The 50,924-nt window shown below is 72.4% G+C and carries 55 protein-coding genes, 3 tRNA genes and 1 riboswitch; of the genes, 36 read left to right on the forward strand and 22 right to left on the reverse strand.

The genetic code is table 11. The features are described 5' to 3' along the window. Nucleotides 1–81 precede the first annotated feature (81 nt). Complete coding sequence (locus ACIP98_RS22615; RefSeq protein WP_319661561.1) at nt 82–837, forward strand: IclR family transcriptional regulator C-terminal domain-containing protein; 756 nt, start codon at nt 82–84, stop codon at nt 835–837. 55 nt (nt 838–892) lie between these two features. Here ACIP98_RS22615 and ACIP98_RS22620 read toward each other — a convergent pair. From ACIP98_RS22620 to ACIP98_RS22630, 3 genes are all read right to left on the reverse strand, one after another. Continuing rightward, nucleotides 893–965, reverse strand: a tRNA-Lys gene (locus ACIP98_RS22620). Nucleotides 966–1,517: 552 nt separating this feature from the next. Beyond that, a complete protein-coding gene (locus tag ACIP98_RS22625) occupies nt 1,518–1,685 on the reverse strand; it encodes a hypothetical protein (protein WP_319661562.1) in 168 nt (55 codons plus the stop codon). Between the two features lie 616 nt (nt 1,686–2,301). Further along, a complete protein-coding gene (locus tag ACIP98_RS22630; protein ID WP_401977660.1) occupies nt 2,302–2,718 on the reverse strand; it encodes a hypothetical protein in 417 nt (138 codons plus the stop codon). Between ACIP98_RS22630 and ACIP98_RS22635 the strand changes: the two genes are divergently transcribed. The 6 genes from ACIP98_RS22635 to ACIP98_RS22660 all read left to right on the forward strand — a co-directional run bounded on the left by ACIP98_RS22635 (nt 2,678) and on the right by ACIP98_RS22660 (nt 10,655). Next, on the forward strand, nt 2,678–3,034 hold the full coding sequence (locus tag ACIP98_RS22635) for a LuxR C-terminal-related transcriptional regulator (RefSeq protein WP_401583223.1): 357 nt from the start codon (nt 2,678–2,680) through the stop codon (nt 3,032–3,034). The genes ACIP98_RS22630 and ACIP98_RS22635 overlap by 41 nt on opposite strands. Next, nucleotides 2,997–3,069: transfer RNA gene (locus ACIP98_RS22640), tRNA-Lys, on the forward strand. The genes ACIP98_RS22635 and ACIP98_RS22640 overlap by 38 nt, the downstream gene beginning before the upstream one ends. Nucleotides 3,070–3,220: 151 nt before the next feature. Beyond that, nucleotides 3,221–5,320 (forward strand): SpoIIE family protein phosphatase, encoded by a 2,100-nt coding sequence (locus ACIP98_RS22645; RefSeq protein ID WP_401977662.1) that lies wholly within the window; start codon nt 3,221–3,223, stop codon nt 5,318–5,320. Between the two features lie 74 nt (nt 5,321–5,394). Further along, nucleotides 5,395–6,519, forward strand: coding sequence for a PP2C family protein-serine/threonine phosphatase (locus tag ACIP98_RS22650; RefSeq protein WP_319661565.1), 1,125 nt, complete (start codon nt 5,395–5,397; stop codon nt 6,517–6,519). Between the two features lie 396 nt (nt 6,520–6,915). Then, a complete protein-coding gene (locus tag ACIP98_RS22655) occupies nt 6,916–8,730 on the forward strand; it encodes a glycosyltransferase family 2 protein (protein WP_401977663.1) in 1,815 nt (604 codons plus the stop codon). Next, nucleotides 8,727–10,655, forward strand: coding sequence for a kelch motif-containing protein (locus ACIP98_RS22660; RefSeq protein ID WP_319661567.1), 1,929 nt, complete (start codon nt 8,727–8,729; stop codon nt 10,653–10,655). Before ACIP98_RS22655 ends, ACIP98_RS22660 begins: the two co-directional genes overlap by 4 nt. A 45-nt stretch (nt 10,656–10,700) precedes the next feature. On the opposite strand, the gene ACIP98_RS22665 is transcribed toward ACIP98_RS22660, so the two are convergent. Continuing rightward, nucleotides 10,701–11,732: a glycoside hydrolase family 6 protein gene (locus ACIP98_RS22665; protein WP_401977665.1), complete on the reverse strand. Its 1,032-nt coding sequence runs from the start codon at nt 11,730–11,732 to the stop codon at nt 10,701–10,703. A gap of 168 nt (nt 11,733–11,900) precedes the next feature. Here ACIP98_RS22665 and ACIP98_RS22670 point away from each other — a divergent pair, with 168 nt between their 5' ends. The 3 genes from ACIP98_RS22670 to ACIP98_RS22680 all read left to right on the forward strand — a co-directional run bounded on the left by ACIP98_RS22670 (nt 11,901) and on the right by ACIP98_RS22680 (nt 13,759). Continuing rightward, nucleotides 11,901–12,638, forward strand: coding sequence for a GAF and ANTAR domain-containing protein (locus tag ACIP98_RS22670; RefSeq protein WP_401977667.1), 738 nt, complete (start codon nt 11,901–11,903; stop codon nt 12,636–12,638). Between the two features lie 75 nt (nt 12,639–12,713). Further along, nucleotides 12,714–13,079, forward strand: a complete 366-nt coding sequence (locus ACIP98_RS22675) for an STAS domain-containing protein (RefSeq protein WP_319661571.1) — start codon at nt 12,714–12,716, stop codon at nt 13,077–13,079. 131 nt (nt 13,080–13,210) lie between these two features. Further along, nucleotides 13,211–13,759: a hypothetical protein gene (locus ACIP98_RS22680; RefSeq protein ID WP_401977668.1), complete on the forward strand. Its 549-nt coding sequence runs from the start codon at nt 13,211–13,213 to the stop codon at nt 13,757–13,759. A 57-nt stretch (nt 13,760–13,816) separates the two neighbouring features. On the opposite strand, the gene ACIP98_RS22685 is transcribed toward ACIP98_RS22680, so the two are convergent. After that, nucleotides 13,817–14,887, reverse strand: a complete 1,071-nt coding sequence (locus ACIP98_RS22685; protein WP_319661573.1) for a Gfo/Idh/MocA family oxidoreductase — start codon at nt 14,885–14,887, stop codon at nt 13,817–13,819. Between the two features lie 56 nt (nt 14,888–14,943). Between ACIP98_RS22685 and ACIP98_RS22690 the strand changes: the two genes are divergently transcribed. The 9 genes from ACIP98_RS22690 (at nt 14,944) to ACIP98_RS22730 (ending at nt 22,712) form a co-directional block, all read left to right on the forward strand. After that, the gene (locus ACIP98_RS22690; RefSeq protein ID WP_319661575.1) at nt 14,944–16,062 is read left to right on the forward strand and encodes an ROK family transcriptional regulator; all 1,119 of its coding nucleotides are present in this window, start codon (nt 14,944–14,946) and stop codon (nt 16,060–16,062) included. 104 nt (nt 16,063–16,166) lie between these two features. Continuing rightward, a complete protein-coding gene (locus tag ACIP98_RS22695; protein WP_401977670.1) occupies nt 16,167–17,129 on the forward strand; it encodes a hypothetical protein in 963 nt (320 codons plus the stop codon). Between the two features lie 129 nt (nt 17,130–17,258). Beyond that, nucleotides 17,259–18,020 (forward strand): GntR family transcriptional regulator, encoded by a 762-nt coding sequence (locus tag ACIP98_RS22700; RefSeq protein WP_401977698.1) that lies wholly within the window; start codon nt 17,259–17,261, stop codon nt 18,018–18,020. A 153-nt stretch (nt 18,021–18,173) separates the two neighbouring features. Further along, a complete protein-coding gene (locus tag ACIP98_RS22705) occupies nt 18,174–19,295 on the forward strand; it encodes a TIGR03364 family FAD-dependent oxidoreductase (RefSeq protein ID WP_401977671.1) in 1,122 nt (373 codons plus the stop codon). A gap of 5 nt (nt 19,296–19,300) precedes the next feature. After that, on the forward strand, nt 19,301–19,972 hold the full coding sequence (locus tag ACIP98_RS22710) for a phosphonatase-like hydrolase (protein WP_401977673.1): 672 nt from the start codon (nt 19,301–19,303) through the stop codon (nt 19,970–19,972). Between the two features lie 27 nt (nt 19,973–19,999). After that, nucleotides 20,000–20,194 carry a hypothetical protein gene (locus tag ACIP98_RS22715; RefSeq protein ID WP_401977674.1) on the forward strand — a complete coding sequence of 65 codons (195 nt, stop codon included), beginning with the start codon at nt 20,000–20,002 and terminating at the stop codon, nt 20,192–20,194. 79 nt (nt 20,195–20,273) lie between these two features. Then, nucleotides 20,274–21,053, forward strand: coding sequence for an HAD-IIA family hydrolase (locus ACIP98_RS22720; RefSeq protein ID WP_319664417.1), 780 nt, complete (start codon nt 20,274–20,276; stop codon nt 21,051–21,053). Between the two features lie 109 nt (nt 21,054–21,162). After that, complete coding sequence (locus ACIP98_RS22725) at nt 21,163–22,062, forward strand: hypothetical protein (RefSeq protein WP_401977675.1); 900 nt, start codon at nt 21,163–21,165, stop codon at nt 22,060–22,062. 5 nt (nt 22,063–22,067) lie between these two features. After that, the gene (locus tag ACIP98_RS22730; RefSeq protein WP_319664419.1) at nt 22,068–22,712 is read left to right on the forward strand and encodes a class F sortase; all 645 of its coding nucleotides are present in this window, start codon (nt 22,068–22,070) and stop codon (nt 22,710–22,712) included. A 31-nt stretch (nt 22,713–22,743) separates the two neighbouring features. Here the strand turns inward: ACIP98_RS22730 and bcp are convergent, their stop codons facing one another. Further along, nucleotides 22,744–23,211, reverse strand: a complete 468-nt coding sequence (bcp, locus tag ACIP98_RS22735) for a thioredoxin-dependent thiol peroxidase (RefSeq protein ID WP_319664420.1) — start codon at nt 23,209–23,211, stop codon at nt 22,744–22,746. Between the two features lie 100 nt (nt 23,212–23,311). Here bcp and ACIP98_RS22740 point away from each other — a divergent pair, with 100 nt between their 5' ends. The 3 genes from ACIP98_RS22740 (at nt 23,312) to ACIP98_RS22750 (ending at nt 24,406) form a co-directional block, all read left to right on the forward strand. Beyond that, entirely contained in the window at nt 23,312–23,635 is a 324-nt protein-coding gene (locus tag ACIP98_RS22740; protein WP_319664421.1) for a DUF3618 domain-containing protein, read from the forward strand. Between the two features lie 10 nt (nt 23,636–23,645). Continuing rightward, nucleotides 23,646–23,984: a co-chaperone GroES gene (locus tag ACIP98_RS22745; RefSeq protein WP_319664422.1), complete on the forward strand. Its 339-nt coding sequence runs from the start codon at nt 23,646–23,648 to the stop codon at nt 23,982–23,984. A gap of 6 nt (nt 23,985–23,990) precedes the next feature. Continuing rightward, a riboswitch (guanidine-III (ykkC-III) riboswitch) is annotated at nt 23,991–24,052 on the forward strand. 33 nt (nt 24,053–24,085) lie between these two features. After that, nucleotides 24,086–24,406: a multidrug efflux SMR transporter gene (locus ACIP98_RS22750; protein WP_319664423.1), complete on the forward strand. Its 321-nt coding sequence runs from the start codon at nt 24,086–24,088 to the stop codon at nt 24,404–24,406. A 41-nt stretch (nt 24,407–24,447) separates the two neighbouring features. Here the strand turns inward: ACIP98_RS22750 and ACIP98_RS22755 are convergent, their stop codons facing one another. Further along, nucleotides 24,448–26,682, reverse strand: coding sequence for a transglycosylase domain-containing protein (locus ACIP98_RS22755; RefSeq protein WP_401977678.1), 2,235 nt, complete (start codon nt 26,680–26,682; stop codon nt 24,448–24,450). A gap of 290 nt (nt 26,683–26,972) precedes the next feature. Here ACIP98_RS22755 and ACIP98_RS22760 point away from each other — a divergent pair, with 290 nt between their 5' ends. From ACIP98_RS22760 to ACIP98_RS22770, 3 genes are read left to right on the forward strand one after another with little or no spacing between them, the layout of a single operon-like run. Further along, complete coding sequence (locus tag ACIP98_RS22760) at nt 26,973–27,773, forward strand: ABC-2 family transporter protein (RefSeq protein WP_319664425.1); 801 nt, start codon at nt 26,973–26,975, stop codon at nt 27,771–27,773. Continuing rightward, complete coding sequence (locus ACIP98_RS22765) at nt 27,766–28,569, forward strand: ABC transporter permease (protein ID WP_319664426.1); 804 nt, start codon at nt 27,766–27,768, stop codon at nt 28,567–28,569. Before ACIP98_RS22760 ends, ACIP98_RS22765 begins: the two co-directional genes overlap by 8 nt. A 7-nt stretch (nt 28,570–28,576) precedes the next feature. After that, on the forward strand, nt 28,577–29,545 hold the full coding sequence (locus ACIP98_RS22770; RefSeq protein ID WP_319664428.1) for an ATP-binding cassette domain-containing protein: 969 nt from the start codon (nt 28,577–28,579) through the stop codon (nt 29,543–29,545). A 22-nt stretch (nt 29,546–29,567) separates the two neighbouring features. On the opposite strand, the gene ACIP98_RS22775 is transcribed toward ACIP98_RS22770, so the two are convergent. Together ACIP98_RS22775 and ACIP98_RS22780 are read right to left on the reverse strand one after the other, a co-directional pair. After that, the gene (locus ACIP98_RS22775) at nt 29,568–30,680 is read right to left on the reverse strand and encodes an aminotransferase class V-fold PLP-dependent enzyme (RefSeq protein ID WP_401977679.1); all 1,113 of its coding nucleotides are present in this window, start codon (nt 30,678–30,680) and stop codon (nt 29,568–29,570) included. Nucleotides 30,681–30,742: 62 nt separating this feature from the next. Further along, the gene (locus ACIP98_RS22780) at nt 30,743–32,059 is read right to left on the reverse strand and encodes an SGNH/GDSL hydrolase family protein (protein ID WP_401977680.1); all 1,317 of its coding nucleotides are present in this window, start codon (nt 32,057–32,059) and stop codon (nt 30,743–30,745) included. Nucleotides 32,060–32,242: 183 nt separating this feature from the next. Here ACIP98_RS22780 and ACIP98_RS22785 point away from each other — a divergent pair, with 183 nt between their 5' ends. The 7 genes from ACIP98_RS22785 to ACIP98_RS22815 all read left to right on the forward strand — a co-directional run bounded on the left by ACIP98_RS22785 (nt 32,243) and on the right by ACIP98_RS22815 (nt 37,421). Next, entirely contained in the window at nt 32,243–33,550 is a 1,308-nt protein-coding gene (locus ACIP98_RS22785; RefSeq protein WP_319664432.1) for a DUF445 domain-containing protein, read from the forward strand. Nucleotides 33,551–33,721: 171 nt separating this feature from the next. Then, on the forward strand, nt 33,722–34,018 hold the full coding sequence (locus tag ACIP98_RS22790) for a DUF6412 domain-containing protein (RefSeq protein WP_401977699.1): 297 nt from the start codon (nt 33,722–33,724) through the stop codon (nt 34,016–34,018). A gap of 90 nt (nt 34,019–34,108) precedes the next feature. Next, a complete protein-coding gene (locus tag ACIP98_RS22795) occupies nt 34,109–34,789 on the forward strand; it encodes a YidC/Oxa1 family membrane protein insertase (protein WP_319664433.1) in 681 nt (226 codons plus the stop codon). Between the two features lie 35 nt (nt 34,790–34,824). Beyond that, entirely contained in the window at nt 34,825–35,682 is an 858-nt protein-coding gene (locus ACIP98_RS22800; protein ID WP_401977682.1) for a fumarylacetoacetate hydrolase family protein, read from the forward strand. A gap of 197 nt (nt 35,683–35,879) precedes the next feature. Continuing rightward, complete coding sequence (locus tag ACIP98_RS22805) at nt 35,880–36,455, forward strand: HNH endonuclease (RefSeq protein ID WP_401977683.1); 576 nt, start codon at nt 35,880–35,882, stop codon at nt 36,453–36,455. Beyond that, nucleotides 36,456–37,334 carry an HNH endonuclease signature motif containing protein gene (locus ACIP98_RS22810; RefSeq protein WP_401977685.1) on the forward strand — a complete coding sequence of 293 codons (879 nt, stop codon included), beginning with the start codon at nt 36,456–36,458 and terminating at the stop codon, nt 37,332–37,334. 12 nt (nt 37,335–37,346) lie between these two features. Then, nucleotides 37,347–37,421: transfer RNA gene (locus ACIP98_RS22815), tRNA-Leu, on the forward strand. 46 nt (nt 37,422–37,467) lie between these two features. On the opposite strand, the gene rdgB is transcribed toward ACIP98_RS22815, so the two are convergent. The 4 genes from rdgB to ACIP98_RS22835 all read right to left on the reverse strand — a co-directional run bounded on the left by rdgB (nt 37,468) and on the right by ACIP98_RS22835 (nt 39,632). Continuing rightward, nucleotides 37,468–38,076, reverse strand: a complete 609-nt coding sequence (gene rdgB / locus ACIP98_RS22820; RefSeq protein WP_319664436.1) for an RdgB/HAM1 family non-canonical purine NTP pyrophosphatase — start codon at nt 38,074–38,076, stop codon at nt 37,468–37,470. A 23-nt stretch (nt 38,077–38,099) separates the two neighbouring features. Continuing rightward, complete coding sequence (locus tag ACIP98_RS22825) at nt 38,100–38,507, reverse strand: hypothetical protein (RefSeq protein WP_319664438.1); 408 nt, start codon at nt 38,505–38,507, stop codon at nt 38,100–38,102. A 56-nt stretch (nt 38,508–38,563) separates the two neighbouring features. Continuing rightward, nucleotides 38,564–39,310 carry a ribonuclease PH gene (gene rph / locus ACIP98_RS22830; RefSeq protein ID WP_401977687.1) on the reverse strand — a complete coding sequence of 249 codons (747 nt, stop codon included), beginning with the start codon at nt 39,308–39,310 and terminating at the stop codon, nt 38,564–38,566. Between the two features lie 88 nt (nt 39,311–39,398). Next, nucleotides 39,399–39,632 carry a PTS glucose/sucrose transporter subunit IIB gene (locus ACIP98_RS22835; protein WP_319664442.1) on the reverse strand — a complete coding sequence of 78 codons (234 nt, stop codon included), beginning with the start codon at nt 39,630–39,632 and terminating at the stop codon, nt 39,399–39,401. A 139-nt stretch (nt 39,633–39,771) separates the two neighbouring features. On the opposite strand from ACIP98_RS22835, the gene ACIP98_RS22840 reads away from it, so the two are divergent. Together ACIP98_RS22840 and ACIP98_RS22845 are read left to right on the forward strand one after the other, a co-directional pair. Beyond that, entirely contained in the window at nt 39,772–41,097 is a 1,326-nt protein-coding gene (locus ACIP98_RS22840) for a PTS transporter subunit EIIC (RefSeq protein ID WP_401977688.1), read from the forward strand. Between the two features lie 119 nt (nt 41,098–41,216). Next, a complete protein-coding gene (locus tag ACIP98_RS22845) occupies nt 41,217–42,470 on the forward strand; it encodes a PTS transporter subunit EIIC (protein ID WP_401977689.1) in 1,254 nt (417 codons plus the stop codon). 79 nt (nt 42,471–42,549) lie between these two features. Here the strand turns inward: ACIP98_RS22845 and ACIP98_RS22850 are convergent, their stop codons facing one another. The 8 genes from ACIP98_RS22850 to clpS form a co-directional block, all read right to left on the reverse strand. After that, nucleotides 42,550–43,302, reverse strand: coding sequence for an MBL fold metallo-hydrolase (locus tag ACIP98_RS22850; RefSeq protein ID WP_319664447.1), 753 nt, complete (start codon nt 43,300–43,302; stop codon nt 42,550–42,552). 238 nt (nt 43,303–43,540) lie between these two features. Next, the gene (locus ACIP98_RS22855; protein ID WP_319664448.1) at nt 43,541–44,491 is read right to left on the reverse strand and encodes a cysteine synthase; all 951 of its coding nucleotides are present in this window, start codon (nt 44,489–44,491) and stop codon (nt 43,541–43,543) included. Continuing rightward, complete coding sequence (locus ACIP98_RS22860; RefSeq protein ID WP_319664449.1) at nt 44,491–44,778, reverse strand: MoaD/ThiS family protein; 288 nt, start codon at nt 44,776–44,778, stop codon at nt 44,491–44,493. The genes ACIP98_RS22855 and ACIP98_RS22860 overlap by 1 nt, the downstream gene beginning before the upstream one ends. 128 nt (nt 44,779–44,906) lie before the next feature. Continuing rightward, nucleotides 44,907–45,011, reverse strand: a complete 105-nt coding sequence (locus ACIP98_RS22865) for a putative leader peptide (protein WP_319664451.1) — start codon at nt 45,009–45,011, stop codon at nt 44,907–44,909. A 66-nt stretch (nt 45,012–45,077) separates the two neighbouring features. After that, on the reverse strand, nt 45,078–45,503 hold the full coding sequence (locus tag ACIP98_RS22870) for a M67 family metallopeptidase (protein ID WP_319664452.1): 426 nt from the start codon (nt 45,501–45,503) through the stop codon (nt 45,078–45,080). Nucleotides 45,504–45,586: 83 nt separating this feature from the next. Further along, nucleotides 45,587–47,020 carry an amino acid permease gene (locus ACIP98_RS22875; protein WP_401977692.1) on the reverse strand — a complete coding sequence of 478 codons (1,434 nt, stop codon included), beginning with the start codon at nt 47,018–47,020 and terminating at the stop codon, nt 45,587–45,589. A 383-nt stretch (nt 47,021–47,403) separates the two neighbouring features. Next, nucleotides 47,404–47,979 carry a DUF2017 domain-containing protein gene (locus tag ACIP98_RS22880; RefSeq protein WP_319664454.1) on the reverse strand — a complete coding sequence of 192 codons (576 nt, stop codon included), beginning with the start codon at nt 47,977–47,979 and terminating at the stop codon, nt 47,404–47,406. A 102-nt stretch (nt 47,980–48,081) separates the two neighbouring features. Then, a complete protein-coding gene (gene clpS, locus ACIP98_RS22885) occupies nt 48,082–48,393 on the reverse strand; it encodes an ATP-dependent Clp protease adapter ClpS (protein WP_319664455.1) in 312 nt (103 codons plus the stop codon). Nucleotides 48,394–48,475: 82 nt separating this feature from the next. On the opposite strand from clpS, the gene ACIP98_RS22890 reads away from it, so the two are divergent. Together ACIP98_RS22890 and ACIP98_RS22895 are read left to right on the forward strand one after the other, a co-directional pair. After that, a complete protein-coding gene (locus ACIP98_RS22890; RefSeq protein ID WP_401977694.1) occupies nt 48,476–49,810 on the forward strand; it encodes a nicotinate phosphoribosyltransferase in 1,335 nt (444 codons plus the stop codon). 71 nt (nt 49,811–49,881) lie between these two features. Continuing rightward, nucleotides 49,882–50,475 carry an isochorismatase family protein gene (locus tag ACIP98_RS22895; RefSeq protein WP_319664458.1) on the forward strand — a complete coding sequence of 198 codons (594 nt, stop codon included), beginning with the start codon at nt 49,882–49,884 and terminating at the stop codon, nt 50,473–50,475. Between the two features lie 10 nt (nt 50,476–50,485). Here the strand turns inward: ACIP98_RS22895 and ACIP98_RS22900 are convergent, their stop codons facing one another. Further along, on the reverse strand, nt 50,486–50,815 hold the full coding sequence (locus ACIP98_RS22900; RefSeq protein ID WP_319664459.1) for a hypothetical protein: 330 nt from the start codon (nt 50,813–50,815) through the stop codon (nt 50,486–50,488). Between the last annotated feature and the right edge of the window lie 109 nt (nt 50,816–50,924).

The following is a 50,924-nucleotide window of genomic DNA, read 5'->3' on the forward strand; positions in this document are numbered from 1 at the left end:
CGGGTCCCGTCCGTCGTGCGCGGTGGCCGTGACCAGCAGCCACAGCAAGGACGCAAACGGTCACACCTGTAGGGGGACACCGTGGCGCTTGAGCACCGACAGGTCGCGCCGGTCTACGCCGTCCAGCACGCGCTGCGCGTGCTGGAGACCGTGGACAAGCACCGGCACGGCGTCAGCGCCGAGCAGCTCGCCCGCGAAATCGGCGTGCCCATCGGATATCTATCGCAACTGCTCGCCATGCTCAACCGGGAGCGCTACCTCAACGCCCTGCCCGGTGGTGGGTACGCGGTCGGTGAATCGCTCGTCCTGCTGGGCAGCGCCAGCCGTGACACGGCGCTCGCCGAGAAGATCAAGAACGTGCTGATGGCGCTGCGCGACGAGGTCGGCGCCGCCGTCTACTTCAGCCGGTACGACGACGGCGAGGTCAAGATCGTCGACTTCGCCGACGGACCCGCCGCGCCCAAGGTCAACGAGTGGGTCGACTTCCGCTCCGCCGCGCACGCCAGCGCGGTCGGCAAGTGCCTGCTCACCCAGCTCGACCACGACGGCCGCCGCGACCACCTGTCCCGGCACAAGATCGTGCGGCTGACCTCGAAGACCACGATCAGCGAGAAGGTGCTGCTGACCAAGCTGGAGAGCCAGCCGGCCAGCGCGCCCACCCTCGACCTGCAGGAGTACGCGATCGGCACCGTCTGCGCCGCCATCCCGGTGACCATCGGGGCGACGGTCGGCTGCCTCGCGCTCTCCCTGCCCGTCAACCAGGCCCACCGCCTCAAGGGCGCCGCCGACACCCTCAACGAGCGGGCGGCCCCCGTGCTGCTCTCGCTCGCCCTCTGACGCCGCACGGAACACAAAAGGGCGCCCCTCCCGGAGGAGGGGCGCCCTTGCGCTGTGCGCCGCCAGGGACTCGAACCCCGAACCCGCTGATTAAGAGTCAGCTGCTCTGCCAGTTGAGCTAGCGGCGCGCGCGAACGGGACAATCATACGGGGTCGGAGGGGGTGCTCATGACCACCCCCTCCGACCCCGGGCACCGGCCGGGCGGGGGCGGCCCGGCCCAGCCCGAGGGCCCGGACCGTTACCGGCCACGGCGGAGGCCCCGCGGGCGCCCTGCCCCTTGCCGTCGGCGACCGCCCGGTCCGGCACCCAGCCCCGCTCGGCGGCTGCGCGGCCCTGGAGGTCCGGGCGGGTGCCGCCGACGAGCGCGCCCGTGGGGGCGGTCGCCGGCACGACGGCATGACGGCCGGCCCGAACGGGGCGCGGGCGAAGGGCACTTGGGCGGTGGGGCGGTGGGGCGGAACTCGTGCACACGAGGTCCACCGGTGGGGCAGCCGGCCACTCACCGCTCCGCCATGGCGGATACCCGCGCCCTGTTTCCGGGCATGCTGAAGGGCCCGGCAAGAGGGGGGAGGTATGCCGGGCCCATCAGCGTGGGGGGAGGGGTGTGGCTCTTGAGGGGGGTGGTGTTGCTTGGGGGGTAGTGCTGGGGGGTGTTGTCTTTGTGGGACGGCCCAGGGTGCTACCAGGCGATGTCGTTCGCGTGGGGGCCGGTGTGCTGCGCCGACCAGGCGATGTCACCGTCTGGAGCAGGCTGCGCCGATGCTGCCGTTGCGCCGATGAGCCCCATCGTGATGGAGGCAACGACGCCCAGAAGGAACCGAAGGGCGTTGCGGCGAATCGATGTCATGGCAGGCCTGTCCTGGGAGTGTGAGCTGGGGTGGTGCTTGGGGGTGCTGCGCCGGTTTGGGGGAACCGTACGACTGACTGAATTCTGTCGGACGCCGAGCCGGTGGTCTTCCCTTTTCACGTTCCGGATTCGGACATGGCCCTATGCGGACACATGGGACCGGATGGCCCCCGATGGGTCCATACACGAGCGCCGACCCTTAACCTGATCGAAGCCGGGGGTGACGTGAAGCATTGGGGGTGCGAGCAGTGACCGACGACCTTCTGCGCGCCCGGGCGCAGGAACTCTACGCTCTGGCGCTCGCCGACGCCGACTGGACACCAGAAAGCGTCTGTACGCTCACTGGCTGGTCACAAAGCGAACTCGACGCCGCACTGCACTCCTTGGCGTCGCTGGGCCTGGCCGCACCCTTCTCGTCCGCGCGCAGCGGCTGGTCGGTGCACTCCCCCGCGACCGCGATGGCGCAGCTCATCGAGGGCAGCCGGCGCCGGACCGAGGAGATGGTGAACACCATCACCGACACCCATACCGCACTGAGTCAACTGGCGGCCGAGTTTCAGCCGGTGCACATGCGCCAGCTCGCCGAGGCCCGCATCGAGGTCGCCGCCCAGCCGGCTCAGATCGCCGCGATTCTGGACGAAGCGGCCAGCACCGTCACGACCGAGATCCTCTCCATGCATCCCAGCGCGCTGCCGGAGGACCACCTCTTCGAGGCGGACGACCGCAACCGGGAGGCGCTCAGCCGGGGCATCGCGATGCGCTCCATCCACCTGGCCACCGCGGCGGCGGTGCCGCACGTCCGGGCCCATCTGCGCACCATGGTGAACGACGGTGGCGAGGTGCGGACCGCCGCCACGCTGCCCATGAAACTGATCATCGTCGACCACACCCTGGCGATCGTGCCGCAGTTCGGACCGGACACCAGGGACGACCGCGCCGGCGGCTCCGCCATGGTGCTGCGCAGCCCCGCGATGGTCGGCGTGCTGCGGCAGATGTTCGAGCACTGCTGGGCGTCCGCGTCGGACCTGTTCACCGACGACGTGGGCGCCGCGCCGGCCGCCCGGCACCGGGAGGTCGTCCGGCTGCTGGCCTCCGGCCTGACGGACGAGGCGATCGGCCGCAAGCTGGGCCTGTCCGACCGGACGGTACGGCGGATCGTGGCGGAGCTGATGCAGCAGATAGGGGCCGACAGCCGCTTCCAGGCCGGGGTGAAGATGGTCCGCCTCGGGTGGCTGGACGACGACCCCGCGCTGCTGGAGGACGTGGTCGGGGGCACCCCCGGTGGTCAGGTAGGATCCTCTCTGTCGGTGAGCGCCGCTAGCTCAACTGGCAGAGCAGCTGACTCTTAATCAGCGGGTTCGGGGTTCGAGTCCCTGGCGGCGCACAGACACGAAGGCGTTCCTCCTCCGGAGGGACGCCTTCGTTCGTCGGCCCCCGAACGAACAGGCGGCATCCTTGGGGACTCGGTGCGAAAATATGCCGTAGCGACGAGGTAGGGGCTCCGGCGGGGCCCTGCCGGGGCGTACGAGGAGGCCATGCACGCACACGACGCAACGCCGCCCGGTACGGACAGGGAGGCCCGGCCACGCCCCGGGACCCCCACGCCCGGAGGCCTGCTCGACCTTCTCGGGGTCGCGGCGATGGTCCTCGACCGGCACGGCCGGATCGTCCTGTGGAGCCCCGAGGCCGAGCGGCTGTTCGGCTACAGCGCGGCCGACGCGCTGGGCCAGAACGCCGGGCTGCTCATGGTGGAGCCCGCCAGGCTGGAGCTGGTCACCGAGCTGTTCAAGCAGGTCAGAGCGGGTGCGGTGTGGCAGGGCGTGTTCCCGATCGTGCACGCCGACGGCACGGTCCGTGACATCGAGTTCCGCAACATGCGCATGCTCGACGAGGACGGCGGGGTCTTCGCCCTGGGGCTGGGCGCCGACCTGGGCACCGTCCGCCGCGTCGAGACCGACATGGGGCTGTCGAGCAGCCTGGTCGACCAGTCGCCCATCGGATTGGCGGTCTTCGACACCGAGCTGCGCATCGTGCGGGTCAACGAGGCCCTGGAGGGCATGTACGGCCTGTCGGCCGCGTCGATGCTGGGGCGCACGATGCGTGAGGTCTCACCCGGTATCGACGCCGCGGGCATCGAGACGGCGATGCGGACCGTCCTGGAGACCGGGGAACCGCTGCTGGACCTGGAGACGGTCGGCCGCACGTACGCCGACCTGGGGCGGGACCACGCGTGGTCGATCTCGTACTACCGGATCGAGGACCCCACCGGGCGGGTGCTGGGCCTGGCCACCTCGGTGGCCGACTTCACCGAGCGGCACCACGCCGCCGAGGAGATCGCGGCCGCCCGCGGCCGGCTGGCGGTGATCGCCGAGGCGGGCACCCGCATCGGCACCACCTTGGACCTGCAGCAGACCGCGCGGGAGCTGGCCTCGGTCGTGGTGCCGATGCTCGCCGACATCGCCACCGTCGACGTGCTGGAGTCGGTGATGCGCGGTGAGACGGTGTCCCGGGTGGCCTCCGGCGAGACCGCCGAGTTCCGGGCCCTGGCGGTCGCCGCGGCCGACCCCGGCGAGGCGATCGGGGCCGTCGACCCGGTGGGCGAGCCGGCCTCGTACCCGACCGACCGGCTGATCACCCGGGCGGTGCGCGAGGGGCAGCCGGTGGTGGTGCACCGGGTGAGCAGCCGCATACTGCGCCGGATCGCCCGGGACGACCGGGCCGCCGCGCTGCTGCGGCGGGCCGGGGTGCACTCGTACCTGGCCGCGCCGCTGATCGCGCGCGGCGAGGTGCTCGGCGTGATCGGCCTCTACCGCACCCGCAACCAGAAGGCCTTCGACGACCAGGACCGCACCCTGGCCGTGGAGCTCGCCGCGCGCGCCGCGATCTCCATCGACAACGCGCGGCTGTACGCGGGCGAGCGCCTGGCCGCCCTCACCCTCCAGCGGAGCCTGCTGCCGCACGACCCGCCGACGGTGGACGGCATGGAGATGGCCACCCGCTACATACCCGCGGTCCGTGAGGTCGGCGGGGACTGGTTCGACGTACTGCCGCTCAAGAACGGCAAGGTGGGCCTGATCGTCGGCGACGTGATGGGCAAGGGCCTGCGTGCCGCGGCGATCATGGGGCAGCTGCGCACCGCCACCCGGGCCTTCGCCCAGCTCGACCTGGCCCCCGACGAACTGCTGCGGCACCTGGACGACATCATCGGCAGCGCCGAGGGGGACTTCATCGCCACCTGCGTGTACGCGGTGTGCGACCCGGGGACCGGCCGCTGCCAGTTCTCCACCGCAGGGCACCTGCCGCCGGTGCTGGTGCCCCCCGGCGGTCGCGCCGAGCTCATCGACATCCCGAACGGCGTACCGCTCGGCGTCGGCGGGATCGGCTTCCGCATGGTGGAACGGGAACTCTCCGAGGGGACGGTGCTCGCGCTGTTCACCGACGGACTGGTGGAGGACCGCCGGCAGTCCCTCGACGTGGGCCTGCGGGCGCTGATGCGGGTCCTCAAGCTCAAGACCCGGCACCAGACCCTGGACGAGACCTGCGACCTGGTGCTGGGCGCCCTCCCGCAGTCGGCGGACGACGACGTCGCCCTGCTGCTGGCCCGGATGGGCCCCGCCGCCACCGCCGGGGTGTAGCGACGGGCTCCGTGGTGATCGGGCGGTGGCGCCCGGGTTTCCCACTGCCAGCTTTGTCTGTCTATGTTCTAAAGGTGAGGTCGTCACGACGGAGAAGGCCCTACCGCGGCGGACCCGCTCTGCGGGTCCTCGATTCGGTCGTACCGGTCGGCAGCGGGATGCTGCTGCCGCTGCTGCTGATCGTCGGGATCTCACTGAGCGACTGGCTGGCCGGCCCGCAGATCTACCTCGCGCCGCTGATGGTCATGGCGCCCGCGCTGGCAAGCGTCTCCACGTCCTGGCGGCGCACCCTGGCCATCGGCGCGGCCGGGCTCGTCGCGCAGCTGGCGCTGCTCCCGTACGACGAGGTACGGCTGCCGGACACCGCCACCCTGCTGTGGGGGCAGCTCATCGCCTACGTCGTGGTCTCGCTCTTCGGCACCTACATCGCGTGGCGCTACGAACAGGGCCGGCGGGTGTTCGCCGCCGTCCACTCGGTCGCCGAGGCCGCCCAGCGGGCGCTGCTGCTGCCGCCCGGACCGGTGGTGGGCGACCTGCGGCTGGCGGTGCGCTACGTCTCGGCGGCCGACACGGCGCAGATCGGCGGCGACCTGTACACGGTGATGGAGACCCCGCACGGCGTGCGCGCGCTGATCGGCGACGTCCGGGGCAAGGGACTGGACGCGGTGCAGACGGCCTCGGTGACGCTGGGCTCCTTCCGGGAGGCGGCGTACGACGAGGAGGCGCTGACCCGGGTCGCGCAGCGGGTGGACGCGAGCGTCGCGCGGCACATGTCGCCGGGCGAGTTCACCACCGCGCTGTTCCTGCAGTTCAACGATCCGGGGCAGGTGGGGCTGCTGCACTACGGGCATGTGCCCCCGCTGCGGGTCGCCCCGGACGGCACGGTCGTCTCGCTCGACCCGCCCGATCCGTGGGTGCCGCTCGGCCTGTCCCAGTTCGCGTCGGGGGCGCCGCCCCGGCCGTGGCAGGAGGCGCTCGGCGCCGACGACGTCCTGGTGCTGTGCACGGACGGGGTGATCGAGGCGCGCAGCGCCGTGGACGGCTCGTTCTACCCGTTGGCCGAGCGCGCGGCGCTGCTGGCCGCCGGGTCGGCGGAGGACCTCGACGCCGCGGTCGAACGGCTCTACGCGGACCTGCTGCGGCACACCGGCGGCAGCCTTTCCGACGACGCCGTGCTCATGCTGCTCGCCCGCTCCTGAACGGCGCCCGAGTCGACCGAATGAACGAACAGACATCCCAAATCGCTCATTTGGCCGGTTAACAACTCGTTTCCCGCCTTGCGATCAAGACGGGCATTCGGGAAGGCTGTGCGCGCAGGACATGTAAGCGCCAAATGGAATCTATCCTCCTCAAACGACAGGACAGGGACCCGTTTCGGCGCCTTTGACCGAGCGGAGCCAAGGGGAGACGGCTCCGGCAAGGGGGGTGGGCCAGCGGTGTGACCCAGCGCGGTCCGGTCGCCGACGAGCCGAAGCCGGCGTCGTCCGACCGGGAGCAGACCGCACACGTGTCAACACCCCGGGGGGCGGGGGGCCGCAACGCCCGGGACACCATCGCCGCGCGAGCGGCGCAGATGCTTCGGGGGGAGCATTCCCATGCCGCCGACACCGACCGGCGCCCAGCAGTACACCACCGACCACCCCGACGCCGGCGCGCCCGGCGCCGTACCGGTCATACCCCACCAGACCCGGCCCGGCCCGGCCCGGCCGCGGCCCGGCGCGGTGGCGCCCCGGTACGACTACGAGCACTACAGCAGACTCGCCGGCCCGCTGACCGAACCGGAGCCCGGTGTCCCGTACCGGGTGCGCTACCGCAGCCTGCTCGCGGAGGAGCCCCACCGGATCCGCGCGGCGCTGCTGCTCGGCGCGGCTCCGGTGCTCTCCGCGGTGCTGCTCGCCTGGCTGCTGCAGCCGGCCCACTGGACCCGCCGGGCGAACGCGCCCGGCTGGATGACGGCCTGCGACACCGTGATGCTGATATCCATCGGCCTGATCGAGCTCTTCCGGCTGATCAACGTGACGTCGAACGCGCACGCGACCCTCGTCGCCCGCGACCCGGTGCCCGTGGTCCCCGAGGAGGGCACCAAGGTCGCCTTCCTGACCACAATCGTCCCGGGCAAGGAGCCCCTGGAGATGGTGCGGGCGACCCTGGAGGCCGCGATCCGGCTCCGCCACCGCGGCAACCTGGACGTATGGCTGCTGGACGAGGGCGACGACCCCGAGGTCCGGCGGCTGTGCGACCGGCTGGGGGTGCACCACTTCTCCCGCAAGGGCGTCGAGAGGTGGAACCGGCCCACCGGCTCCTACCGCGCGAGAACCAAGCACGGCAACTACAACGCATGGCTGGACGCGCACGGCGACGACTACACGTTCTTCGCCTCGGTCGACACCGACCACGTGCCGCTCCCCAATTTCCTGGAGCGGATGCTCGGCTACTTCCGCGACCCCGACGTCGCCTTCGTCGTGGGCCCGCAGGTGTACGGCAACTACGACTCCGCCGTGACCAAGGCCGCCGAGAGCCAGCAGTTCCTCTTCCACGCCCTCATCCAGCGGGCCGGCAACCGCTACGGCGCCCCGATGTTCGTGGGCACCAACAACGCGGTGCGGATCAGCGCCGTCAAGGGCATCGGCGGTCTGTACGACTCGATCACCGAGGACATGGCCACCGGCCTCGAACTGCACCGCCGGCGCAATCCGGCCACCGGCCGCAAGTGGCGCTCGGTCTACACCCCGGACGTGCTCGCGGTCGGGGAGGGCCCGTCGTCCTGGACCGACTTCTTCACCCAGCAGCTGCGCTGGAGCCGCGGCACCTACGAGACGCTCATCAAGCAGTTCTGGAAGATGCCCTTCACCCTGTCCCCGGGCCGGCTGCTCAACTACACGCTGATGGTCGTCTACTACCCGATGACGGCGGTCAACTGGATGCTGGGCGGCCTCAGCTGCGCCCTGTTCCTGGGACTCGGCGCCTCCGGCGTCCAGATCGACTCCGAGGTCTGGATGATGCTCTACAGCGACGCCGCGGCCCTGCAGATCGGCCTGTACGTCTGGAACCGGCGGCACAACGTCAGCCCGCACGAGCCCGAGGGCTCCTCGGGGGCGGCCGGCATGGTGATGTCGGCGCTGTCGGCGCCGATCTACGCCCGCTCGCTGATCGACGCCGTGCTGCGCCGCAAGAGCCGCTTCGTGGTCACGCCCAAGGGCGACTCGGCCAGCCCCGACCGGCTGCTGTCCACCTTCCGCACCCACATCCTGTGGACGCTCGTGTTCGGCGGGTCACTGGTCGCGAGCTTCTTCAACGGCCACACCCACGTCGCGATGCGCACCTGGGCGGTACTGGCGCTGCTGCTCGCCGTCGCGCCGATCGCCGTCTGGTGGCTGTCGTCCGCCCGCACCAGGAGCGCCGCCCGATGACCTACCGACCGAGCCGCAGACTGCGGAAGATCGCCGTCGGGAGCACCGCCGTGAGCGTCCTGGCCGGGATGAACGCGCCCGCGCTCTACAGCTACACCGCGGCGACGTACCACGACTACAAGATCAACCAGCCGGAGTACAAGGCCGCCCACGGCCACTGGGAGCAGCTCGAGGTCCCGAAGAAGTACCGGATCAACGCCATCCACGCCGCGCTGCTGCACACCGGGAAGGTGCTGCTCATCGCGGGTTCCGGCAACGACGAGACGAACTTCGAGGCCAAGTCGTTCAAGAGCGTCCTGTGGGACCCGGTGAAGAACACCTTCAAGGAGATCGACACCCCCAAGGACATGTTCTGCGCCGGCCACACCCAGCTGCCGGACGGCCGGCTGCTGGTGGCCGGCGGCACGGCCCGCTACGAGAAGCTCAAGGAGGCCGTGGACCGGGCGGGCGGCGCGATGCTGATCAAGAACGAGAACCCGGACGCGCCCCGGACGTTCCCCCAGGGCACGGTCTTCGTCAACAACGAGAACGGCCGCACCTTCCGCTCGGAGTTCCCGGTCACCGTCCCGCGGGCGAAGAAGACCGTCGACAAGAAGAGCGGCAAGGTCACGGTCACCGCGAGCGAGGTGCGGGTCTTCGTCCAGTCGCTGGTCAAGGGCGAGGCGGGGATCGTCAACACCGCCGCCCAGTACGAGATCCGGGGCCTGGAGGGCCCGGACCGGAACAACCTCTACGGACTGGCCACCAAGCTCGGCCTGGACAAGAAGGACTTCCAGGGGATCAAGGAGGCCTACGAGTTCGACCCGGCAGCGGAGCGCTACATCCCGGTCGACCCGATGAACGAGGCGCGCTGGTACCCCACCCTGGTCACGCTCGCCGACGGGCGGGTGCTGTCGGTCTCCGGCCTCGACGACATCGGCCAGGTCGTCCCCGGGAAGAACGAGATCTACGACCCCAGGACGCGGAAGTGGACGTACACCACCACGCGCTACTTCCCGACCTACCCGGCGCTCTTCCTCATGCAGGGCGGGAAGATCTTCTACTCGGGCGCCAACGCCGGCTACGGCCCGGCCGACGAGGGCCGCGTCCCGGGCCTGTGGGACCTGCGGACCAACCGCTTCACGGCGGTGCCCGGGCTCCGCGACGCCGAGGACCTGGAGACGGCCAGTTCGGTGCTGCTGGCGCCCGCGCAGGACCAGAAGGTGATGGTGCTGGGCGGCGGCGGGGTCGGCGAGTCCCACTCCTCGACCGCGCGCACCGCCGTGGTCGACCTGAACGCGGTCAGCCCGGCGTACACCGACGGTCCCGACCTGCCCGCGCCCACGCGCTACCTCAACAGCGTGCTGCTGCCGGACGACACCGTCTTCACCACCGGCGGCTCCCGCGACTACCGGGGGCGCAACGGCAGCGACATCCTCAGGGCGCAGATCTACGACCCGGTACGCGACGTCTTCCGGGACGCCGCCGACCCGGCCGTGGGACGGAACTACCACGCCGAGGCGCTGCTGCTGCCCGACGGCAGGGTGGCGGTCTTCGGCTCCAACCCGCTGTTCGGGGACAAGGCCGACACCACCCCGGGCTTCTTCGAGCAGCGCGTCGAGATCTACACCCCGCCCTATCTGTACCGGGACTCCAAGCCCTCGCTGGGCGAGGGCCCGCGGACGGTGGAGCGCGGCGGCTCGATGGCGTTCCCCACCCGGTACGCCGACCACATCGACACGGCGCGGCTGATCCGGCCGAGCGCGGTCACCCACGCCACCGACACCGAACAGCGGTCGATCGCGCTGGACATCGAGCGCGGCAAGGGGTCGGTGCGGCTGACCGTGCCGCAGGACCCGTCGCTGGTGCCGCCGGGCTGGTACATGGTCGTGGTCACCGACGAGGAGGGCACGCCGTCGGTGGCGCGCTGGGTCAAGGTGTCGTAGCCGCCTCGTCCCTGTGGGGGCGGGCGGGGCCCGGCGCGCGGTGTCTCAGGACGCCGCGCGCCGGGCCAGTCCCAGGGCGTACTCGGGCCACCAGTCGCCGGCCTTGGGACCGCCCTTGCAGGTGCCGTCGGAGTCGCCGGGGCGCTTGATCCACAGGTAGGCGTCGACCAGGTCGTTCCCGGTGTCGGTGGTCGGCGGGGTGCCCAGGCCCCGGCCGGGCGGGTTGCACCAGGCCTCGTCGTGGCCGCCCTGGAGCGGGCCGCGGCCGTTGCGGCTGGTGTCGATGACGAAGTGCTTGCCGTCGAGCCGCTCCGACAGCCGCGTGCCGTAGGCCGTGTTGTCCTCGGTGGTGTAGAAGTTCGAGGTGTTCAGGGCGAAGCCGTCGGCCCGCTCGATGCCGGCCTGCCGCAGCGGATCCACCAGTCGCGCGGGGTCCCGTACCCAGCCGGCGTTGCCCGCGTCCAGGTAGACGGCGGTGTGCGGCAGGTCGCCCAGGGTGTCGACGGCGTGGCCGAGCAGGGCGTAGCGCTCCTGCGCGAAGCGGCCGGGGGTGCAGCCGTCGACCAGGTGGGTGAGCGCGTCGGGCTCCAGGACCACCAGCGCCTCGCGGTCGCCGATGCCGGAGGCGACCTGGTCCAGCCAGGTCCGGTAGGCGTCCGCGTCGGCGGCGCCGCCGCTGGAGTACTGGCCGCAGTCGCGGTGCGGGATGTTGTAGAGGACCAGGACGGGGGTGCGGCCGGCCTCCGCGGCGGCCCGCGTCAGGTCCTCGGCCTGGCCGCGGGGGTCGTCGGGGCCGATCCACTCGGCCACCGGGCGGCCCGCGATCCGTTCCAGCAGCGCGGCGTCCGCCTCACGGCCGTCCTCGCGCCACTGGCCGGCCTGGCGGGCGGCGGCGGTGTCCGGGTTGACCCAGAACGGGGCGCCGGCCATGGGAGTGCTCTGCAGCGCGCCCTTGTGCCGCCCGGAATCCGCGGCGCCGTCGCCGCGGGAGCAGCCGCCGAGGGCCACCGCGAGCACGGCGGCTACCGCCGCCGCGCGGGCGGCCTTGAGCAACGGGCCGGTGGAGGTGCCGTACATCCACTCCCCCTTGGATGGCGGACGGGACCGGTCTGCGCCAATCCTGACATACCGATCCGTCAAAGTGCTGCCAGAACGGGTCAGTTGCCGTTTTCCCGTCGAATGCCGCGGTCCGCCGGCATGGCAGAATCCCGGCGGAGCCGTGGCCGACGATGGCGGGAGCACGCCGTGACCGAACACCCGCACCCCCTTCCGCGCGAACGGCGGCTCGCCGAAGCCCTCGTCGGGCTCGCCGACACCCTGGGCGGGGACTTCGACATGGACGCCCACCTCGGGCGGCTGGCCACGGCCTGTGTGGAACTGCTGGACGCCCGCACGGCGGGGCTGCTGCTGGCCGGGCCGGACGGCGCACTGCGCGCGGCCGCCGCCGGAGCGGTCCCGGAACTGCTGCCCGCCCTTGACGAGGAGGGGCCGTGCCTGGACTGCTACCGGTGCGCGGCCACGATAGACGTGCCCGACCTGGCGCGCTGCGACGAGCTGTGGCCGCGCTTCGCGCCCCGGGCGCGGGAGGCCGGCCTGCACGCGGCGTACGCGGTGCCACTGCGCCGGGGCCAGGAGGTGATAGGCGCACTGAGCGTGCTGCGCGCGGGCCCCGGGGAGCCGCCCGCGGGGGACGTGGAGCTGGCCCGCGCGCTGGCGGACGCGGCGGCCGTCGGGGTGCTGCAGCGCCGGTCCCGCCGAGAACAGGAGGCGCTGGCCGATCAGTTGCAGGGGGCGCTGGACAGCAGAGTGGTGGTGGAGCAGGCCAAGGGGATGCTGGCGGAGCGGTGGGGGGTGGGCGTCGACGAGGCCTTCGGCGCACTGCGCCGGTACGCGCGCAGCCACCGGCTGCGGATGGCCGAGCTGGCGACCGGCGTGGTGGCCGGCAGCTTCGACACCGACCGGCTGCGGGACGGTGCGACCTGACACAATCGGTTACTGATTGTCAAGTCATGGCCTGAATGCGGGAGGTGATGGACCGTCTGCCCTAGGGTGGTACCCATGTCCGAGACATCCCTCCTGACGAGTACCCCGTCCATCGCCTCGGTCCGCCGCCGCGCGGAGGGCGACAGCACGGTGGTCACGCTCGACGGCGAGGTGGACGTGCTGACCGCGCCGCAGGTTTCGGCCGCGCTGGACCTGCTCACCGGGACGGACCGCCCGGACATCGTGGTGGACCTCCGGCCGGTCGACTTCATCGACTGCACCGGGCTGTCCGCGCTGGTGCGCGCACGCCGTCGCGCCGAGCAGCAGCAGGGGCGCGTACGGCTGGTGTGCCGGGACGGCTTCACGCTGCGGACGCTGCGCGCGACGCGGCTGACCCAGTACTTCACCATCCTGCCGGACTGGCCGGATCCCGCGGCCTGAGCCGCACCCCGCCCGCGCGCCCCCAACGCGCCCTGGCAGGGCCCGGATCGGCTGTTCTAGCCTGACAGGGCGGCCCAGGACCCCGGTCGCCGGCAGAGCAGCCTCCTACGCCCACAGGACGTGGTCCGGCCATGGCCAAGCTCGCGGCCTCCTCACGACTGTCCCTGTCCGATCCGAAGAGATCCGCCCTCGACGTCTCCTGGACGTGCTCGCTGTACCGCGCCCCCGGCAGCGACGCGCTCGCCGCGCGCATGAGCCGTGCCGCGCTGGAGATCCTCGCCGGCGGCACGGCCGGCGCCCGGATCTCCCAGGCCGTGTTGGTGGCCTGCGACTACGTCGTCACGCACGGCCAGGCGCGGCGTTTCCGCGTCACGCTCGGCGTGGAGGACGGGCACTGCTCGGTGTGCGTCACCGACACCGGCTACGACCAGCCGCCCGCGCGCAACGGCGGGGCTCCGCCGGAACCGCCGTCCCCCTTCGAGACCACCCGGCTGTGCCGTCGACTGGCCGGCAGCGGCGACGAGGAGCCGCTGGACGGCGTGCAGGTGCACCACACCGCGGACGGCGCCGTGCTCGTCCGCTTCCGCGCCCGGCTGCCCGAGCCCGGCGAACCGCCGCCGGCCCACCGCCCTCCCCCGGACGTGCCGGACCACTCCCGCAGTCCTGACACCCGAGGGTGAGGAGCGCCCGGCCGGCGGCCGCGAGGGGAGCGCGCCGCGGGCCGGGCGATCGGGGGGTCAGGCGCGGGGCGCCAGCGGTACCGTGCGGCCTTCGCGGGCGGAGACGGCGGCGGCCTCCAGCACGGCCAGCGTCGCGGCGGCCTGGGCCGCGGTGACTGGCGGCTCGGTGCCGTCGCGCAGGGCGGCGGCGACAGCCGCGTAGTACGCGGGGTAGTCCCCGGGCAGCGTCGGTTCGGGGCGGACGTCGTCGCCGGCGCCCAGCAGGCCCCAGGCGGACTCCGGTTCGGTGCCCCACGCGGCGCCGGGGGCGGGGCGGGCGCCCTCGCGCAGATCGGCCTCCTGTGGGTCGAGGCCGTGCTTGACCCAGCCGGCGGTGCTGCCGAGCACCCGGAAGCGCGGGCCGAGCTGGGCGGTGGTGGCGGTCATCCACAGGTGGGAGCGGACCCCGCCGGCATGGGTGAGGGCCACGAAGGTGTCGTCGTCGGCCTGCGCGCCGGCCCGGCGCACGTCCCGCTCGGCATACACGCTCACGGCCGGGCCGAAGAGGGTCAGCGCCTGGTCCACCAGGTGGCTGCCGAGGTCGTAGAGCAGACCGCCGACCTCCGCGGGGTCGCCGGACTCGCGCCAGCCGCCCTTCAGGTCCGGCCGCCACCGCTCGAAGCGGGACTCGAAGCGCCACACCTCGCCCAGTTCGCCGCGCTCCAGCAGCCCGCGCAGGGTGAGGAAGTCGTTGTCCCAGCGGCGGTTGTGGAAGACCGAGAGCAGCAGTCCGCGCTCCGCGGCGAGGGCGGCGAGGGCGTCCGCCTCGGCGGCGGTGGCCGCCAGCGGCTTGTCGACGACGACCGGCAGCCCGGCCTCCAGCGCGGCCGTGGCGAGCGGGACGTGGGTCCTGTTCGGCGAGGCGATGACCACCAGGTCCAGCTCGTCCGCGCGCTTCCACAGCTCGTCCGCCGCGGAGGCGGTACGGACGTCCGGGTACGCGGCGCGGACCTGCGCCTGGCGCTCGGGGTCGCCGGTGACAACGGTGTCGAGGACGAGGCCGTCGGTGGCGGCGATCAGCGGGGCGTGGAAGACCGAGCCGGCCAGGCCGTAGCCGACCAGTGCGACGCGAAGGGGTGCGGAAGCCATGCGCCCCACTTAAGCAACGCTGTTGCGAAAGTGCAAGCGTGCCCAACAATGGGCAGGTGAACAACGCAACCGCCGGAGCCAACCTGCCCGCGCTGCGCAGCCACAACACCGCGCTGGTGCTCGGGTTGCTGCGCACCGCGACCGTCGCGGACGGCGAGGGGATCAGCCGGCTGGAGCTCGCCGAGCGCACCGCCCTCACCCCGCAGGCGGTCAGCAAGATCGTGGCGCGGCTGCGCGCGGACGGCCTGGTCGATGAGGCCGGCCGCGGGGCCCCCACCGGCGGCAAACCGCGCACCCTGCTCCGGCTGGCCCGCCGTGCCCGGTACGCGGTCGGGGTGCACCTGGACCGCGACGAGGTCACCGTGCTCCTGGCCGACCTGGCGGGCGAGACCACCGACGCCCGCACCGCTCCCCTCGACCTCGGGCGCCCCGCGGCCGAGGTGCTGCACGCCGTCGCGGACCTGGTGCGCGCGACCGTCGCGGACACCCCCGGCGCGAGCGGCGCGGTGCTGGGCGCCGGGGTCGCCTCCCCCGGCCCGCTGGACCACCGGAGCGGCGCACTGCTGCGGATCACCGGCTTCCCCGCCTGGGACGGCTACCCGCTGCGCGACGCGCTCGCCGACCGCCTGGGGCTGCCCGTCGTCCTGGACAAGGACACCAACGCCGCCGCCCTGTCCGTGCTGTCGCCGCCCGACCGCACCGGACCCGGGGACTCCTTCGGCTATCTGCACCTGGGCAGCGGACTGGGCGCGGGCCTGGTCCTCGGCGGCACGCTGCACCGCGGCGCCAGGACCGGCGCCGGGGAGTTCGGGCACCAGGCGGTCGCCCTCGACGGGCCGCGGTGCGCCTGCGGCAACCTCGGCTGCCTGGAGGCGCTGTGCCTGGCCGCCGTCGGCCGGGGCGACCACGCCGGGGCGGCCCGGGTCCTCGGGCTCGGCGCGGCGAACCTGGTCTCGCTGCTCGACATCGACCGCGTCGTCCTCGGCGGGCGCACGGTGCTGGCGCGGCCCGAGCTGTTCCGGAGCGAGGTCGCCGCCGCCATGGACGCCCGTACGCGGCGGTCGGCCGGCCGTACCGTCCCCGTCGCCCTCGTCCCGGACGGCGCGCGCGCCGTCGCCCGGGGCGCGGCGCTGCTGGCCCTGGCCCCGCTGTTCGGCCAGACGGCGGGCGGCTGACCGCCCGTACGGGTAGCCGTCGCGGACCGCCCCGCGTCGTACGGGCATATGACCGTACGAACGTGAGAACTTCGCTGCCCATGAGGTGGCGCAGCGCTCTTGCCATGACAGCGGCCACGGTCGTGCTGACCGCGGCCCAGGCGACCGGAGAACCCTTCCCCGTACGCGCCCGGCTGCAGGAGGGTCCCCGGACCTTCGTGGCGGGCGCCGCGGCGCGGGAGTTCCGGGTGGAACTGGAGAACACCACCCGGCGGGCGCGGCGGGACGTGCATCCGGTCATCGTCCTCGTCGACCGCGACCGCACACTGATGGCACGCCATATTCGACTGGAATACCGCGAGTTCACCACCGGCGGGACGAAAGGGGCCGATGCGCCGTCCGCGCCGCGCTGGCGGCCGGTACGGGTGGCGCACACCGACAACGACGAGAACGTCGCGGTAGTGGCCGAGCACGACCCCGGTGTCGTCCTGCCGGCGCACCGCACGGTGCGCGTCGCGCTCCGGCTGCGCTTCACCGCGGACGCCCCGCCCGGTCGGGTCGCGGCCACGGCCACCGTCGTGCAGCGGCGCGGCGCGGACGGTGACTGGGTCGGCGAGTCGGCGCCGTACCGCTTCACCGTCGCGCCGCCGCTGGACGCCTCCGGCGGCGTGCCGCCGACGGCCCCGGGGGCGGCGCCCGGCGCGCCCGTGCCGGACGGGCCCCCACGGGAGAGCGCCGGCGGCCGCGCACCGGACGGGAGCGGAACGGCCCCCGGCACGGCCGGCGGCGGGCACCCCGGCGAACGTCCCGGCGGGGACGGCAGCACGGGCCCGGGCACCGGCACCGGCACCGGCACCGGCGGCCAGGTCCCCGGTCAGGTCCCCGGCCAGGTCCCCGGCAAGGGCGACGAGGGCAGCGGCGCCCCGGAGGCGCCCGCCGCCCCGCCCGCACCGCGGGCGCCCACTCCCCCACCCGGCCTGGCCGACACCGGCCCCGTCCAGGACCCGGCGCCGGCCCTGATGCTCATGGGCGCCGGGGCCCTGATGCTGGCGGGCGGTATCGCCCTGAGGGTCGGCCGCCGGAGGTGACCCGGGACACCGGCCGCGAACTCCCGCCCACCGGCCGGTGACCGGCAGGTGACCGGTGTCCGGCTCGGCGCCCCCGACCGCCCCCGGCGCCGCGCACCGGCGCCGGCCTGCCCCCTCCGATCTGCGAGGATTCCCGATGTGAAGGACACCCAGGCGGGCGCGCCGACCCGTGCCGGCATCCCCGAGCACGGCCGGCTCCCCAAGTACTTCGTCGTCAAGACGCGCCTGGAGGAACTGCTCGGCGATCTCGGCGAGGGGGTGCCGCTGCCGACGGAGCGGGAGCTCGCGGCCCGCTTCGGCGTGGCCCGGGAGACCGTGCGGCAGGCACTGCGCGACCTGCTGATCCAGGGACTGCTGCGGCGGCGCGGCCGGGCCACGGTGGTCGCGGGACCCAAACTGGAGCAGCCGCTGTCGCTGGCGAGCTACACCGAGGGGGTACGTCTCCAGGGCCGGGTGCCGGGCCGCAACCTCACCGCACTCGACCGGATCGCGGCGGACGAGGTGCTGGCCGGGCAGTTGGGCATCGCCACCGGCGACACGGTGTGGCACATGGAGCGCGTACTGCTCGCGGACGAGGAGCGAGTGGGCCTGGAGAGCACGTATGTCGCGGTGGAGCGCGTGCCGCGGCTGGACGCGGAGTTCGACCCGGACTCCTCGTTCTACGCCTATCTGCGCGCGTTCGTGGGCGTGGAGTTCGGCGACGCGGACGAGCGGATCGAAACCGTGCTCGCGACGCCGCGCGAGGCGCTGCTGATCGGCACCCCGCCCGCGCTGCCCATGCTGCTGCTGCACCGGCACAGCCGGGACACCGAGGGTGCGCCGCTGGAGCGGGTGCGGTCGCTGTACCGCGGGGACCGCTTCAGCTTCACGACCCATTTGTCCCGTACGTAGCAGCCAGATCCCTTCGCCCCCTTCTCGGCCCCTCTCACGGAACCCCTTGGATCACGGGGACATAACGGGTCTGGTCCAGGATTGCGGGGGCGTTCACGGCCGGTTCAGCAACCGGACCCGACCACGTCCGCCGGCCGCACGACCGTGGTCCCCATGAGAGTCCTGATCGTGGGTGCCGGGGCACTCGGCACCCTGCACGCCTGGCACGCCGTCGACCGCGGACACGAGGTCGTCCACCTGGAACGGGAGACCGAGGCCCGCGGCGCCTCCGTCCGCAACTTCGGCCTGGTCTGGGTCGGCGGCCGGGCCTCCGGCGCCGAGCTGGAGACCGCGCAGCGCGCCCGCGAGCTGTGGCAGCGCATCGGCAGCCGTGTGCCCGGCGTCGGCTTCCGGGCCAACGGCTCGCTGACCGTGGTGCGCACCGAGGCCGAACGCGCCGTCGCCGATCAGGTCCTCGCCTCCCCCGACGCCGCCGCGCGCGGACTGAAGTGGCTCGACGCCGCCGAAGTCCGGCACCGCAACCCGGCGCTGCGCGGCGAGTTCAGCGGCGCTCTGCTCTGCGAGCGGGACGCCGCCGTCGAGTCCCGGGTCGCGCTGCCCGCGCTGCGCGCGCACCTGGCCGCCACCGGCCGCTACACGTTCCTGCCCGGCCGCGAGGTCCGCGACGTCGCGCCCGGCACCGTGCGCGACGACCACGGCAGAAGCCATCACGGCGACAGCGTCGTCCTGGCCACCGGCGCCCACCTGACCGGACTGGTCCGCGAACTGGCCGGGCCCGCCCTGCCGGTGCGCCGGGTCCGCCTGCAGATGGCGCAGACCGACCCGCTGGGCGAGCCGCTGACCACCTCGGTCGCCGACGCCGACAGCTTCCGCTACTACCCCGCCTACGCCGGCACCGCGCTCGACGCGCTGCGCGCCGGGCAGCCGCAGCCGCCGGTCGCCGCCGGGCACCGCATGCAACTGCTGATGGTGCAGCGCCTCGGCGGCGGCCTGACCATCGGCGACACCCACGAGTACGACGAGCCCTTCGCCTTCGACGTCACCGAGGACCCGTACGACCACCTGGCCGCCACCGCGGAAGCGCTGCTCGGCCGCCCCCTGCCGCGGGTGCGCCGCCGCTGGGCCGGGGTGTACGCGCAGTGCACCGACCCGTCCCTGGTGGTCCACCGGCAGCGCGTCGCCGACGGCGTGTGGCTGGTCACCGGACCCGGTGGCCGCGGCATGACCTGCTCCCCCGCCATCGGCGAGGACACCGCCAACGAGATCGGCTGGTAACGACAATGACCGACAGCACGTCCCCCAGGCTCGTCGTGCTCGACATGGCCGGCACCACCGTCGCCGACGACGGACTGGTCGAGCGGGCCTTCGTCCGGGCCGCCGAACGCATGGGCGCCGAGCCCGACCTCGACCACGTCCGCCGCACCATGGGCGAGTCCAAGATCTCCGTCTTCCGCGCCCTGTTCGGCACCGAGGAGCGGGCGCAGCGCGCCAACACCGAGTTCGAGCACGCCTACGCCGAGCTCGTCGGCTCCGGCGCCTGCGCGCCGCTGCCCGGCGCGGCCGAGGCCATCTCCGCGCTGCGCGACCAGGGCCGCACCGTGGTGCTGACGACCGGTTTCTCGCGGACCACCCAGGACGCGATCCTCGCCGCCCTGGGCTGGCAGGACATCGCCGACCTCACACTCTGCCCTGCCGACGCCGGCGGACGCGGCCGCCCCTACCCGGACATGGTGCTCACCGCGCTGCTGCGCACCCGTGCCGCGGGTTCCGTCCAGGAGATCGCGGTGGCCGGCGACACGGCGTACGACATGCTCTCCAGCGTCCGCGCCGGCGCGCCCGTCGTCGCGGGCGTGCTGACCGGTGCCCACGACGGGGAGGCGCTGCGCGCGGCGGGCGCCACCCACGTCCTGCCCTCCGTGGCCGGACTTCCCGCCCTGCTGGCGGAGTTCTGAGCCGGGCACACGGTCCGAGGACGTGACGTGACGAAACTGCCGCCCAACGCCCCCTCGCGGGCACAGGGCGCGTCCCGCGCCGAGACCCCCGTGCGGGTCGCCGGGGCTCTGGAGCCACCGACAAGGGCGGGTTCGCGCGCCGCCACGGGCTCGCACTTTCGCCGCACCGGGGCGACCAACCGGTTCTGGGTCATCGGCGGGGTCAAGGTCACCACCGCCTGACTAGGCTGGAGGCGTCGGCACGACGACGTGACGGCGCCCCCGCACCTCAGCACCCCGGCACACCGCAGGAGTCCGCCCCATGGCAGAACGCAAGCCGATCGAGTCCTGGCTCACCGACATGGACGGAGTCCTGATCCACGAGGGCATCCCGATCCCCGGCGCCGACGCGTTCCTCAAGCGGCTGGGGGAATCCGGGAAGCCCTTCCTGGTGCTCACCAACAACTCCATCTACACCCCGCGCGACCTGCACGCCCGGCTGACCCGCATGGGCCTGCACGTGCCGGTGGAGAACATCTGGACCTCCGCGCTGGCCACCGCCCGCTTCCTGGACGACCAGCGGCCCGGCGGCACCGCGTACGTCATCGGCGAGGCGGGCCTGACCACCGCGCTGCACGACATCGGCTACGTGCTGACCGACGTCGAGCCGGACTACGTGGTCCTGGGCGAGACCCGCACCTACAGCTTCGAGGCGCTGACCAAGGCCATCCGACTGATCAACGGCGGCGCCCGGTTCATCGCCACCAACCCCGACGAGACCGGCCCCTCCGCCGAGGGCGCGCTGCCCGCCACCGGTTCGGTCGCCGCGCTGATCACCAAGGCCACCGGCAAGGAGCCCTACTTCGTCGGCAAGCCCAATCCGCTGATGATGCGCGCCGGGCTGAACGCCATCCAGGCGCACTCCGAGACCAGCGCGATGATCGGCGACCGGATGGACACCGACGTGCTGGCCGGCCTGGAGGCGGGTATGGAGACGGTCCTGGTCCTCACCGGGCTCACGCAGCCCGCCGACATCGACCGCTTCCCCTACCGGCCCTCCCGGGTGGTGGACTCCATCGCCGATCTGGTGGACCTCATCTGACCCAACCGGAGCAGCCCCGCATGCGGCGGCCCGTCAGAAAAGAGACCTTCGAAGTACCAGGGCCGACCGATTCCGACGACGTGAGCCCGGGTGAGTGGAGGTTTTCATCATGGGCTCAGTCATGGACGCCGCCCGCATTCCCCTGTGCGCCGCCGCAGCGGTGACGGTGATCGCGATCTGCGGTCCCGTCGCCGTCGCCGACGACGGCCCCGCCGGAAGCGGGGACGCCACCAGCCGGCTGTGGGAGCGCGCGGGCGGCGGGGGCGGTGGCGGAGACCAGGGCGGCGACCGCCAGGACTTCGGCAAGCAGGACGGCGGACGCGACAACGGCGGCCGGGGTGACGGCGGCCGGGACAACGGCGGACGCGACAACGGTGGCGATGAGGGCCGCGGCGACGGCGGACGCGACGACAACGGCCGGGACAACGGCGGACGCGACGACAACGGCCGGGACAACGGCGGACGCGACAACGGCGGACGCGGCGACGGTGGCGATGAGGGCCGCGGAGGCGGGGGCGGCGGTGGCGGGGGCGGCGGCGGTGGCGGGGGCGTCGTCGGCGGTGGCGGCGGCGGCGTGACCGTCAACCCGGGTTCCGTCGGCCCGGGCGGTGACGTCGACGTACGGACCCAGGACTGCGACCGGGCCGCGTCCGGCACCGTCAGCTCCTCCGCCTTCGTCGCCCCCGTCCGGCTCGCCCCCGCGTCGGACGGCGGCATGTACGCCTCCGCCGTGGTGCGCTCCGGGCTCGCGTCCGGCTCGTACAAGGTCTCCATCGAGTGCAACGGCCAGTCGCACGAGGGCGAGGTCGAGGTCGGCGACGGGACCGGGGACGGCGGCTACCCGTCCGCGCCGGTGCCGGCGGGCGGCGGTGCCATGGCCGCCGACGTGGCACGGCACTCGGCCTCTCCCGCCCAGCCGGCCGGGGTGCCGGGCACCGTGGCCGCGGGCGTGCTGGCCCTGGCGGGGGCGGCGGGCCTGGTGATGCACCGGCGCCGCAGCCGGGACTGAGCCCGGTGCAGGGACGGACCGTCGCGGCCGCCACGGCCGCGGTCGTGCTCTTCGCGGCGTGGCTGAAGGGCTACGTCCACCCGGCCCCCGGGGACGCCATGGGCGCCCCGGGGGTCACCGCCACGTCCGCGCCCGGCGCGGACGAGCGCCCCACCCCGGTCTACGCCGCGCACACCCCGCTGGGCCACGCCCGGCCGCTCAGCATCGAGATCCCCTCGGCCGGCATCGACGCCCCGCTCGTCGCGCGCGGGCTCACCGCCGACGGGGCGATCGACCCGCCGCCGTTCAGCTCGCCCCAAGTGGCGGGCTGGTTCGGCGCGGGCCCGGCGCCCGGCGACGCGGGCGCGGCGCTGATCGTCGGCCATGTGGACACCCGCACCCGCGCCGCGGTGTTCTACAACCTCAGCACCGTGACGCCCGGCACCCTCGTGGAGATCAACCGCTCGGACGGCTCGGTCGCGGAGTTCACCGTCGAGGGCGTGGAGATCGTCCCGAAGGAGGGCTTCCGCCCCGACCGGGTGTACGGCTCGGGCGTCCGCCCCGAGCTGCGGCTGATCACCTGCGGCGGCACCTTCGACCATGCCACCCAGAGCTACTCGGCCAACGTCGTGGTCTACGCGGCGCTGACCGGCTCCCACACCCGGGCCTGAGCCGGTGTCGCCGGACAGCGCCGACGGGGCGTCAGACGCCCAGGTCGCGGATGAGCTTGGCCACGTGCCCGGTGGCCTTGACGTTGTACCAGGCGTGCTCGACCTTGCCGTGCTCGTCGACGACGACCGTGGAGCGGATCACCCCGGTCACCACCTTGCCGTACAGCTTCTTCTCGCCGAAGGCGCCGTACGCGGTCAGGACCGACTTGTCGGGGTCGGCCACCAGCGTGACCTTCAGCGACTCCTTCTCGCGGAATTTCGCGAGCTTCTCGGGCTTGTCGGGCGAGACGCCGATGACGTCGTATCCGGCGCCCGCGAGCACGTCGAGGTTGTCGGTGAAGTCACAGGCCTGCTTGGTGCATCCCGGAGTGAGCGCGGCGGGGTAGAAGTAGACGATGACCTTGCGGCCGGCGTGGTCGGCGAGGGAGACCTCGTTGCCGTCGGCGTCGGGCAGGGTGAAGGCGGGTGCGGTGTCACCGGGCTGGAGGCGCTCGCTCATGGGTGCAGTTCTCCGGTTCGGGGTGCCGACGGGCGCCGGCACGGGCGGACTGACAGACTGTCTGCACGGTACCGGTCGAGACGACGATGGAGGCTGCGCGGTGTCGGATGGCAGGAGCCCTGCTCAGATCGAGGCGGACATCGCCCTGAAGCGGCGGGAGCTGGCCGCCACCCTGGACGAGATCGCCGTGCGCGTGCACCCGAAAACGATCGCCGCCGACACCAAGGCGAAGGTCGCGTCGGCCGTGGACCGCACCGCCGGACGGGCGTACGTGGCGGTCAACCGGGGCGTGACGGAGATCCGCGGGCACTTCGTGACGGAGGAGGGCGCGCCGCGCGTGGAGCGGATCGTGCCGGTCGCGGTGGCGGCGGTGGCGCTCGTCACGGTGGTGGCCGGGCTCTCGCTGCGCAGACGACGCCGGTAACGTCGTACCTGTGAGTTCCCCATCGCATGACAAGCTTCCGATCCGCATGCTGCACGACCGTGTGCTGGTCCGTTCCGACACGCCCGAGGGCGAGCGCCGCTCCGGCGGCGGCATCCTGATCCCCGCCACGGCGGCCGTCGGGAAACGGCTGGCCTGGGCCGAGGTGGTCGCGGTCGGCCAGAACGTGCGCACCGTGGAGGTCGGGGACCGGGTGCTCTTCGACCCGGACGACCGTGCCGAGGTCGAGGTGCGCGGCACGGCCTACGTCCTGATGCGGGAGCGGGACCTGCACGCGGTCGCCGCCGAGCGGCTGCAGGGCTCGGAGGACTCCACCGGTCTTTACCTCTGATTTGCTACCGTCGGTCCCGTCCCCTGACGAGACGCGCCGTACCAGGGCCCATGCAAAGACGACGCACCGCCTGAGTCTTCAATGATCATGGAGGTGCCGTCGTGGCATGGGTCCTGCTGTGTCTGGCCGGTCTGCTGGAGGTCGGCTGGTCGGTCGGCATGAAGTACACCGACGGTTTCACCCGGCTGTGGCCGAGCCTGGGCACCGGTGCCGGCATCGTGGCCAGCATGCTGCTGCTGTCGTACGCGTCCAGGACGCTGCCGATCGGCACCGCCTACGGGGTGTGGGTCGGGATCGGCGCGGCCGGGGCGGCGGTGCTCGGCATGGTGGTGCTCGGTGAGCCGGCGACCGCCGCCCGGATCTTCTTCATCTGCCTGCTGCTGGTGGCCGTCGTCGGGCTGAAGGCGACCTCCGGTCACTGAGGCCGCTCTCCGCCGCCTGCCCTCCGCCCGGCGCCCTGGCGCTACTGGAAGCCGCCCCCGCCGTTGTCCCCCCCGACCGGGCCGCCGATCGGCAGCTCGCCGCCCGGTCCGCCCTCGGAGGGCGGCGGGGAACTGCTGGCGGGCGGCTCGGACGGGGACTCAGGAGGTTCCGAGGAGGCCGGCGGCTCGCTGCTCGTGGCCGGCGGCGGCGGGGAGGAGGCCGGAGGAGCCGAGGAGGCCGGAGGGGCCGAGCTGGACGGCGGGGCGGAGGTGGCCGGAGGGGCCGAGGCACCGGGCTCCAGCCGTAGCTTGAAGCCGCGCACCGGGGTGCCCTTGAGCGCGCCCGCGGTGTACTCCGCCCAGATCTGCGTGGGGAAGCCGCCGCCGTTGACCCGTGCCAGCCCCGCGGCGCCGTACAGCTGCTTCTGGGCACCGGTCTGCGAGTCCTGCCCCATCACGGCGACCACGGTGGCCAGGTTCGGGGTGTAGCCGGCGAACCAGGCGGCCTTGTCCTCCTCCGCCGTGCCGGTCTTGCCCGCGGCGGGGCGGCCGGACGCCTGGGCGGCGGTGGCGGTGCCGCCCTGCACCACCGAGCGCAGGATCGAGGTCGTGGTGTCGGCCGCCTCACGGGTGATCGCCTGCCGGGGCTGCCGCTCGGGCAGCTTCAGGTCCTCGCCGTTCTTGGTGACCTTCACCACCATGGTGTACGGGATGTAGCGGCCGTGGTTGGCGAGGGTCGCGTAGGCCTGGGCCATGTCCAGCGGGCTGGCCTCCATGGTGCCGAGCGCCATCGCCGGAGTGCTGACCAGCTTGACCTGCTCGGAGACACCGAGCGCGCGCACCGTGCTGTTGACGTCGTCCGCGCCGACGTCCTGCGCCATCTGGGCGTAGACGGCGTTGACGGACTTGTCCATGGCGCGGGTGACGGTGATCGGCCCGTAGGAGACGTCGTCCTCGTTCGCCGGGGCGTAGCCGGTGGGGCCGTTGCGGCCGACGACCTCGCGCTTGTTGGTGCCGTCGTAGACCGTGTACGGCGTGATGCGCCGGCCGCTCTGCGTGGTGGAGTCGTTCTGGACGGCGGAGGCGAAGATGAACGGCTTGAAGGTGGAGCCGACCTGGTAGTCGCGGCGCGTCGCGTTGTTGACGAACTGCTTGGTGTAGTCGATGCCGCCGTACATCGCGACGACGTTCCCGGTCGCCGGGTCGATGGAGGCGCCGCCGGCCCGCACGTACTTGTCGGTCTTGTGGGCCTTGGGGTCGAGCTGGTCCAGGAGCTGGTTCTCGGCCGCCTTGACGAAGGCGTCCTCCTTCTTGCGGTCGATGCTCGTGGTGATGCGGTAGCCGCCGGAGCGCAGCGTCTCCTCGTCGAGGATGTGGTTGTCGGACAGGTAGTTCTTGACGGCCTCGACCAGGTAGCCGCGCTGGCCGGACAGGCTGGTGGCGGGCTTGGCCTTCAGCGGGGTCGGGAAGGTCAGCGAGGCACGCTCGGTGCCGCTCAGCCAGCCCTCCTTGACCATGCCGTCCAGCACGTAGTTCCAGCGGGCCTGCGCCTGGACCTTGTTCTCCGGGTGGGCGACCACGTCGTACTCGCTGGGGGCGTTGAGCAGCGTGGCGAGGTACGCGCCCTCGGCGGTGTCGAGTTGGTCGGCGTCCTTGCCGAAGTAGGCCTGGGCGGCCGCCTGGATGCCGTAGGCGTTGCGGCCGTAGTAGCTGGTGTTGAGGTAGCCCTGGAGGATCTCGCTCTTGCTCTTCTCGCGGTCGAGCTTGATCGCGATGAAGAACTCCTTGGCCTTGCGGATCGCCGTCTGGTCCTGGTTGAGGTAGTAGTTCTTCACATACTGCTGGGTGATGGTCGAGCCGGACTGCTTGCCCTTGCCGGTGACCGTGTTCCAGGCCGCGCGGACCATCGCCTTGGGGCTGACCGCGGACTCGTTGTAGAAGTTGCGGTCCTCGGCGGCCAGCGTGGCGTACTGGGCGGTCTTGGCGATCTGGCTCAGGTCCACGTTCTCCCGGTTGACCTGGCCGTCGCGCGCCAGCTGGCTGCCGTCGGAGTACAGGTAGACGTTGCTCTGGGCGATCGCCCCCGCGTTGGCCTTGGGGATCTCCACCAGCTGGTAGCCGACGATGAAGGCGCCGGCACAGGCCAGCACGACCAGCAGGAAGGTGCCGATCACCGTCTTCCAGCCCGGGATCAGTCTGCGGACTCCGGTGCGCTTCGGCTTCGGTCCGGACGGCGCGGTTCCCCCGCCGCCGGGGGAAGCGTTGCTGCTGCTCATGTCTGTACTGACTCCTCCGCGGCCGCCGAGGGTTGTGCCGCGGCGGAACATCTTGGGTCAATCGTGCCGTACGACCCGGCGGACACTCGCGCACCTTCAGGGCAAAACGGTTCAATTGCATCCCTCCGTGACAGGGCTGTGACAGCTCTGCAGCACGCCCAGGACCCCACCAGCGGGTGAAAAAACCGTGGCAGTGCGTGACGGCGGCCGGTAGCGTCGTGCGCTTGCGCCCGCTCCGGGCGGCACGCCCGGGAACGGGAGAGCGGCACGACGGGAGGGTTGACAGCAGGATGCGCCTGTACGCCGCCGTGGCGGCAAACGGCTTCCGCCGGCACGCGACCTACAAGACGGCCACCGTGGCCGGCGTCTTCACCAACACGGTCTTCGGCTTCGTCATCGCCTACACCTACATCGCCCTCTGGGACGAACGGCCCCACCTCGGGGGGTACGACCAGTCCATGGCGTTGACGTACGTCTGGACCGGCCAGGCCCTGATCGCCGCCTGCGCCCTGCTGGGCGGCGGCTTCCAGGACGAACTCATCGACCGCATCCGCACCGGCGACATCGCCGTCGACCTGTACCGCCCCGCCGACCTGCAGACCTGGTGGCTCGCCGCCGACCTCGGCCGGGCCGCCTACCAGCTCCTCGCCCGCGGCATCGCGCCGATGGCCTGCGGCGCCCTCGCCTTCCACCTGGCCCTGCCCGCATCGCCCACCACCTGGGCGCTCTTCCTGCTGTCGGTGCTCCTCGGCGTGGTCGTCAGCTTCGCCCTGCGCTACCTGGTGGTCCTCAGCGCCTTCTGGCTGCTGGACGGCAGCGGGGTGGTCACCGTCGTCACCCTGTCCACGCTGTTCTTCTCCGGCTCGCTGCTGCCGCTCAACGCCTTCCCCGCCGGCCTGGGCGCGGTGGCCCGCGCCCTGCCCTTCTCCTCACTGCTCCAGGTCCCCGCCGACATCCTGCTCGGCCGCAGCACCGGCGCGTCACTCGCGGGCAGCCTGGCCTTCCAGGTGGGCTGGGCGGTGGCGCTGCTCGGCGCGGGCCGGCTCCTGCAGTCCGCGGCCACCCGCAAGCTGGTGGTGCAGGGTGGCTGAGGCGCTGCGCGGATACGCGTTGATCGTGAGCATGTGGATCCGGTCGACCATGGCCTACCGGGCCTCCTTCGCGATGACGGCGATCGGCAACTTCGCCGCGACCGCGCTGGACTTCGTCGTCATCCTGCTGATGTTCTCGCAGATCGACCGGCTCGGCGGCTTCACCCTCCCCGAAGTGGCCCTGCTCTACGGCACCACCGGCACCTCCCTGGGCCTGGCCGACCTCGCCCTCGGCAGCATGGAACGGCTCGGCCGCCGCATCCGCGACGGCACACTGGACACCCTGCTGGTGCGGCCCCTGCCCGTCCTGGCCCAAGTCGCCGCCGACCAGTTCGCGCTGCGCCGCATCGGCCGTGTCGCCCAGGGGCTGCTCGTGCTGGGCTGGGCACTGGCCCGCCTCGACATCGCGTGGACCCCGCTGAAGGCCGCCCTGCTGCCGCTGAGCGTGCTCAGCGGCGCCGGCATCTTCGCGGCGGTCTTCATCGCGGGCGCCGCCTTCCAGTTCTGGGCCGGCGACGCCTCCGAGGTCCAGAACGCCTTCACCTACGGCGGCAACACCGTGCTGCAGTACCCGCCCACGGTCTTCGCCAAGGACCTCGTGCGCGGTGTCACCTTCGTCGTGCCCCTCGCCTTCGTCAACTGGCTGCCCGCCCTGCACATCCTCGGCCGGCCGGACCCCCTCGGCCTGCCCCGCTGGGCCGACTTCGCCCCGCCACTGGTCGCCGCCGCGAGCTGCGCGCTCGCCGGCGCCCTGTGGCGGACCGCCCTGCGTTCGTACCGGAGCACCGGGAGCTGATGCCGCCATGACCACCGCAGTCATCGAACTCGACCACGTGGAGAAGGTCTTCGACGTCCGCCGCAAGAGCGGGCTGATGCGCCGCGAGCGGCACCAGGTGCGCGCCGTCGACGGCCTCACCTTCAGCGTCCCCGCCGGCGAGATGATCGGCTACATCGGCCCCAACGGCGCCGGGAAGTCCACCACCATCAAGATGCTCACCGGCATCCTCACCCCCAGCGCCGGCCGGCTGCGCGTCGCGGGCATCGACCCCTCCCGCGAACGCGCCCGCCTGGCCCGGCGCATCGGCGTCGTCTTCGGCCAGCGCACCACCTTGTGGTGGGACCTGCCGCTGCGGGACTCCTACGAACTGGTGCGCCGCATGTACCGCGTCGACGCGGCCCGCTACCGCCGCAACCTCGAGCGCTGCGTCGAACTGCTCGACCTCGCCCCGCTGCTGGACGTACCGGTACGGCAGCTCTCCCTCGGCCAGCGCATGCGCGGCGACATCGCGGCCGCCCTGCTGCACGACCCCGAAGTGCTCTACCTCGACGAGCCCACCATCGGCCTCGACGTCGTCAGCAAGGCCAAGGTCCGCGAGTTCCTGCGCGGCGTCAACACCGAGCAGGGCACCACCGTCCTGCTCACCACGCACGACCTGACCGACATCGAGCAGCTGTGCCGCCGCGTCATGGTCATCGACCACGGGCGCCTGATGTACGACGGCGGGCTCGCCGGACTCCACGCCATCGGCGAGAGCGAACGCACCCTCGTCGTCGACTTCGAACGCGAACTGCCGCCCGTGGAACTCCCCGGCGCCCGCTGCGCCCGCGTCGACGGCCCCCGCCAGTGGATCGCCTTCCCCGCCTCCGCGAGCGCGGCGCCCCTGGTCGCGGAGCTCGCCGCCCGGCACGGCGTCGTCGACCTGTCGGTGCGCGAACCCGTCATCGAGGACGTCATCGCCCGCATGTACGCCACCGGCGGGGCGCCCGTGTGACGCCACCCGGGCGCCCCGCGGGTCAGCGCAGCGAGCCCAGCGCCGCCCGCACCCGCTCCACCGCGCCCCGCGTGGTCGAGGCGTGCGCCGACAACCGCACCGAGTCCGCCCGCACCGAGGGGGTGACCCCGTGCTCGTGCAGCGCCTTGGCGATCCGCGCCGGGTCCGTGCCCGGCACCGCGAACGACACGATGCCCGCCCGCTCCCCCGGCGCGACCGGCGAGAGCACCTCGCCGCCCGCCTCGCGCACCGCCTCGATCAGCTCGTCCACCCGCCGCGCCACGTGCGCCTCGATCGCGGCGACGCCCGACGACTCCACCAGCTCCAGGGCCACCGCGAAGGCGGCGGCCGTCACCGGGCTCAGATTGGTGATGCTCCAGCGCAGCGCGCCGGGGGCCGGCGGATGCTCGACGTCGTCGAAGACACCGACGTCCGTGACTCCCGTCCAGCCCGAGAGCGTCGGCTCCAGCCGCTCCAGGGCCCGGTCCGACAGCGCCGCGAACCCGGTCGCCCAGCTGGCCCGCAGCCACTTCTGTCCGCCGGCCACCACGACGTCCGCGGCCTGCCAGGGCAGCTCGGCGACACCGAAGGCCTGCATGGCGTCGACGATCAGCAGCCGGTCGCCGATGACCTCGCGGAGCCCGGCCAGGTCGGCGCGGTAACCGGTGCGGAAGTCCACCGCGCTGACCGAGACCGCGACCACCTCGTCGCTCAGCGCGGCCCGCACCGCGTCCGGGGTGGGCGCCGCGTCGAGCCAGCGCGGCACCGCGCGGCCCAGGGCCGCGCTGCGCCGCCACGGATAGTGGTTCGCCGGGAAGTCCGCGGCGGGCACCAGGACCGCACCCCCGGCCAGCCCGAAGGCGGCGTGGAACAGCCCGGTGGAGGCGTTGGGCAGCAGCGCCACGTGCGCGGCGTCCCTGCCCGCCAGCCGGCCCGCCGCGGCACGCGCCCGCGGCTCGGCACGCATCAGCTCGTCGACGGTGGTGTGGTCCGCCTCGGCGGACGTGGCCAGCGCGGCCGCCGTGGCCTCCAGCACGTCACGTGAGGGCGGCCCGTAGCGGGCGAAGTCCAGATAGCCCTCGGGCTCGGTGAAACGCTCGGCGTAACCGGGCAGCCCGCCCGCGTGATCCGTCATCGCCGTCCTTTGCAGTCCTCGTGAAGTCCGTGCACCGCGGGCAGTCCCGACCCCGGGCCCCGTCACGCCTTCGCGGCGGCCGTACCCCCGAGCAGCACCGGCCGGGCGGCCTCGGCCATCCGGCGGTAGCCCGCGTCGCTGGGGTGCAGATGATCGCCGGAGTCGTAGGCGGCCCGCATCCTCGTCGGACGGTACGGGTCACGCAGCGCCTTGTCGAAGTCGATCACCGCGTCGTACACCGTACCTGCCCGGATCGCGGCGTTGACCTGCTGCCGGACGGCCTCGGTCACCGGGTTGTAGGCAGCCCCGTGCCCCTCGAAGGGCAGCAGCGTCCCCCCGATCACCCGCATCCCGCGGGCGTGGCCGCGCGCCACGATCTGCCGCAGCCCGGCGATCACGGCCCGCGCGCCGGTCGCCCGGGGCGGCCGGATGATGTCGTTGATGCCCAGCTCCACGACCATCGTGCGGGCACCGGTCTGCGACAGTGCGTCGCGGTCCAGCCGCACAAGGGCGCTGGGACCGCCCTCGGGGCCGCCGCGCAGCACCCCGTTGCCGCTGATCCCCTGGTTGAGGACGCCCAGGCGCAGCCGCCGGTCACCGGAGGCCATCAGACCGTCCGCCAGATAGTCGGGCCAGCGGTGATTCGCGCCGACAGTGGAGGTGAGGCCGTCGGTGATGGAGTCGCCGAAGAACACCACCGCGCCGGCCGCGTGCGAGCCGAGAACGTCCACCGCGCTGACGTACCGCCAGAACAGGGTCCGCGTCGTGTACGACACTCCCGAGACCTCAGCGGTGCGCTCACCGCGCGCCATGAAGGAGATCTGCCGCGCGTTCGGATGGTAGGTCACCGGGCCCGACGGAAGCGCCGCATAGGTGGTGACCAGCAGATCGGCCCGCTGCGGCACCGCCAGTCGCACCGGGTCGCTGACCACGGCCCCGCCCGCCGGGATCGTCACCGACCCCCGCTGGGCGAAGGTCAGCACCCGCATGGTGCCCCCGGCGGCCGCCGCGCCACCGGTTCCGGCGGAACGGGCGACGGTGGCGTGCGCCACCACCAGCGGCGCGCTGCCGAAGGTGTTGGACAGATGCACCCGCACCCAGGTGCCCCCGACGCTGGTGCGCACCACGTTGCGGATCGACCATCCAGGGTATCCGTCCGCGGTGGAAGGCTCACCGGCGACAGGAGAGGCGGACCACGTGCCGACCCAGGAACCCGCGGCCGCCGGCACGGCGGTGTGGGCGCTGCCGGCCGCCATGGCCCCGCGCCCGGCGCGGGCCGCGACGTCCGTACCGCCGACGCCGAGAAAGATCGCCGTCGAGACGACCGCCACCAGGGCGGCCAGCCCGGCGAGCAGGGCACAACCGGTCGTTCTGGCCATGCGGTGCTCAACTCCTGTGCAGGGGGTGTCGGAAACCGGCGCGATCCGCCCCCACTCATGATCCCATGGAGGACGCCGGACCTGACCGTCTGGCTAGTGGGATGTCGGGAACCCGTCGTTCGTTCCAACTGGTGAGTGTGGCGTGCGCAATACCCATACACCGAAGGGAGACGGGTGCGAGGGATGGAGAGGACTCCGGTGACCGGAACGAGTGAGAGCGCGACTCCGGCGTTCTCCTACAGCCCCGCCGACGAAGGCAGGCGGCGCGGCGTCCGGCGCATGAAGGTGATCGCCACCGGGCTGCTGCTGGCCGCCACCTTGGTGTACGGCCTCGCCAAATGGGCGGAGTCGGCAGGCGCCGGCGCCTGGAGCGGCTACGTCGCCGCGGCCGCCGAGGCCGGCATGGTCGGCGCGCTCGCCGACTGGTTCGCCGTGACCGCGCTCTTCCGCAGGCCGCTCGGCCTGCCCATCCCGCACACCGCCATCATCCCCACCAAGAAGGACGCCCTCGGCCGCACCCTCGGCGACTTCGTCGGCGAGAACTTCCTGTCCGAGACCGTCGTACGCACCCGGCTGCGCAAGGTCGGCATCGCCCACCGCCTCGGCACCTGGCTCGAGGACCCCGAGCACGCCGACCGCGTCACCGAACAGGGCGCGGCCGCGCTGCGCGGCGCCCTGACCGTGCTCCGCGACTCCGACGTCCAGGCCGTGGTCGGCGAAGCCATCACCCGCCGGGCGGACGCGCAGGAGATCGGCCCCGGCATAGGGAAGATGCTGGAACGGATCGTCGCCGACGGCGGCCACCGGCGCATGGTCGACCTGGTCTGCGTACGGGCCCACGACTGGCTCAACGAGCACGGCGAGTCCGTGATGAACGCCGTCCAGGGCGGCGCGCCCGGCTGGACCCCGCGCTTCGTCGACCGCAAGGTCGGCGAACGGGTCTACAAGGAACTCGTCCGCTTCACCGCCGAGATGCGCGACATGCCGGAACACCCCGCACGCGGCGCCCTCGACCGCTTCCTCGCCGACTTCGCCACCGAGCTCCAGTCCGACCCCGACACCCGCCGCCGCGTCGAACAGCTGAAGAAGGACCTCATCGAACGCCACGAAGTCCAGGACCTCATCGAGTCCGCCTGGAGCTCGGTACGCGGCATGATCGTCGCCGCGGCCGAGGACGAGCACAGCGAACTGCGGCTGCGCGCCCGCGCCTCACTGCTGTCGCTCGGCGCGCGGATGACCGAGGACCCCCGGCTCACCGCCAAGATCGACGGCTGGCTGGAGGACGCCGCCACCTACGTCGTCACCACCTACCGCGACGAGATCACCGCGCTGATCACCGACACCATCGCCGGCTGGGACCCCGAGCAGACCACCCGCAAGATCGAGGCGAACGTCGGCCGCGACCTCCAGTTCATCCGGATCAACGGCACGGTCGTCGGCGCCCTGGCGGGCCTGGCCATCTACACGGTCTCGCGAGTCCTCGCCGGATAGTCCGCCAGCCCCCTCCCCCGCACGGCCAGACATCGGAGGAATGCCCCGCCCGGCCGGCGAAAACCCGTACCGCCACCACGGAACTCCACCGGCCCCGCGAACGTCATCACCCACAGGACGCGACCAGCGGACGGAAAGGAGGACCCGGTGACCCGCACCCCGGCCACCGCACTGCGCGCCCACGCCGTCACGGCCCTGGTCACCCTCGCCCTCCTCGCCGGACTGCTCCTCACCCACACCGGGCTCACCACCGCACTCGCCGCGGCCGCCACCACCGCCGCGGCCGCGATCCTGCTCGGCCGCGCCCTCCACGCCGCCGCAGGCGCCCGGCCCGTCCCCCGCGGACGCGTCCGCACCGCCCTGCGCGACCGCGAACGCCGCACCGCCTTCCTCCCCCAGCGCGACCCCGACGCCTCCGGCCGCCCACGCCCCCGGGCACCCGGCCGTCCCGTCCCGACGGCCGCGTAGCGCACCTGCCACCCCGCAGCCCGCACGCCGTCCGTCACGCCGACACCACCTTGTCCGGCACGACGAGACCCGCGGAGGGTTCCCGCCACCATGTCCGTACTCCCGCACCTCCCGCACGCCCTGAACTCCCTCACCGGCCTCCTGGCCCCGCTGACCGGCCATGCCGCCGCCCCGGCAGCCGCCGTCGTCGCCTTCACCGTCCTGGTGCGACTCGCCCTCCACCCCCTCGCCCGGGCCGCCGCACGCGGCGAACGCGCCCGCGCCGCCCTCGCCCCCCGGATCGCCGAACTCCGCCGCGCCCACGAGCGCGACCCCCGCGAACTCCAGCGCGCCCTGGCCGCACTCCATACCGCAGAAGGCACCTCGCCCCTCGCCGGCATCCTGCCCACCCTGCTCCAACTGCCGGCCTTCTTCGTCCTCTACCACGCGGCCTACGGCACCGACCTCGGCGCGCACTGGGGCACACCCGTCCACGCCGCCGTCCTCGCGGTCGTCGCCGCCGTCGCCCTGCTCTCCTACCGCCGCGCCCGCAAGGCCGCCCCCGACGCCACCGGGCTCGCCCGCCACCTGCCGCTGCTCTCCTTCGCCACCCTCGTCCCCGCCGCGATCATGCCGCCGGCCGCCGGGCTCTACCTCGCCACGTCCACCACCTGGACCGCCGCCGAGCGCGCCTGGCTGCACCGCCCACACCATGGGAAGGGGGTTGCGGGCGACGCCCCCTCCGCTGGAGGATCACCCAAGACCTCCGATGACCGTCCCCATCGGAAATGAACCAACCGCCTCCCCTCGACCCACCGGAGAGTCTCGTGAAGCTGCTGCGAGTCGGCCCTGCCGGAGCCGAACGCCCGGCCCTTCTCGACCAGGACGGCGTCCTGCGCGACCTGTCCTCCCTCACCCCCGACATCGACGGCACCCTGCTCGCCGACCCCGTCGCCCTCGACCGCGTCCGCGAGGCCGCCGCGGCCGGCACCCTGCCCGTCCTCGACGCCGACGACCTGCGCACGGGCCCCCCGCTCGCGGGCATCGGGAAGATCGTCTGCATCGGCCTCAACTACCACGACCACGCCACCGAGACCGGCGCGGCCGTCCCCACCGAGCCGATCCTCTTCATGAAGGCCCCCGACACCGTCGTCGGCCCCGACGACACCGTCCTCGTCCCCCGCGGCAGCCTCAAGACCGACTGGGAGGTCGAACTCGCCGTCGTCATCGGCCGCGAACTGCGCTACGCCGCCTCGGCCGAGGAAGCCCTCGCCGCCGTCGCCGGCTACGCCGTCGCCCACGACGTCTCCGAGCGCGCCTTCCAGATCGAACGCGGCGGCCAGTGGGACAAGGGCAAGAACTGCGAGACCTTCAACCCCCTCGGCCCCTGGCTCGTCACCGCCGACGACGTCCCCGACCCCCAGGCGCTCGGGCTGCGGCTGTGGGTCAACGGCGCCCTCCAGCAGGACGGCACCACCGCGGACCAGATCTTCCCGGTCGCCGAAGTCGTCCGCTACCTCAGCCAGTTCATGACCCTCTACCCCGGCGACGTCATCAACACCGGCACCCCGGCCGGCGTCGCCCTGGGCCGCCCCGAGCCCAAGCCGTACCTGCGGGCCGGCGACGTGGTCGAGCTCGAGATCGACGGCCTCGGCCGCCAGCGCCAGGTCCTCAAGGACGCGTAGACCTCCTCCCGGCTCCCGAGGGGCGCCCGGCGCACGTACTGCGCCGGGCGCCCCTGGCATATTCCCCGGGCGGCGTAACCGTCGTACGAACGGGTCGTTATTCCGTGCGAAAGTGCAACACCAGATCGCATGGGGGATATGTGGGCATCAGGTACACACGGGAACTCGTCGAGCGAGCGGTTGCCGATTGCCGGTCATTGTCGGAGGCGATCACCACACTCGGCGGGACACCCACGAACGGCAGCCGCGCCTACCTCCGCAAGCTGCTCACCGCCTGGGAGATCGACCACGCGCACTTCGAGCCGGAAGGGGTTCGCCACACCGAGCGGCGGCTACGAGCCGTCGTCCAGGAGTCGAGCAGCATCGCGGAGGTCGTACGACGCCTCGGTATCAGCCCGGTCGGCGGCAACCAGGCACACATCGGCCGGCGCATCGCACGGCTGGGCATCGACACCTCGCACTTCGTCCCGAACCCCGGCGGCCGGCGCGCCGGAATCCCCCTGCGCGACCGGCTGACCCGCGGCGCACCCGACGACGGACGGATCCCCAGCGCCCGGCTGCGCAGGCATCTGCTCGGCAGCGGCGTCCGGGACATCTGCGCGATGTGCGGCACCGGGCCGCGGTGGAACGGCAGGCCGCTGCGCCTCGAAGTCGACCACGTCAACGGGGACTGGTGGGACAACCGCCCCGAGAATCTGCGGCTACTCTGCCCCAACTGCCATGCGGCCACCGACACATACCGCGGCCGTAAGCGCCGAGGGGCGGTCCGGTAGATGTCGCGCCTCTACGACAGCCCGGGCTACACCCGGGCCTCCCTCGCCTCCTGTGCGGCAGAGTCCCGCAGCGTGGTCGACATGCTCAGGCGCCTCGGCCAGCCCCTCGGCAGCGGCCCACTCCGCTACTTGCGCGGACGGCTGAAGCACTACGGCATCGACACGGGCCACTTCGTCGACGAACCGCTGCCCCGCAAGCAGCCGCGCAGGTACACCAAGGAGATCCTCGATGAGGCCGCGTCACACTGCGGTTCCATCCGGGAGCTCCTGGAGCACTTGGACGTGGCCCCGTACGACAGCGCCTACCGGCACATCGCACGCAGGCTGGCTCATTTCGGCGTGGACACGTCCCATTTCGCACAGCCGGTGACCAGCAAGCCCCGCTCCCTCGGCGTTGACGAACTCCGCGCCGCAGTCGCCGCGTCGGCGAGCCTCGCGGGCGTGGTCCGGAACCTCGGCCTGGCGGACAACGGGACGTCCAGAACGAGAATCAAGCAAGCCATCGCGGAGCAGGGGCTGTCCATCGCGCACTTCACGGGGCAGGCGCACGCCCGCGGCATCCCGTCACAGAGGCGCAAGCCTGCGGAGGAGATCCTGCGGCTGCTCGCCCCCGACAGCCCGCGCACCAGCCGCCGTCTGCTCCACCGTGCGTTGGGGGAAAAGGGCGTGGCCTACGAATGCGGCCTCTGCGGCACGGGGCCCGTGTGGCAGGGCCTGCCCATCGCGTTGGAGATCGATCACATCAACGGGGACCGGCTCGACAACCGGATCGGCAATCTCCGGTACTTGTGCCCCTCCTGCCACAGCCAGACCGCCACCTATGCCCGGCGGGGCGGTCGAGGCATATTGACCGGGCAGGTGAGCCGTCCCAGCCAGTAGAGTTGGCGCAGCGGGCCCGTATCCCAGCTGGCCAGAGGACGCCGGTTTAGGTCCGGTGTGTCGTGGGTTCGAGTCCCACCGGGCCCACCGCTGAGGGGCGCGGCATTTGCGAGGTGCCGCGCCCTCCGTCGTTTCACCCCACCAACTCCCGCACCACCGGCACCAGCGCCCGGAACGCCTTCCCGCGGTGGCTGATGGCGTTCTTCTCGTCCGGCGTGAGCTCGGCGCAGGTGCGGGACTCCCCCAGCGGCTGGAGGATCGGGTCGTAGCCGAAGCCGTTCGGGCCGTGCGGCTCGAAGCGCAGGGTGCCGAGGAGGCGGCCTTCGACGACGTGTTCGGTGCCGTCGGGGAGGGCGAGGGCGGCGGCGCACATGAAGTGGGCGGCCCGGTGGGGGTGGTCGATGTCGGAGAGCTGGGCGAGGAGGAGGTCCAGGTTGGCGCGGTCGTCGCCGTGCTTGCCGGCCCAGCGGGCGGAGAAGATGCCGGGGGCGCCGCCGAGGACGTCGACGCAGAGGCCGGAGTCGTCGGCGACGGCGGGCAGGCCGGTGGCCTGGGCCAGGGCGTGTGCCTTCAGGAGGGCGTTCTCGGCGAAGGTGACGCCGGTTTCCCTGACGTCGGGGATCTCGGGGTAGGCGTCGGCGCCGACGAGTTCCACGCCGAGCCCGGCGTCGGCCAGGATGGCGTGGAGCTCGGCGACCTTGTGGGCGTTGCGGGTGGCGAGGACCAGGCGGGTGTGCGGCATGGTCTCGATTATCCCGGTGCCCGTCAGCCGGATGTGCAGACGGTGGAGAGCCCGGCGGCGGCGTCGGCGACGGGGGTGAGGTCGGGGGTCTTGCCCGCGTCGGCGGCGGTGCGGGCGTTGTCGACGGCCTTCTGGAGGTCGTCGACGGCCTTGGTGACGTCGGCGTTGCCGGTTTTGTCGCCGAGGGTGGCGAGGTGGTCGGCGATCTGGTCGAGCGCGGTGGCGGCGCCTTGCGGGTCGTTGCCCGCGTTGCTCACCGCGTTCTGGAGGTTCTGGACGTCGCCGGCGACCTGGGCGGCGACGGTGGCGCAGTCGAGGGCCTTGTCGACGGCGTTGACGGCGTCGGCGGCGCCGCAGCCGGTGAGGGCGGCGGCGCCGAGTGCGGTGGCGGCGGCGAGTGCGGCGAGGCGGCGGCGGGTGCGTGGCTGCATGTCACTGAACACGCACCGCACCGCTGCCGGGTTGCACTCCCCGGACCGCTTCTTGGTCAGCCCTTGGTGATCTGTTCGATCTCTTCGAGTGCCGCGCGCTGCAGCGCGTCGAGTTCGACGCAGCCTCCGACGGCCAGGTCGAGCAGGGTAGCCAGCTCCTTGCGGTCGAAGGGCTGGCCCTCGGCGGTGCCCTGGACCTCGACGAAGCGGCCGTCGCCGGTGCAGACGACGTTCATGTCGGTCTCGGCGCGGACGTCCTCCTCGTAGCAGAGGTCGAGCATGGGCACCCCGTCGATGATGCCGACGCTGACCGCGCTGACGGTGCCGTTCAGGGGCTGGGCCTTGGCGCGCAGCAGCTTGCGGCCGTGCATCCAGGTGACGGCGTCGGCGAGGGCGACGTAGGCGCCGGTGATGGCGGCGGTGCGGGTGCCGCCGTCGGCCTGGAGGACGTCGCAGTCGAGGACCACGGTGTTCTCGGCGAGTGCCTTGTGGTCGATGACGGCGCGCAGGGAGCGGCCGATGAGGCGGGAGATCTCGTGGGTGCGTCCGCCGATCTTGCCGCGTACGGATTCGCGGTCGCCGCGGGTGTTGGTGGAGCGCGGGAGCATGGAGTACTCGGCGGTCACCCAACCTTCGCCGCTGCCCTTGCGCCAGCGGGGCACGCCCTCGGTGACGGAGGCGGTGCAGAGGACCTTGGTGTCGCCGAAGGAGATGAGCACCGATCCTTCGGCGTGCTTGCTCCAGCCACGCTGGATGGTGACGGGGCGGAGCTGGTCGGCTGTGCGGCCGTCGATACGAGACATGGCGACGAGCCTAGCCGTAAGTGAACCGCGGGCCCGTGCCGGTTGCGGAACGGGCCCCCTGCGGGTGATCAGGTCCGGCGGGCCGAGGTCAGAGCATGTCCTCGATCTCGGCGGCGAGGGGGTCGGCGTCGGTGCCGATGACGACCTGGACGGCGTTGCCCATCTTCACGACGCCGTGGGCGCCGGCGGCCTTGAGCGCGGCCTCGTCGACGAGGGAGGGGTCGGCGACCTCGGTGCGGAGTCGGGTGATGCAGCCCTCGATCTCCTCGATGTTGTCGAGTCCGCCGAGCCCGGCGACGATCTTCTCTGCCTTGCTGGCCATCTGTAGCTCCTGGTTGTCTCGGCCGTTCGGTCCGATTTCACACGGTAGTGCAGGTGTGGACCGCATTTGCGGGGATGCATCTCTGACGCAGCCGCGCCTCAACTGGTCTACACCACATTACCGCCAGGAGGTAGTGCCCATGAGCTCGGACGCCGCCGCAGGTCCGCGCCCCGGCCGCAGGTGGACGGGCACGCTCTTCCAGGGACTGCAGAAGATGGGCCGCAGCCTGCAGCTGCCCATCGCGGCGCTGCCGGCGGCGGGCATCCTGAACCGGCTGGGGCAGCCGGATGTGTTCGGCGCCGAGGGTCTGGGCTGGGACAACGTGGCGAGGGTGTTCGCCGGCGCGGGCGGTGCGCTGCTGGACGGCTCGCTGGGGCTGCCGCTGCTGTTCGCGGTCGGTGTCGCGATCGGCATGGCGAAGAAGGCGGACGGTTCGACGGCGCTGGCGGCGGTCGTGGGCTTCCTCGTCTATTACGGGGTGCTGCACCAGTTCCCGCAGGACTGCCCGAGGGGGACGGTGTTCGTGCAGGCGAGCATGATCAGCGGTGCCTGCATCCCGCCGGGCACGCCCGCGGCGGCCGCCCCTGCCGCGTACCAGAACCCGGGGGTCTTCGGCGGGATCGTGATCGGGCTGCTGACGGCCTTCTTCTGGCAGCGCTACCACCGCACGCGGCTGGTGGACTGGCTGGGCTTCTTCAACGGGCGGCGGCTGGTCCCGATCATCATGTCCTTCGTGGCCATCGTCTTCGCGGCGCTGTCGCTGTGGGTGTGGCCGCCGATCGGGAGCGGTCTGACGAACTTCAGCCAGTGGCTGAGCGATCTGGGGTCGTGGGGGGCGGGCATCTTCGGTGTGGCGAACCGGGCGCTGCTCACGGTGGGACTGCACACGTTCCTGAACGTCTTCGTGTGGTTCCAGTTCGGCGACTGGACCAAGCCGGACGGCCAGGTCGTGCACGGGGACATCAACCGGTTCCTGCAGGGCGACCCGACGGCGGGGCAGTTCACGTCGGGCTTCTTCCCGGTCATGATGTTCGCGCTGCCCGCCGCGGCGCTGGCGATCACGCACTGCGCCCGCCCAGAGCGCCGCAAGGAGGTCGGCGGCCTGATGCTGTCGGTGGGTCTGACCTCGCTGGTCACCGGGATCACGGAGCCGGTCGAGTACTCCTTCCTCTTCATCGCGCCGGCGCTGTACGCGATCCACGCGGTGCTGACCGGGGTCTCGATGGCGGTCACCTGGGCGCTGGGGGTGCACGACGGTTTCAGTTTCTCGGCCGGTCTCATCGACTACGTCGTCAACTGGTCCCTGGCGACCAAGCCGTGGCTGATCATCCCGATCGGGCTGGTGTTCGCGGCGGTGTACTACGTGCTCTTCCGGCTGGTGATCACGCGCTTCGACCTGGCGACGCCGGGGCGGGAGCCGGAGGAGGTCGCGGAGGAGATGACACGGGACAACCTCAAGGCGTAGCGGAGGCGTCACCCTCCGAACTGTGGTCTAGACCACACGGAGCCAAACGTTCCTCTGCGCGTCAAGTGCATGTTAAGACTGGTCTACACCACTGAGTGGTTCAGACCAGGAGGAACTCCATGACGACCGCCACCACGACGGCGGCTCCCGCGGCGAAGAAGCGGGGCTCCGGCCTTTTCCAAGGCCTGCAGAAGGTCGGCCGCAGCCTCCAGCTGCCGATCGCCGTCCTGCCGGCGGCGGGCATCCTGCTCCGCCTGGGTCAGCCCGATGTCTTCGGGGCCGACGGCCTCGGCTGGGACAAGGTGGCGTCCGTCTTCGCGACCGCGGGCGGCGCCGTCTTCGACAACCTCCCGATGCTCTTCTGCATAGGCGTGGCCATCGGCTTCGCCAAGAAGGCCGACGGCTCCACCGCGCTCGCGGCCCTCGTCGGCTTCCTGGTCTACAGCAACGTCCTGAAGGCCTTCCCCGTCACCGAGGCGAAGGTCCAGAGCGGCGCCGACATCGCCGCCACGTACAACAACCCGGGCGTGCTCGGCGGCATCGTGATGGGCCTGCTCGCCGCCCTCCTGTGGCAGCGCTACCACCGCACCCGGCTGGTGGACTGGCTCGGCTTCTTCAACGGCCGCCGGCTCGTCCCGATCATCATGGCCTTCGTCGGCACCCTGGTCGGTGTCTTCTTCGGTCTGGTCTGGGAGCCCATCGGCGACGCCATCAGCAACTTCGGCGAGTGGATGACCGGGCTCGGCTCGGTCGGCGCCGCGCTCTTCGGCCTGATCAACCGTGGTCTGATCCCGATCGGCATGCACCAGTTCGTGAACTCGGTGGCCTGGTTCCAGCTCGGCGACTTCACCAACTCCGCGGGCACCGTGGTGCACGGCGACCTCACCCGGTTCTTCGCCGGTGACGGCAGCGCCGGACAGTTCATGTCCGGCTTCTTCCCGATCATGATGTTCGGCCTCCCGGCCGCGGCCCTGGCCATGGCCCACACGGCCCGCCCCGAGCGCCGCAAGGCCGTGCTCGGCATGATGCTCTCGCTCGCCCTGACCTCCTTCGTCACCGGTGTCACGGAGCCGATCGAGTTCTCGTTCATGTTCATCGCGCCGTTGCTCTACGCCATCCACGCGGTGCTCACCGCGGTGTCGATGGCGGTCACCTGGGCGCTCGGCGTCCACGCGGGCTTCACCTTCTCGGCCGGCGCCATCGACTACATCCTGAACTGGAACCTGGCGACCAAGCCATGGCTGATCATCCCGATCGGCCTGTGCTTCTCGGTGATCTACTACGTGCTCTTCCGCTTCGCGATCGTGAAGTTCAACCTCCCCACCCCGGGCCGCGAGCCCGAGGAAGAGGTCGAGGACCTCACCAAGGCGTAGCGACCGCGCCCGTACGGACGAGGCCCCCGCAACCGACCGGGTTGCGGGGGCCTCGCCCGTGCCGGGGGGCCGGGTGAGGTCAGATCTCGTAGACCGCGCCGGCCTTCGCCAGCTCGACCGGGCCGTCGTAGACCGCGCGGGCGTCGTCGAGGTTGACCTGGGGGTCGGTCCACGGCGGGATGTGGGTGAGGACCAGGCGGCCGGCGCCGGCGCGGTCGGCGTACTCGCCGGCCTCGCGGCCGTTGAGGTGCAGGCCGGGGATGTCCTCCTTGCCGTGCGTGAAGGAGGCCTCGCACAGGAAGAGGTCGGTGCCCTCGGTCAGGGTCAGCAGGGCGTCGCTCCGGCCGGTGTCACCGGAGTAGGTGAGGGTGCGGCCCGCGTGCTCGATGCGGAAGCCGTAGGCCTCGACGGGATGGCTGACCATGTCCGCGGTGACGGTGAACGGGCCCAGCCGGAACGCCCCGGGTTCCAGGGTGCGGAAGTCGAAGACCTCGCTCATGCACTTCTCGTCGGGCACGTCCCCGTAGGCGCTCGCGAGGCGGCGCTCGGTGCCGTCCGGTCCGTAGACGGGGATGGCGTGGGCGGGGCCGCCCTCGTGGCGGTAGTAGCGGGCGACGAAGTAGCCGAGCATGTCGATGCAGTGGTCGGCGTGCAGATGGCTCAGCAGGACGGCGTCGAGGTCGTAGAGACCGCAATGGCGTTGCAGCTCGCCGAGGGCGCCATTGCCCATGTCGAGCAGCAACCGGAAGTCGTCGGCCTCGACGAGGTAGCTGGAGCAGGCCGAGTCCGCGGACGGAAACGACCCCGAGCAGCCGACGACGGTGAGCTTCATGTGCAGAAACCTCCGTGGATTGTTCCGGGGGTCTTGCGTTGGCGCGCCACGATGCCCCATTCCGTAGGGGAATGGGGGGAGGGCGGGAGCGACCCGCCATGTGTTCTTGAGCGTAAGGCGCACGGGCTGCGCGTGCTCCTCTGCGGAGCCCCGTTGTGGGCGGAATCACCAGTACGGCGCCCTCGTCGCCGGAACTTCGCCGGGACGGGGGCGCCGCGAGGGTGTGGTGCGTGAGGCCTCAGGCCCAGAGCTGGCCGTGCAGGGCGGCGACCGCCGCCTCGGTGGACTCGGCGGTGTAGATGCCGGTCGACAGGTACTTCCAGCCGCCGTCGGCGACGACGAACACGATGTCGGCCCGCTCGCCCGCGCGTTCGGCCTTGCGGGCGACGCCGAGCGCGGCGTGCAGGGCGGCTCCTGTGGAGACGCCGGCGAAGATGCCCTCCTGCTGGAGGAGTTCACGGGTGCGGCGGACGGCGTCGGCGGAGCCGACGGAGAAGCGGGTGGTGAGGACGGACTCGTCGTAGAGCTCGGGGATGAAGCCCTCGTCGAGGTTGCGCAGTCCGTAGACCAGGTCGTCGTAGCGCGGCTCGGCGGCGACGATCTGCACGCCGGGGACCTTCTCGCGCAGGTAGCGGCCGACGCCCATGAGGGTGCCGGTGGTGCCCAGCCCGGCGACGAAGTGGGTGATCGAGGGCAGGTCGGCGAGGATCTCGGGGCCGGTGGTCGCGTAGTGGGCGCCGGCGTTGTCGGGGTTGCCGTACTGGTAGAGCATCACCCAGTCGGGGTGCTGCGCGCTGAGTTCCTTGGCGACGCGCACGGCGGTGTTCGACCCACCGGCGGCCGGGGAGGGGATGATCTCGGCGCCCCACATGGTGAGCAGTTCGCGCCGCTCGGAGGAGGTGTTCTCGGGCATGACGCAGACCATGCGGTAGCCCTTGAGCTTCGCGGCCATGGCCAGCGAGATGCCGGTGTTGCCGGAGGTGGGCTCCAGGATCGTGCAGCCGGGGGTGAGGCGACCGGAGCGTTCGGCCTGCTCGATCATGTGCAGGGCCGGGCGGTCCTTGACCGAGCCCGTGGGGTTGCGGTCCTCCAGCTTGGCCCAGACGCCGACCTCGGCGGAGGGGGACAGGCGCGGCAGCCGTACCAGCGGGGTGTTGCCGACGGCTGCCAGCGGGCTGTCGTACCGCATCAGGACATTCCACCGGCGACGGCGGGGAGGATGGTGACGCTGTCGCCGTCGGTCAGCTTGGTGGAGATGCCGTCGAGGAAGCGGACGTCCTCGTCGTTGAGGTACACGTTCACGAAACGGCGCAGCCGGCCCGCGGCGTTCTCGTCGACGATGCGCTCGCGGATGCCGGCGTGGCGGCTGTCGAGGTCGGTCAGGAGCTCGTCGATCGTGCTGCCGCTGCCGTCGACGGCCTTGGCGCCGCCGGTGTAGCTGCGAAGGATGGTCGGGATGCGGACCTCGATGGCCATGCGGGGCTCCAGTCGGAAGGGGCGTCGTGTGGTGCGGACGGCGGTGCGGCGGCGTCCCGGTGCGCGCGGCCCCGCGGACGGGGTCCGGTGGGCGGTCCGGAGCGCGCGAGCGGGGTGCGGCCGGCGCGTCAGGGGCGGGGACATGCCGCGCCGGCGAGGCGGCACAAGTCGACGTACAGCCGCGCCACGAGCAGGGTGCCCGGCGCCTTGTCGCTCACGTCGTGGAGAACCATGGGGTCATCGTATCGATTCCCCCCTGCCGTCAGAGACGGTCGTCCCATGATGCGGACCGCGCTGTCTCAGATGTAGGCGTCGACGATCTCGACGGGTTCCTCGGTGACCTCGCCGTCCACGATCCGGAAGGAACGGAACTGGAAGGGCCCGGCGTCGTCGGTGTCGGCGGTGGAGACCAGCACGTAGTGCGCGCCGGGTTCGTTGGCGTAGGAGATGTCGGTGCGCGAGGGGTAGGCCTCGGTGGCGGTGTGCGAGTGGTAGATGACCACCGGCTCCTCGTCGCGGTCGTCCAGGTCGCGGTAGAGCTTGAGGAGGTCCCCGGAGTCGAACTCGTAGAACGTGGGCGAGCGGGCCGCGTTGAGCATCGGGATGTGCCGCTCGGGCCGGCCGCTGCCGGCCGGTCCCGCGATCACGCCGCACGCCTCGTCGGGGTGGTCGGCACGGGCGTGGGCGACGAGCGCGTCGTGCAGGGCACGGGTGAGGGTCAGCATGGTCGTCAGGATAAGCAGAGGCCCCCGTACGGGGGTACGGAGGCCTCTGCGCGGACGCCGGCCCCGAACCGGGCCGCGGGCGGCTACTCCTGGGCGAGGGCCAGCGGCGCGTCGGTGCGGTTGCGCCGCTTGGCGGCCTGGTAGCCGACGGCGAGCACGGCCGACCACACGAGCCACACGTACAGGCCGAGCCGGGTGTCGGCGTTGATCGCCATGAGGACGACGACCAGCACCAGGGCCGCGATGGCCAGCCAGTTGGTGACGGGCGCGCCCGGCATCCGGAAGTCGGAGGCGGGCAGCAGCCCGGTGCGGACCCTGGCCCGGTACCGCAGGTGCGCGGCCAGGATCATGATCCAGGTCCACAGTCCCGCGCAGGTGGCGACCGAGGTGATGTAGAGGAAGGCCTTGCCCGGCGAGACCACGTTGACGATCACGCCGATGCCCATGACCAGGGTGGACCCGACGAGCGCGGGCAGCGGCAGGCGCCGGCCGCTGAGGTTGCCCATGGTCCGGGGTGCCTCGCCGTTGACGGCCAGGCCGCGCAGCATGCGGCCGGTGGAGTAGATGCCGGAGTTGCACGAGGACAGGGCGGCGGTGAGGACCACGAAGTTCATGATCCCGGCCGCGCCGGGGATGCCGACCTGGGCGAAGACCTGGACGAACGGGCTGACGCCGGGGGTGTACTTGGTCCAGGAGAAGACCGACAGCAGGACGATCAGCGCGCCGACGTAGAAGATGCCGATGCGGACCGGGAGGGTGTTGATCGCCTTGCGCAGGGTCTGCTTGGGGTTCTCGGCCTCACCGGCGGTGATGCCGACCAGTTCGACGCCGAGGTAGGCGAAGATGACGCCCTGCATGGCGAGCATGGCCTGCCAGGCGCCGTGGGGCGCGAAGCCGCCGTCGGCCCACAGGTGGGTGACCGAGGCGGTGTCGCCGGCCGCGGAGAAGCCGAAGGTCAGCACGCCGACGCCGATGACGATCATGGCGATGATGGCGGTGACCTTGATGGTGGAGAACCAGAACTCCAGCTCGCCGAAGAGCTTGACCGAGACCAGGTTCGCGACGAAGAGCACCACCAGCGCGACGGCCGCGGTGGACCAGACCGGGATCGCGGGCCACCAGAAGTTGAGGTACGCGCCCGCGGCCGTGACCTCGGACATGCAGGCGGTGACCCACAGCGCCCAGTACGACCAGCCGGTGGCGAAGCCCGCGAACGGCCCGAAGAACTCGCGGGCGTAGTCGGCGAAGCTGCCGGAGGTGGGGCGGTAGGTCAGGAGTTCGCCCAGGGCCCGCATGATAAAGAAGATCACCACGCCGGCTGCGGCGTAGCAGGCGATCAGGCTGGGTCCGATGTTCGCGATGCCGGTGCTGGAGCCGTAGAAGAGGCCGGTGCCGATGGCGCCGCCGATGGCGATCATCTGGACCTGGCGGGCGTTCAGCGCCCGCTTGTAGCCCTCCGTGGTCGCGGTTCCCTCGGCCCCGCTGCCGGACTCGTGCTCGACCTGCGTCGAGGTCATGTCTGCTGTGCCTTTCTCCATGCCCGGCCGGCCGTGTACGGCTCGGAACGGGCTCCGATCCCCCCGGATGGTTGGAGGTGCACGCCGGGGTCGACCGGCCACGCGACCGACCGCGACGTGGGTGGTGTCACGGCCGGTGGTCGAGGATTCGTATCACGGGGCGGGCGTCGGGCACGCAGCGCAAATGTGTCACACGCCACAGGCGGAGGCGGACAAAAGGTGCGCCGAATGGGAATGCGGCCGGTCGCGGTGTCGCGATCGTTATCCGGATTTGAGCGTCCTCTGAGCGGACGGCGAGGGGTGCGGCGGGGGTACGGCGGACGGCCGCGGGGCGAGCGGAGCCCGCTCGGCGGGCTCCCCGGTCACATCCGCGGGCTCCCCGGTCACACCTGGAGGGTGGCCACCAGGCTCTCCTGCAGACCGCCCAGCCACAGGTAGGCCAGGACGAGCGGCTTGCGCTCGTCGGAGTCGGGGAGGTGGTAGAGCTCGTTCTCCTCGTCGTCGGTGACCTCCAGCCGGGACCCCAGGGTCAGCCGCAGGTCGTTGAGGGTTCCGAGCCACTGCAGCGCCCCGGCCTCGGCCAGGGTCAGCACCGCTCCCCCGCGCCGGCCCGGGTCGAGCGCGTCGAGGCTGCGGACCACCGCGAGGGCGTCGCCGCGCTTGCGGGCGCGCAGGTCGTTCTCGGTGAAGCGGCGGAATTCCGCGGAGTCGGCCGTCTCCTCGTACGCGTCGGGGAACAGCCGGGCCAGGGCCGGGTCCCGCGGGGGCTTGGTCGGGCCGTCCTCGAAGAGTCCGGCGAAGGGGTCGGCCGGACCGCCGTCGTCGGTACCGCCGTCGCCGTCGCCGGGCCCGATCAGCTCCAGGAGCTGAACGGCCAGGTTGCGCAGGATGGAGATCTCGACCTCGTCGAGTGCGACGGCGGCGGTGCCACCGGGCGTGGACTCGAAGTACCCGGGCATGTGTGTCTCAGCCGTCCTCATGGTGCTCGGCGGTGGTGCTCGATGGTGGTGGTTGTCTGCGTGCGGTGCTCCGCGGGGCGGTGCCACCGCGCCGTGCGGTGCTCAGCGGTCCTGGGTGAGCGTGGCCCACAGCCCGTACCCGTGCATCGCCTGCACGTCACGTTCCATCTCCTCGCGGGTGCCGCTGGAGACCACGGCCCGCCCCTTGTGGTGGACGTCGAGCATCAGCTTGGTGGCCTTGTCCTTCGGATAGCCGAAGTACGCCTGGAAGACGTAGGTCACGTAGCTCATCAGATTGACCGGGTCGTTGTGGACGACGGTCACCCAGGGAACGTCCGGGGACGGCGCCTCGAAGGGGGCCTCGCTCGACTCGGTCCGTTCGATCTCTGCGGGGGCGACACTCACGGCACCCATGCTGTCACCAGATCCCGCCCGCAGGGAAACCGGCCTCCGAGAAATCGTCACTCTGACGAGAGTTGGGGGTAGCATCCTGGCCATGAGCTCTGCAGACCTGGGGCTGCCCGTGGCCGTCCCCTCCACCGCGCTCTTCACCGACCGGTACGAGCTGACCATGCTGCAGGCCGCGCTGCGCAGCGGCGCGGCCGACCGCCGTTCGGTGTTCGAGGTGTTCACCCGCCGGCTGCCCGAGGGGCGGCGCTACGGGGTCGTCGGCGGCACCGGGCGCCTGCTCGACGCGGTGGAGAACTTCCGCTTCGACGACGGCATCCTCGGCTACCTGGAGCGCGAGCGGGTCGTGGACGCCGCCACCTTGAGGTGGCTGGCGGACTACCGCTTCCGCGGCGACGTCCTCGGCTACCCCGAGGGCGAGGTGTACTTCCCCGGCTCGCCGATCCTGCGGGTGGAGGGCACCTTCGCCGAGGCGGTGCTGCTGGAGACCGTGGTGCTGTCGATCCTCAACCACGACAGCGCCATCGCCGCCGCCGCCTCCCGGATGGCCGTGGCCGCCGGCGGCCGCCCGCTGATGGAGATGGGCGCCCGCCGGGCGCACGAACTGGCGGCGGTGGCCGCCTCCCGCGCCGCCTACGTCGGCGGTTTCGTGTCGTCGAGCAACCTGGCCGCCGGCTTCCGGTACGGCCTGCCCACCATCGGCACCAGTGCGCACGCCTTCACCCTGCTCCACGACAACGAGCGGGACGCCTTCACCGCCCAGGTGGAATCGCTGGGCCGCGGCACCACCTTGCTGGTCGACACCTACGACGTGGCCGAGGCGGTCCGCGCGGCCGTCGAGATCGCCGGCCCTGAGCTCGGCGCGGTGCGCATCGACTCCGGCGACCTGCTGCTGCTCGCCCACCGGGTGCGGCAGCAACTGGACGACCTCGGCGCCAAGGACACCCGGATCGTGGTCACCTCCGACCTGGACGAGTACGCGATCGCCTCGCTGGCGGCGGCTCCGGTGGACGCGTACGGCGTGGGCACCTCCGTGGTCACCGGCAGCGGCCACCCGACCTGCTCGATGGTCTACAAGCTGGTCGCCCGCGCCGCCTCCGACGCCCCGGACGCCCCGCTGGTGCCGGTCGCCAAGAAGTCGATGGGCGGCAAGACCAGCGTCGGCGGCCGCAAGTGGGCGGCGCGCCGGCTGGACGCCGACGGCGTCGCGGAGGCCGAGGTCGTCGGGACCGGGCCGGTGCCGGCGGCGCTGGCCGACCGGCAGCTGCTGGTGCCGCTGGTGACCGGCGGCGAGGTCGTCGCCCGCGAGCCGCTGGAGGCCGCGCGCACCCGGCACGTGGAGGCGCGCGCCGGCCTGCCGCTGTCGGCCACCCAGCTCTCCCGCGGCGAGCCGACACTGCCCACGGAGTACGTCACCTACTGAGGCGCCCTGCCGCGAAGAGGGCGCACTCCGTACAGTCGATGGACCGCGAGCAACGGAAGGACGGATCCCTGATGCACCGGGCACTGATCGTCGTGGACGTGCAGAACGATTTCTGCGAGGGCGGCAGCCTGGCCGTCGCCGGCGGCGCCGCTGTGGCCGCCGCGATCACCGACCTGATCGGGGACGGCACGGCCGGCTACCGGTACGTCGTGGCGACCCGCGACCACCACATCGAACCCGGCGACCACTTCTCGGAGCGGCCGGACTACATCCACACCTGGCCGGTGCACTGCGTGGCCGGTACCGAGGGCGTGGGCTTCCACCCCAACTTCGCCCCGGCGGTCGCCTCCGGCGCGGTGGACGCGGTCTTCGACAAGGGCCACTACTCGGGCGCGTACAGCGGTTTCGAGGGCACCGACGAGAACGGCACCGGCCTGGCGCAGTGGCTGAGCGGGCACGGGGTCAGCGAGGTCGACGTGGTGGGCATCGCCACCGACCACTGCGTCCGGGCGACCGCGCTGGACGCGGTCCGCGCGGGCCTGCGCACCCGGGTGCTGCTGGACCTGACGGCCGGGGTGATGCGGGAGACGACGGACCGGGCGACGGACGAGCTGCGGGCCGCCGGCGCGGAGCTGACCGGCAAGCCGGTCGTGGGCGCGGCGTAGATCCCGCGGGTCAGTGTGCGGCGGGGCGCCGGGCGGTCGGGCCCAGCAGGGCCGCGATGGACTGCCAGGCTTCGGCGGGGGCGGCCGGGATGCGCCGCCAGACCAGGCCGTCGGGGTGGTGCAGGACGGCGTTGATCTCGTCGCCGGTGGGCGGCTCGAGGTTGCCCGCCAGGCGGGCGGTGCGGAAGCCCAGGTTGCGCAACCGGGTCAGGGCGCGCTGCCGGTTCGCGGAGACGACGATCACCCGTATGTGGTCGTCCGGGGTGCCACCGGGCGAGGGCAGCCGGAGGGCGACGATGACGTCGCCGCTCGGGAGCCTGGTGAACCCGCCACTGGCCATGAGCACATGATCTGCGGATCGGCCCCCGTCCACCAGGGGACGGGGGCCGATCAGGTCATTTCGAGCGATGCGTGATCACTTGTGGGACGGGCCGACCTTGATCGTGATA

Source organism: Streptomyces sp. NPDC088354, assembly GCF_044753585.1.
Classification (GTDB): Bacteria; Actinomycetota; Actinomycetes; order Streptomycetales; family Streptomycetaceae; genus Actinacidiphila.

Excerpts from the sequence above, each read along its gene's own strand:
- ACIP98_RS22825 (WP_319664438.1), bottom strand. The coding sequence starts at position 38,507 with ATGCAGCCACGCACCCGCCGCCGCCTCGCCGCACTCGCCGCCGCCACC.
- ACIP98_RS22705 (WP_401977671.1), top strand. The coding sequence starts at position 18,174 with ATGAGAGTCCTGATCGTGGGTGCCGGGGCACTCGGCACCCTGCACGCC.
- ACIP98_RS22635 (WP_401583223.1), top strand. The coding sequence starts at position 2,678 with ATGTTCGAGCACTGCTGGGCGTCCGCGTCGGACCTGTTCACCGACGAC.
- ACIP98_RS22665 (WP_401977665.1), bottom strand. The coding sequence starts at position 11,732 with ATGTACGGCACCTCCACCGGCCCGTTGCTCAAGGCCGCCCGCGCGGCG.
- rph (WP_401977687.1), bottom strand. The coding sequence starts at position 39,310 with ATGTCTCGTATCGACGGCCGCACAGCCGACCAGCTCCGCCCCGTCACC.
- ACIP98_RS22680 (WP_401977668.1), top strand. The coding sequence starts at position 13,211 with ATGGCCAAGCTCGCGGCCTCCTCACGACTGTCCCTGTCCGATCCGAAG.
- ACIP98_RS22895 (WP_319664458.1), top strand. The coding sequence starts at position 49,882 with ATGCACCGGGCACTGATCGTCGTGGACGTGCAGAACGATTTCTGCGAG.
- ACIP98_RS22660 (WP_319661567.1), top strand. The coding sequence starts at position 8,727 with ATGACCTACCGACCGAGCCGCAGACTGCGGAAGATCGCCGTCGGGAGC.
- bcp (WP_319664420.1), bottom strand. The coding sequence starts at position 23,211 with ATGAGCGAGCGCCTCCAGCCCGGTGACACCGCACCCGCCTTCACCCTG.
- ACIP98_RS22865 (WP_319664451.1), bottom strand. The coding sequence starts at position 45,011 with ATGGTTCTCCACGACGTGAGCGACAAGGCGCCGGGCACCCTGCTCGTG.
- clpS (WP_319664455.1), bottom strand. The coding sequence starts at position 48,393 with ATGGGTGCCGTGAGTGTCGCCCCCGCAGAGATCGAACGGACCGAGTCG.
- ACIP98_RS22645 (WP_401977662.1), top strand. The coding sequence starts at position 3,221 with ATGCACGCACACGACGCAACGCCGCCCGGTACGGACAGGGAGGCCCGG.
- ACIP98_RS22880 (WP_319664454.1), bottom strand. The coding sequence starts at position 47,979 with ATGCCCGGGTACTTCGAGTCCACGCCCGGTGGCACCGCCGCCGTCGCA.
- ACIP98_RS22770 (WP_319664428.1), top strand. The coding sequence starts at position 28,577 with ATGACCACCGCAGTCATCGAACTCGACCACGTGGAGAAGGTCTTCGAC.
- ACIP98_RS22840 (WP_401977688.1), top strand. The coding sequence starts at position 39,772 with ATGAGCTCGGACGCCGCCGCAGGTCCGCGCCCCGGCCGCAGGTGGACG.
- ACIP98_RS22890 (WP_401977694.1), top strand. The coding sequence starts at position 48,476 with ATGAGCTCTGCAGACCTGGGGCTGCCCGTGGCCGTCCCCTCCACCGCG.
- ACIP98_RS22855 (WP_319664448.1), bottom strand. The coding sequence starts at position 44,491 with ATGCGGTACGACAGCCCGCTGGCAGCCGTCGGCAACACCCCGCTGGTA.
- ACIP98_RS22655 (WP_401977663.1), top strand. The coding sequence starts at position 6,916 with ATGCCGCCGACACCGACCGGCGCCCAGCAGTACACCACCGACCACCCC.
- ACIP98_RS22860 (WP_319664449.1), bottom strand. The coding sequence starts at position 44,778 with ATGGCCATCGAGGTCCGCATCCCGACCATCCTTCGCAGCTACACCGGC.
- ACIP98_RS22685 (WP_319661573.1), bottom strand. The coding sequence starts at position 14,887 with ATGGCTTCCGCACCCCTTCGCGTCGCACTGGTCGGCTACGGCCTGGCC.
- ACIP98_RS22760 (WP_319664425.1), top strand. The coding sequence starts at position 26,973 with ATGCGCCTGTACGCCGCCGTGGCGGCAAACGGCTTCCGCCGGCACGCG.
- ACIP98_RS22835 (WP_319664442.1), bottom strand. The coding sequence starts at position 39,632 with ATGGCCAGCAAGGCAGAGAAGATCGTCGCCGGGCTCGGCGGACTCGAC.
- ACIP98_RS22625 (WP_319661562.1), bottom strand. The coding sequence starts at position 1,685 with ATGACATCGATTCGCCGCAACGCCCTTCGGTTCCTTCTGGGCGTCGTT.
- ACIP98_RS22785 (WP_319664432.1), top strand. The coding sequence starts at position 32,243 with ATGGAGAGGACTCCGGTGACCGGAACGAGTGAGAGCGCGACTCCGGCG.
- ACIP98_RS22755 (WP_401977678.1), bottom strand. The coding sequence starts at position 26,682 with ATGAGCAGCAGCAACGCTTCCCCCGGCGGCGGGGGAACCGCGCCGTCC.
- ACIP98_RS22710 (WP_401977673.1), top strand. The coding sequence starts at position 19,301 with ATGACCGACAGCACGTCCCCCAGGCTCGTCGTGCTCGACATGGCCGGC.
- ACIP98_RS22900 (WP_319664459.1), bottom strand. The coding sequence starts at position 50,815 with ATGGCCAGTGGCGGGTTCACCAGGCTCCCGAGCGGCGACGTCATCGTC.
- ACIP98_RS22850 (WP_319664447.1), bottom strand. The coding sequence starts at position 43,302 with ATGAAGCTCACCGTCGTCGGCTGCTCGGGGTCGTTTCCGTCCGCGGAC.
- ACIP98_RS22875 (WP_401977692.1), bottom strand. The coding sequence starts at position 47,020 with ATGACCTCGACGCAGGTCGAGCACGAGTCCGGCAGCGGGGCCGAGGGA.
- ACIP98_RS22845 (WP_401977689.1), top strand. The coding sequence starts at position 41,217 with ATGACGACCGCCACCACGACGGCGGCTCCCGCGGCGAAGAAGCGGGGC.
- ACIP98_RS22795 (WP_319664433.1), top strand. The coding sequence starts at position 34,109 with ATGTCCGTACTCCCGCACCTCCCGCACGCCCTGAACTCCCTCACCGGC.
- ACIP98_RS22725 (WP_401977675.1), top strand. The coding sequence starts at position 21,163 with ATGGGCTCAGTCATGGACGCCGCCCGCATTCCCCTGTGCGCCGCCGCA.
- ACIP98_RS22870 (WP_319664452.1), bottom strand. The coding sequence starts at position 45,503 with ATGCTGACCCTCACCCGTGCCCTGCACGACGCGCTCGTCGCCCACGCC.
- rdgB (WP_319664436.1), bottom strand. The coding sequence starts at position 38,076 with ATGCCGCACACCCGCCTGGTCCTCGCCACCCGCAACGCCCACAAGGTC.
- ACIP98_RS22810 (WP_401977685.1), top strand. The coding sequence starts at position 36,456 with ATGTCGCGCCTCTACGACAGCCCGGGCTACACCCGGGCCTCCCTCGCC.
- ACIP98_RS22780 (WP_401977680.1), bottom strand. The coding sequence starts at position 32,059 with ATGGCCAGAACGACCGGTTGTGCCCTGCTCGCCGGGCTGGCCGCCCTG.
- ACIP98_RS22775 (WP_401977679.1), bottom strand. The coding sequence starts at position 30,680 with ATGACGGATCACGCGGGCGGGCTGCCCGGTTACGCCGAGCGTTTCACC.
- ACIP98_RS22675 (WP_319661571.1), top strand. The coding sequence starts at position 12,714 with ATGTCCGAGACATCCCTCCTGACGAGTACCCCGTCCATCGCCTCGGTC.
- ACIP98_RS22695 (WP_401977670.1), top strand. The coding sequence starts at position 16,167 with ATGACAGCGGCCACGGTCGTGCTGACCGCGGCCCAGGCGACCGGAGAA.
- ACIP98_RS22720 (WP_319664417.1), top strand. The coding sequence starts at position 20,274 with ATGGCAGAACGCAAGCCGATCGAGTCCTGGCTCACCGACATGGACGGA.